General features: G+C 70.1%; 52 protein-coding genes and 1 pseudogene (1 of these 53 cut by a window edge). 27 read left to right on the top strand and 26 right to left on the bottom strand.

Annotation, left to right across the window (positions count from 1 at the left end):
• Window positions 1-1,100 carry the 3' portion of a cation:proton antiporter gene (locus tag ACE3QP_RS06485; protein ID WP_374434564.1) on the top strand. 892 nt of this gene lie to the left of the window's left edge, so the window shows 1,100 of its 1,992 coding nt (coding positions 893-1,992); its start codon lies beyond the left edge, outside the window; the stop codon is at window positions 1,098-1,100.
• Window positions 1,097-1,792 (top strand): histidine phosphatase family protein, encoded by a 696-nt coding sequence (locus ACE3QP_RS06480; protein ID WP_374434562.1) that lies wholly within the window; start codon window positions 1,097-1,099, stop codon window positions 1,790-1,792. Before ACE3QP_RS06485 ends, ACE3QP_RS06480 begins: the two co-directional genes overlap by 4 nt.
• 1 nt (window position 1,793) lies before the next feature.
• Here the strand turns inward: ACE3QP_RS06480 and mnmE are convergent, their stop codons facing one another.
• From mnmE to rpmH, 5 genes are all read right to left on the bottom strand, one after another.
• A complete protein-coding gene (gene mnmE / locus ACE3QP_RS06475) occupies window positions 1,794-3,167 on the bottom strand; it encodes a tRNA uridine-5-carboxymethylaminomethyl(34) synthesis GTPase MnmE (RefSeq protein ID WP_374434560.1) in 1,374 nt (457 codons plus the stop codon).
• Window positions 3,168-3,402: 235 nt separating this feature from the next.
• Window positions 3,403-5,073: a membrane protein insertase YidC gene (yidC, locus tag ACE3QP_RS06470; RefSeq protein ID WP_374434558.1), complete on the bottom strand. Its 1,671-nt coding sequence runs from the start codon at window positions 5,071-5,073 to the stop codon at window positions 3,403-3,405.
• The gene (gene yidD / locus ACE3QP_RS06465; protein WP_374434556.1) at window positions 5,070-5,369 is read right to left on the bottom strand and encodes a membrane protein insertion efficiency factor YidD; all 300 of its coding nucleotides are present in this window, start codon (window positions 5,367-5,369) and stop codon (window positions 5,070-5,072) included. Before yidD ends, yidC begins: the two co-directional genes overlap by 4 nt.
• On the bottom strand, window positions 5,366-5,872 hold the full coding sequence (locus tag ACE3QP_RS06460) for a ribonuclease P protein component (RefSeq protein ID WP_374434555.1): 507 nt from the start codon (window positions 5,870-5,872) through the stop codon (window positions 5,366-5,368). The genes yidD and ACE3QP_RS06460 overlap by 4 nt, the downstream gene beginning before the upstream one ends.
• A gap of 31 nt (window positions 5,873-5,903) precedes the next feature.
• The gene (rpmH, locus tag ACE3QP_RS06455) at window positions 5,904-6,038 is read right to left on the bottom strand and encodes a 50S ribosomal protein L34 (RefSeq protein WP_198113685.1); all 135 of its coding nucleotides are present in this window, start codon (window positions 6,036-6,038) and stop codon (window positions 5,904-5,906) included.
• A gap of 315 nt (window positions 6,039-6,353) precedes the next feature.
• Between rpmH and dnaA the strand changes: the two genes are divergently transcribed.
• From dnaA to ACE3QP_RS06425, 6 genes are all read left to right on the top strand, one after another.
• Complete coding sequence (dnaA, locus tag ACE3QP_RS06450; RefSeq protein ID WP_374434553.1) at window positions 6,354-7,874, top strand: chromosomal replication initiator protein DnaA; 1,521 nt, start codon at window positions 6,354-6,356, stop codon at window positions 7,872-7,874.
• Between the two features lie 115 nt (window positions 7,875-7,989).
• Entirely contained in the window at window positions 7,990-9,108 is a 1,119-nt protein-coding gene (dnaN, locus tag ACE3QP_RS06445) for a DNA polymerase III subunit beta (RefSeq protein WP_374434550.1), read from the top strand.
• Window positions 9,109-9,219: 111 nt separating this feature from the next.
• Entirely contained in the window at window positions 9,220-11,751 is a 2,532-nt protein-coding gene (gene gyrB / locus ACE3QP_RS06440; protein ID WP_374434549.1) for a DNA topoisomerase (ATP-hydrolyzing) subunit B, read from the top strand.
• Window positions 11,752-11,755: 4 nt separating this feature from the next.
• Window positions 11,756-12,907, top strand: a complete 1,152-nt coding sequence (locus ACE3QP_RS06435) for a DUF3883 domain-containing protein (protein WP_374434547.1) — start codon at window positions 11,756-11,758, stop codon at window positions 12,905-12,907.
• 33 nt (window positions 12,908-12,940) lie between these two features.
• Complete coding sequence (locus tag ACE3QP_RS06430) at window positions 12,941-13,321, top strand: HIT family protein (protein ID WP_374434545.1); 381 nt, start codon at window positions 12,941-12,943, stop codon at window positions 13,319-13,321.
• 1 nt (window position 13,322) lies between these two features.
• A complete protein-coding gene (locus ACE3QP_RS06425) occupies window positions 13,323-14,267 on the top strand; it encodes a phosphorothioated DNA-binding restriction endonuclease (protein ID WP_374434543.1) in 945 nt (314 codons plus the stop codon).
• Window positions 14,268-14,283: 16 nt separating this feature from the next.
• Here the strand turns inward: ACE3QP_RS06425 and ACE3QP_RS06420 are convergent, their stop codons facing one another.
• The gene (locus ACE3QP_RS06420) at window positions 14,284-15,309 is read right to left on the bottom strand and encodes a nuclease-related domain-containing protein (protein ID WP_374434541.1); all 1,026 of its coding nucleotides are present in this window, start codon (window positions 15,307-15,309) and stop codon (window positions 14,284-14,286) included.
• A gap of 198 nt (window positions 15,310-15,507) precedes the next feature.
• Between ACE3QP_RS06420 and ACE3QP_RS06415 the strand changes: the two genes are divergently transcribed.
• Window positions 15,508-15,810, top strand: coding sequence for a hypothetical protein (locus tag ACE3QP_RS06415; protein WP_374434539.1), 303 nt, complete (start codon window positions 15,508-15,510; stop codon window positions 15,808-15,810).
• 173 nt (window positions 15,811-15,983) lie between these two features.
• On the opposite strand, the gene ACE3QP_RS06410 is transcribed toward ACE3QP_RS06415, so the two are convergent.
• From ACE3QP_RS06410 to ACE3QP_RS06400, 3 genes are read right to left on the bottom strand one after another with little or no spacing between them, the layout of a single operon-like run.
• Entirely contained in the window at window positions 15,984-18,233 is a 2,250-nt protein-coding gene (locus ACE3QP_RS06410) for a VIT domain-containing protein (RefSeq protein ID WP_374434537.1), read from the bottom strand.
• 21 nt (window positions 18,234-18,254) lie between these two features.
• Window positions 18,255-18,692, bottom strand: a complete 438-nt coding sequence (locus ACE3QP_RS06405; RefSeq protein ID WP_374434535.1) for a MerR family transcriptional regulator — start codon at window positions 18,690-18,692, stop codon at window positions 18,255-18,257.
• Between the two features lie 49 nt (window positions 18,693-18,741).
• Window positions 18,742-19,290: an HD domain-containing protein gene (locus ACE3QP_RS06400; protein WP_374434533.1), complete on the bottom strand. Its 549-nt coding sequence runs from the start codon at window positions 19,288-19,290 to the stop codon at window positions 18,742-18,744.
• A gap of 75 nt (window positions 19,291-19,365) precedes the next feature.
• Between ACE3QP_RS06400 and ACE3QP_RS06395 the strand changes: the two are divergent.
• Both ACE3QP_RS06395 and ACE3QP_RS06390 read left to right on the top strand, forming a co-directional pair.
• Window positions 19,366-20,173: pseudogene (locus ACE3QP_RS06395) on the top strand (helical backbone metal receptor).
• A gap of 40 nt (window positions 20,174-20,213) precedes the next feature.
• On the top strand, window positions 20,214-20,801 hold the full coding sequence (locus tag ACE3QP_RS06390) for a lipocalin family protein (RefSeq protein ID WP_374434531.1): 588 nt from the start codon (window positions 20,214-20,216) through the stop codon (window positions 20,799-20,801).
• 44 nt (window positions 20,802-20,845) lie between these two features.
• On the opposite strand, the gene yjjJ is transcribed toward ACE3QP_RS06390, so the two are convergent.
• Window positions 20,846-22,216 (bottom strand): type II toxin-antitoxin system HipA family toxin YjjJ, encoded by a 1,371-nt coding sequence (yjjJ, locus tag ACE3QP_RS06385; RefSeq protein WP_374434529.1) that lies wholly within the window; start codon window positions 22,214-22,216, stop codon window positions 20,846-20,848.
• A 203-nt stretch (window positions 22,217-22,419) separates the two neighbouring features.
• On the opposite strand from yjjJ, the gene ACE3QP_RS06380 reads away from it, so the two are divergent.
• Window positions 22,420-24,627, top strand: coding sequence for a helicase-related protein (locus ACE3QP_RS06380; protein ID WP_374434527.1), 2,208 nt, complete (start codon window positions 22,420-22,422; stop codon window positions 24,625-24,627).
• 15 nt (window positions 24,628-24,642) lie between these two features.
• On the opposite strand, the gene ACE3QP_RS06375 is transcribed toward ACE3QP_RS06380, so the two are convergent.
• Window positions 24,643-25,779, bottom strand: a complete 1,137-nt coding sequence (locus ACE3QP_RS06375) for an aminotransferase class V-fold PLP-dependent enzyme (RefSeq protein WP_374434525.1) — start codon at window positions 25,777-25,779, stop codon at window positions 24,643-24,645.
• A gap of 135 nt (window positions 25,780-25,914) precedes the next feature.
• On the opposite strand from ACE3QP_RS06375, the gene ACE3QP_RS06370 reads away from it, so the two are divergent.
• Entirely contained in the window at window positions 25,915-27,117 is a 1,203-nt protein-coding gene (locus ACE3QP_RS06370) for a CaiB/BaiF CoA transferase family protein (protein WP_374434524.1), read from the top strand.
• Here the strand turns inward: ACE3QP_RS06370 and ACE3QP_RS06365 are convergent.
• On the bottom strand, window positions 27,114-28,616 hold the full coding sequence (locus tag ACE3QP_RS06365) for a murein L,D-transpeptidase (protein WP_374434522.1): 1,503 nt from the start codon (window positions 28,614-28,616) through the stop codon (window positions 27,114-27,116). The genes ACE3QP_RS06370 and ACE3QP_RS06365 overlap by 4 nt on opposite strands.
• A 116-nt stretch (window positions 28,617-28,732) precedes the next feature.
• Between ACE3QP_RS06365 and ACE3QP_RS06360 the strand changes: the two genes are divergently transcribed.
• Window positions 28,733-29,302 carry a hypothetical protein gene (locus tag ACE3QP_RS06360; RefSeq protein ID WP_374434520.1) on the top strand — a complete coding sequence of 190 codons (570 nt, stop codon included), beginning with the start codon at window positions 28,733-28,735 and terminating at the stop codon, window positions 29,300-29,302.
• 1 nt (window position 29,303) lies between these two features.
• On the opposite strand, the gene amrS is transcribed toward ACE3QP_RS06360, so the two are convergent.
• Both amrS and amrB read right to left on the bottom strand, forming a co-directional pair.
• Entirely contained in the window at window positions 29,304-30,377 is a 1,074-nt protein-coding gene (amrS, locus tag ACE3QP_RS06355) for an AmmeMemoRadiSam system radical SAM enzyme (protein WP_374434519.1), read from the bottom strand.
• Complete coding sequence (amrB, locus tag ACE3QP_RS06350) at window positions 30,374-31,747, bottom strand: AmmeMemoRadiSam system protein B (protein ID WP_374434517.1); 1,374 nt, start codon at window positions 31,745-31,747, stop codon at window positions 30,374-30,376. The genes amrS and amrB overlap by 4 nt, the downstream gene beginning before the upstream one ends.
• 38 nt (window positions 31,748-31,785) lie before the next feature.
• Here amrB and ACE3QP_RS06345 point away from each other — a divergent pair, with 38 nt between their 5' ends.
• Window positions 31,786-33,780: a PAS domain S-box protein gene (locus tag ACE3QP_RS06345; RefSeq protein WP_374434516.1), complete on the top strand. Its 1,995-nt coding sequence runs from the start codon at window positions 31,786-31,788 to the stop codon at window positions 33,778-33,780.
• Here the strand turns inward: ACE3QP_RS06345 and ACE3QP_RS06340 are convergent.
• Window positions 33,773-37,393 (bottom strand): EAL domain-containing protein, encoded by a 3,621-nt coding sequence (locus ACE3QP_RS06340; protein WP_374434515.1) that lies wholly within the window; start codon window positions 37,391-37,393, stop codon window positions 33,773-33,775. The two genes, ACE3QP_RS06345 and ACE3QP_RS06340, sit on opposite strands and share 8 nt — an antisense overlap.
• Window positions 37,394-37,465: 72 nt before the next feature.
• On the opposite strand from ACE3QP_RS06340, the gene ACE3QP_RS06335 reads away from it, so the two are divergent.
• The 5 genes from ACE3QP_RS06335 (at window position 37,466) to ACE3QP_RS06315 (ending at window position 40,205) form a co-directional block, all read left to right on the top strand.
• A complete protein-coding gene (locus ACE3QP_RS06335) occupies window positions 37,466-38,065 on the top strand; it encodes a DUF2242 domain-containing protein (RefSeq protein ID WP_374434514.1) in 600 nt (199 codons plus the stop codon).
• A gap of 205 nt (window positions 38,066-38,270) precedes the next feature.
• Window positions 38,271-38,483: a cold-shock protein gene (locus tag ACE3QP_RS06330; protein WP_198113467.1), complete on the top strand. Its 213-nt coding sequence runs from the start codon at window positions 38,271-38,273 to the stop codon at window positions 38,481-38,483.
• A gap of 85 nt (window positions 38,484-38,568) precedes the next feature.
• On the top strand, window positions 38,569-38,799 hold the full coding sequence (infA, locus tag ACE3QP_RS06325; protein ID WP_374434512.1) for a translation initiation factor IF-1: 231 nt from the start codon (window positions 38,569-38,571) through the stop codon (window positions 38,797-38,799).
• A 174-nt stretch (window positions 38,800-38,973) separates the two neighbouring features.
• Window positions 38,974-39,363: a hypothetical protein gene (locus tag ACE3QP_RS06320; RefSeq protein WP_374434511.1), complete on the top strand. Its 390-nt coding sequence runs from the start codon at window positions 38,974-38,976 to the stop codon at window positions 39,361-39,363.
• Window positions 39,364-39,425: 62 nt separating this feature from the next.
• Window positions 39,426-40,205, top strand: a complete 780-nt coding sequence (locus ACE3QP_RS06315; protein ID WP_374434510.1) for a hypothetical protein — start codon at window positions 39,426-39,428, stop codon at window positions 40,203-40,205.
• Window positions 40,206-40,229: 24 nt separating this feature from the next.
• On the opposite strand, the gene ACE3QP_RS06310 is transcribed toward ACE3QP_RS06315, so the two are convergent.
• The 5 genes from ACE3QP_RS06310 to ACE3QP_RS06290 all read right to left on the bottom strand — a co-directional run bounded on the left by ACE3QP_RS06310 (window position 40,230) and on the right by ACE3QP_RS06290 (window position 44,302).
• A complete protein-coding gene (locus ACE3QP_RS06310) occupies window positions 40,230-40,985 on the bottom strand; it encodes an MgtC/SapB family protein (protein WP_374434509.1) in 756 nt (251 codons plus the stop codon).
• Window positions 40,986-41,057: 72 nt separating this feature from the next.
• Complete coding sequence (locus tag ACE3QP_RS06305) at window positions 41,058-41,882, bottom strand: MipA/OmpV family protein (protein ID WP_374434507.1); 825 nt, start codon at window positions 41,880-41,882, stop codon at window positions 41,058-41,060.
• A 13-nt stretch (window positions 41,883-41,895) separates the two neighbouring features.
• Window positions 41,896-42,645, bottom strand: coding sequence for a phosphonate ABC transporter, permease protein PhnE (phnE, locus tag ACE3QP_RS06300; protein WP_374434505.1), 750 nt, complete (start codon window positions 42,643-42,645; stop codon window positions 41,896-41,898).
• The gene (locus tag ACE3QP_RS06295; RefSeq protein WP_374434503.1) at window positions 42,642-43,463 is read right to left on the bottom strand and encodes a PhnE/PtxC family ABC transporter permease; all 822 of its coding nucleotides are present in this window, start codon (window positions 43,461-43,463) and stop codon (window positions 42,642-42,644) included. The genes phnE and ACE3QP_RS06295 overlap by 4 nt, the downstream gene beginning before the upstream one ends.
• Window positions 43,464-43,477: 14 nt before the next feature.
• Complete coding sequence (locus ACE3QP_RS06290; RefSeq protein ID WP_374434502.1) at window positions 43,478-44,302, bottom strand: phosphonate ABC transporter ATP-binding protein; 825 nt, start codon at window positions 44,300-44,302, stop codon at window positions 43,478-43,480.
• 87 nt (window positions 44,303-44,389) lie between these two features.
• Between ACE3QP_RS06290 and ACE3QP_RS06285 the strand changes: the two genes are divergently transcribed.
• The 3 genes from ACE3QP_RS06285 (at window position 44,390) to ACE3QP_RS06275 (ending at window position 46,282) form a co-directional block, all read left to right on the top strand.
• Entirely contained in the window at window positions 44,390-44,731 is a 342-nt protein-coding gene (locus ACE3QP_RS06285; RefSeq protein WP_374434500.1) for a hypothetical protein, read from the top strand.
• A gap of 78 nt (window positions 44,732-44,809) precedes the next feature.
• Window positions 44,810-45,559, top strand: a complete 750-nt coding sequence (locus ACE3QP_RS06280) for a TerC family protein (protein WP_374434499.1) — start codon at window positions 44,810-44,812, stop codon at window positions 45,557-45,559.
• 36 nt (window positions 45,560-45,595) lie between these two features.
• Window positions 45,596-46,282: a Bax inhibitor-1 family protein gene (locus ACE3QP_RS06275; protein ID WP_374434497.1), complete on the top strand. Its 687-nt coding sequence runs from the start codon at window positions 45,596-45,598 to the stop codon at window positions 46,280-46,282.
• Window positions 46,283-46,305: 23 nt separating this feature from the next.
• Here ACE3QP_RS06275 and ACE3QP_RS06270 read toward each other — a convergent pair whose 3' ends face one another.
• Together ACE3QP_RS06270 and ACE3QP_RS06265 are read right to left on the bottom strand one after the other, a co-directional pair.
• Window positions 46,306-47,901: an energy transducer TonB gene (locus tag ACE3QP_RS06270; protein WP_374434495.1), complete on the bottom strand. Its 1,596-nt coding sequence runs from the start codon at window positions 47,899-47,901 to the stop codon at window positions 46,306-46,308.
• A gap of 12 nt (window positions 47,902-47,913) precedes the next feature.
• The gene (locus tag ACE3QP_RS06265) at window positions 47,914-48,522 is read right to left on the bottom strand and encodes a trans-aconitate 2-methyltransferase (RefSeq protein WP_374434493.1); all 609 of its coding nucleotides are present in this window, start codon (window positions 48,520-48,522) and stop codon (window positions 47,914-47,916) included.
• Window positions 48,523-48,563: 41 nt separating this feature from the next.
• On the opposite strand from ACE3QP_RS06265, the gene senB reads away from it, so the two are divergent.
• Genes senB through ACE3QP_RS06250 form a run of 3 tightly spaced genes read left to right on the top strand, consistent with a single transcriptional unit; the run spans window position 48,564 to window position 50,962 of the window.
• A complete protein-coding gene (gene senB, locus ACE3QP_RS06260) occupies window positions 48,564-49,538 on the top strand; it encodes a selenoneine biosynthesis selenosugar synthase SenB (protein ID WP_374434491.1) in 975 nt (324 codons plus the stop codon).
• Window positions 49,539-49,564: 26 nt separating this feature from the next.
• Complete coding sequence (selD, locus tag ACE3QP_RS06255; RefSeq protein ID WP_374434489.1) at window positions 49,565-50,605, top strand: selenide, water dikinase SelD; 1,041 nt, start codon at window positions 49,565-49,567, stop codon at window positions 50,603-50,605.
• A 33-nt stretch (window positions 50,606-50,638) separates the two neighbouring features.
• On the top strand, window positions 50,639-50,962 hold the full coding sequence (locus ACE3QP_RS06250) for a hypothetical protein (RefSeq protein ID WP_374434487.1): 324 nt from the start codon (window positions 50,639-50,641) through the stop codon (window positions 50,960-50,962).
• 3 nt (window positions 50,963-50,965) lie between these two features.
• Here ACE3QP_RS06250 and ACE3QP_RS06245 read toward each other — a convergent pair whose 3' ends face one another.
• Window positions 50,966-51,319 carry an ankyrin repeat domain-containing protein gene (locus ACE3QP_RS06245; RefSeq protein WP_374434486.1) on the bottom strand — a complete coding sequence of 118 codons (354 nt, stop codon included), beginning with the start codon at window positions 51,317-51,319 and terminating at the stop codon, window positions 50,966-50,968.
• A 160-nt stretch (window positions 51,320-51,479) separates the two neighbouring features.
• Between ACE3QP_RS06245 and ACE3QP_RS06240 the strand changes: the two genes are divergently transcribed.
• On the top strand, window positions 51,480-51,827 hold the full coding sequence (locus tag ACE3QP_RS06240; protein ID WP_374434484.1) for a hypothetical protein: 348 nt from the start codon (window positions 51,480-51,482) through the stop codon (window positions 51,825-51,827).
• A gap of 13 nt (window positions 51,828-51,840) precedes the next feature.
• Here ACE3QP_RS06240 and ACE3QP_RS06235 read toward each other — a convergent pair whose 3' ends face one another.
• Genes ACE3QP_RS06235 through ACE3QP_RS06225 form a run of 3 tightly spaced genes read right to left on the bottom strand, consistent with a single transcriptional unit; the run spans window position 51,841 to window position 54,472 of the window.
• Window positions 51,841-52,896, bottom strand: a complete 1,056-nt coding sequence (locus ACE3QP_RS06235) for an AAA family ATPase (RefSeq protein ID WP_374434482.1) — start codon at window positions 52,894-52,896, stop codon at window positions 51,841-51,843.
• On the bottom strand, window positions 52,893-53,456 hold the full coding sequence (gene pnuC, locus ACE3QP_RS06230) for a nicotinamide riboside transporter PnuC (RefSeq protein ID WP_374434480.1): 564 nt from the start codon (window positions 53,454-53,456) through the stop codon (window positions 52,893-52,895). Before pnuC ends, ACE3QP_RS06235 begins: the two co-directional genes overlap by 4 nt.
• Window positions 53,453-54,472 (bottom strand): bifunctional nicotinamide-nucleotide adenylyltransferase/Nudix hydroxylase, encoded by a 1,020-nt coding sequence (locus ACE3QP_RS06225; protein WP_374434478.1) that lies wholly within the window; start codon window positions 54,470-54,472, stop codon window positions 53,453-53,455. Before ACE3QP_RS06225 ends, pnuC begins: the two co-directional genes overlap by 4 nt.
• Window positions 54,473-54,721: the final 249 nt, after the last annotated feature.

Raw genomic sequence — 54,721 nt, 5'->3', positions numbered from 1 at the left:
TGCAGCAGTGGCCCCTGGTGCTGATGCTGCTGCTCGGCCCCACGCTGGCCAAGTTCCTGCTGGTGGCGGCGCTGGCCAAGCTGCTGGGCGCGCCCTCGGGGGTGTCGCTGCGCACGGGTCTGTACCTGGCGCAGGCGGGTGAGTTCGGCTTCGTGCTGTTGGGTCTGGGCGCCGCCAAGGGCCTGGTGGCGCCGCAGTGGGAGTCGCCCGTGCTGGCGGCGATGGTGCTCTCGATGCTGGTGACGCCGCTGATCGTGATGTACAGCAACCGCATCGTCATGAAGCTGTCCAGCAGCGACTGGCTGCTGCAATCGGTGCAGCTCACCACCATCGCCAAGAAGGCCTTCAAGAGCGACGCCCACGTCATCATCTGCGGCTTCGGGCGCAGCGGCCAGAATCTGGCGCGCCTGCTGGAGGCCGAGCGCATTCCCTATATGGCACTGGACCTGGACCCCGACCGCGTGCGCCAGGCGGCCGCCGCGGGCCAGTCGGTGGTGTTCGGCGACGCCGCCCGTCCCCAGGCCCTGATGGCGGCCGGCCTGAACCGCGCCAGCGCGGTGGTCATCAGCTACCACGACACCCCCTCGGCCCTGAAGGTGCTGCGCCAGATCCGTGCGCATGCGCCCAAGGTCCCGGTGGTGGTGCGCACCGTGGATGACGCCGACCTCGACAAGCTGCGCGCCGCCGGCGCCACCGAGGTGGTGCCCGAGGCCATCGAGGGCAGCCTGATGCTGGCCAACCACGCGCTGGCCCTGGTGGGCGTGCCGATGCGGCGCGTGCTGCGCATCACCCAGCAGGCGCGCGACGCCCGCTACAGCCTGCTGCGCGGCTACTTCCACGGCGCTGACGACGACCTCAGCGACGACCGCGAGCAGGTGCGCCTGCGCCCCTTCACCCTGCCCGTGGCCAGCGAGTGGGCTGGCCAGACCGTGGCCGACCTGCTGCTGCCGGCGCAAGGGCTGGCGCTGGTTTCGCTGCGCCGCGCCGATGGCGTGGTGGTCGCCGCCCAGGAAACCACCCTGCTGCAGGGGGGTGACACCCTGGTGCTGAGCGGCACGCCTGAGAGCCTGGGCCGCGCCGAGGAACGATTGCTGAAATGACCCGCCGCCGCCTCTACCTCATGCGCCACGGCGCCGTGAGCTACTTCGACCCCGTGAGCGGCGCGCCGCTGGCGGCCGAGACCGTGCCGCTGACGACCGCCGGCCAGGATCAGGCGCGCGCGGCCGGTCTGCTGTTCGCGGCCCAGAACGTGCGCTTTGATCGCGTCGTTTGCTCCGGCCTGCCGCGCACGCGCCAGACGGCCGCCGCCGTGCTCGGCGAACTGCCCGGCCCGCAGCCGGCCATCGAGGAAGTGCCCGCCCTGCGCGAGATCCACGGCGGCCGCCTGCGCGACATCGCGCCGGCAGAGCTCGACGCCGTCTTCACCACGCTGCAGCGCGGCCCGCTCACGGACGACACCCGCTTCCTGGGCGGCGAGAGTCTGGGCGAGCTGTGGGCGCGCGCCCTGCCCGCCGCGCAGAGCCTGCTGGCCGAACCCTGGGACTGCGCCCTGTGGGTGCTGCACGGCGTCGTCAACGCCGCCTTGCTCAGCCACTGGGTCAGCGGCGGTCAGCGGCTCGTGCTGCCCGGCTGGCAGCAGGACCCGGCCTGCATCAACATCGTCGACCTCGGCGGCCCGGGCGACGCGTTGCTGCGTGCCGTCAACCTCAATGCGCAGGATCTGCTGCGCCCGCAGGAGCGCCTGAGCACGATGGAGAAGTTGCTGGCGGACTTCCGGCGCGCGCGCGGTTGAGTTATTTGCCGATGCAAAAGCGCCCGAAGATTTCCCCGAGCAAGTCATCGGCCGTGAACTGACCGGTGATGGCACTCAGCGCCTCGTGCGCCAGGCGCAGTTCTTCCGCCACCAGGTCCAGCGCCGGCAAGCGCACCTGCGCTTCAGCCTGCTGCACATGCTCCAGCGTGGCGCGCAGCGCGCGCACATGGCGCTCGCGGGCGATGAACAGGCCCTCCGGCACCGATTGCCAGCCGGCGCGCTGCAGCAGCTCGCGGCGCAGCGCATCCAGCCCCGCGCCGCTCTTGGCCGAAAGGCTCAGGGCACCGTCCGGCGCGGCCGCGGCATCGGCCTTGTTGTAGACGTGCAGGAGCCGCGCCTCCAGGTGCGCAGCATCGTCATGCGCGGCCAGCTGGGCGCGGATGCGTTCGTCCTCGCGCTGGTAGTCGGGCTCGTGCAGGCGCGTCAGGTCGTGCAGGAACAGCACCACATCGGCCTTGGCGATCGACTCCCAGCTGCGCGCCACGCCGATGCGCTCGACCTCGTCGCTGGCCTCGCGCAGGCCGGCGGTATCGACGATGTGCAGGGGCACGCCCTCGATCTGGATCTGCTCGCTGACACGGTCGCGCGTGGTGCCGGGGATGGGCGTGACGATGGCCAGCTCGGCCCCTGCCAGCGCGTTCAGCAACGAGCTCTTGCCCACATTGGGCTGGCCGGCCAGCACCACCTGCAGGCCGTCGCGCAACAGCGCGCCCTGGCGCGTGCGCGCGAGGATCTGCGCCAGGCGCTGCTGCAAGCCGCCCAGCTGGCCGAGCACGTTCTCCTGCTCGACGAACTCGACGTCCTCTTCCTCGGGGAAGTCCAGCGTGGCCTCGACAAACATGCGCAGATGGATCAACGCATCGCGCAGCGCATTGACCTCGGTGGAGAGCGCGCCATCCAGCGCACGCGCGGCGCTGCGCGCGGCGGTTTCGGTGCTGGCGTCGATCAGGTCGGCCACGGCCTCGGCCTGGGCCAGGTCGAGCTTGCCGTTGAGGAAGGCGCGCTGGGTGAACTCGCCCGGCTCGGCCAGGCGCGCGCCCGGCAAGGCTTCCAGGCAACGCGCCAGCAGCAGCTGCAGCAGCACCGGGCCGCCGTGCGCCTGCAGCTCCAGCACCTGCTCGCCGGTGTAGCTGTGGGGGGCCGGGAAGTGCAAGGCCAGGCCGTGGTCCAGCACCGTGCCATCGGCCGCGCGCAGCGGCAGGTAGTGGGCGTGGCGCGGCTTGAGCGCCTGACCGCAGAGCGCCTGGATCAGCGCATCCAGCGGCTCACGCGCCGAGACGCGCACGATGCCCACCGCCCCACGCCCGGGCGCGGTGGCGATGGCGACGATGGGATCCTGGTGGCGCGCGAGCATCTCTGGATTGTCCGGAATGAAAAACGCCGTGCGGTTGAGACACGGCGTTTGGGGTGTTGGCGCGGGGGAAGGTCCGCAGCCGTTCCTCGTGGAACCCTGCAAGCACCTGGCGACCGCTGCGGACCGCCTTTCTTCGGGCGTCCTGCGGTGGCACGCCCCGCATGGGGTGGATTAAAGGCGCAGCGGGCCCGCGCCTCTACCCCCCGAGCGCGGGTTCACCCCGCGAATGCGTGAACTAGTTCTGCACCCCGAGCTGCTTGTTGATCATCCATTGCTGGGCGATCGACAGCAGGTTGTTCACCAGCCAGTACAGCACCAGGCCGGCGGGGAAGAAGAAGAACATCACGCTGAACATCAGCGGCATGATCCACATCAGCTTGGCCTGCATGGGGTCCGGCGGGGCCGGTTGCAGCCAGACCTGCAGCAGGCTGGAGAGCGTCATCAGCGCCGGCAGCACGAACCAGGGATCCTTGGCGCTCAGGTCGGTGATCCAGCCGATCCAGGGCGCATGGCGCATCTCGACGGTGGACAGCAGCACCCAGTACAGCGCAATGAAGAAGGGGATCTGCAGCAGGATGGGCAGGCAGGAACCCAGCGGGTTGACCTTCTCTTCCTTGTACAGACGCATCATTTCCTGCTGCATCTGCTGCGGCTTGTCCTTCAGGCGCTCGCGCATTTCCATGATGCGCGGGTTCACCTTTTTCATCTTCGCCATCGAGCGGTAGGCGCTCGCGTTCAGGCTGTAGAAGGCGACCTTCAGCAGCAGCACCAGGATGACGATGGCCCAGCCCCAGTTGCCGATCAGGGCGTGGATCTGGTCCAGCAGCCAGAACAGCGGCTTGGCCAGGATGTGGAACCAGCCGTAGTCCTTCAGCAGGTCCAGGCCCTTGGCCAGCGCGGCGAGGTTCTTCTCTTCCTGCGGGCCGACGAACAGCACGTCATCGGCCACCACATTGGCACCCGGCGCCACCTGGGCGAGCGGATGCACCACGCCCACGGTGTACAGATGCGGCGCGATGCGGCGCGCATAGAACTCGCGCGGGCCATCGGCCGTGCGCAGCCAGGCGCTGGCGAAGTAGTGCTGCACCATCGCCACCCAGCCGTCCTGGGCGACGCGCTCGCCCTCGAAGGGCTTCTTGTCCAGGTCGGTGTAGGCGACCTTGGTGTACTTGATCTTGTCGTGATAGATCGCGCCGCCGGTGAAGGTGCCGGTGCCGAAGGCGGCCGGGCCACCGCCTTGCAGCTGGCTGCCGTCGCGCTGCAGCTGCAGATAAAGCTGCGGCTTGACCGGCGCCGCGCCGACGTTCTGCACCTCGTGACGCACCTTGATGGCGTAGCTGCCGCGTTCGAAGGTGTAGGTCTTGATGAGCTTCAGGCCGGCCTGCTCGGGGGACTCGAAGCGCACATTCAGCTGCTGCGCGCCATCGGCCAGCTTGCGCTCGGCCGAGACCAGACGCATCACCGTGGTGTGGTTTGGCGCCCCCGGCACATCCACCAGGCCGGATTGCGCGGCATAGAAGCGCTGGCGCTCCAGCACCTTCATGGGCGAGCGCTCGGGCGTGTCGTCGCCATGCTTGAGCAGCTTCAGCTCCACCAGGCTGCCGCCCAGGGTGTCGAAGCTGGCGCTCACGAGGTCGGTGTCGATCTGCACCAGCTCGCCCTGCGCGGGCACCGCGGCAGCAGGTGCGGCACCGGGCGCCGGCGCGGGCTGGGCCGGGCTACCCAGCTGGGCCGCGGCCTGCGGCACGCCCGAAGCGGGCGGTGCGGCGGCGGGCTGGGTGGCGGCGGTGGGCGGCGTCGGGGCAAACATCGACGGGCGGCCGTTGTGGCGTTGCCAGCCGTCCCACAGCAACAGCAGGGACATGGAGAACACCACCCAAAGCACGGTGCGGCGGATGTCGGTCATGGGTCTTGGCTTGGGGAAGAGAAAGTGGGACGCCCCCGCAGGCCGGTGAACAGGCGCGGGGGCTGCGCCGGGACGGGGTCATGCCCGCCCAGGCAGAAGGGGTTGCAACGCAGGATGCGGCGCGTGGCCAGGTAGCTGCCCGCCAGCCCGCCATGGGCTTCGAGCGCCTGCAACGCGTAGTTTGAGCAGCTCGGGCTGTAGCGGCAACCGGCATTGAGCCAGTGGCTGAACAAGAGCTGGTAGCCCCGCACCAGCGCGCGCAGGCCCCGCTGCAGCAGCGAAGCGGGCGCTTTCATGGCGCAGCCACCTTGGGCTTGCCACCCGCCGGCCGGGGGTTCAGCGCGCGCCGCCACAGCAGTTGCAGGTCTTCGCGCAGCGCCAGGCGCAGCGGCTCGGAGCGGGCGCTGGGAAATTGCTTGCGGTCGATCGGACTGCGCAAGCGCAGCACCCACAAACCCGCCGGCAGCGGCTGGGCGCTGCCCAGCTGTTCGGTGAGGCTGGCACGCCCGAGGCGCTTGACCAAGTTGCGCGTCACCGCACGCCGCGCCAGCCGCTTGGGCACCACCAGCCCGAGCCAGCGGCCGCTGGGGTTTTCACCGAGCCCATCCACAACCCTGTGCCCATCCGGTGGGCAGGCTGTGGATAACTTGTGCGCAGCCGGTTGAGAAGGCGCATCGGCCAGAAAATGCAGGGCGAACCAATGCGAACGAGCGCGGCTGCCTGCTTGCAGCACGCGCTCGAAATCGGTCGCCCGGAGGATGCGGCCCAGCTGGGCAGCCCTGGGATCGGGAGCGACCATTGCCGCCCCGCAACGTCGGCTGAAAGCCGACTTAGACGCCCAGGCGCTTGCGGCCCTTGGCGCGGCGCGCGTTCAGGACGGCGCGGCCACCGCGGGTGGCCATGCGCACCAGGAAACCGTGAGTGCGAGCGCGACGGACCTTGGAGCCTTGATAAGTGCGTTTCATGATGGATCACCTTCTGCGTCGTGGTCTGCACGCACCAGACAGCCTGGCGGGCACGGACGACGGGATTGACAAGCCGCGCACCGCATGGCGCCCCATTTCTGGAGCCCGCCACACGGCAATGCGCTAGGAAATGCCGAGCAGGCGTTTGCACACCCGTCCGGCGAAAAGCCCGCGATTACACCAGCAAGTGCACAGCCCCGTCAAGCTGCGCCATGGCGCCCAGCGCCCATGCGGGCCACCGCCCGCTGTGGATAAGCCTTGCCAGAACGGTCCGGACGCATAGAATCCGCCCCCTTCAAAAGAGACTTATCCACAATGTCCGCAGACGCCCTGACGGGTCTGACCGGAACCACGGGGGGCAGCGCCGCGGCGCTGGCTGGGCCCGTGCCGGTCCCGCCCGCCGACCCCTCCGACCTGCCCGAACTGTGGCAGCGCGGCTGCGAGCGCTTGGCCACCGAACTGCCCGAACAGCAGTTCAACACCTGGATCCGCCCCCTCCCCGCCGCCGAGTTGTGCCGCGCCGAGGACGGCCTGCGCGCCCGCCTGAGCGTGCCCAACCGCTTCAAGCTGGACTGGATCCGCGCCCAATACGCCAGCCGCATCGAGACCCTGCTGGGTGAGCTGGCCGGCGAGCCCGTGCGCCTGGAGCTGAGCGTGGCCGCGCAGCCGCCGCGCACCCTGCCGGTGCGCGCACCCCAGCCCGGCGGCAGCGCGCCGCACGCCGCCACCCCCTCTGCGCACCCCGCCCAACCCGCGGCCGCGGGCGCACCGGTGGCCCCCGCCGGCACCTGGGGCGGCGCCACCGCCGTGGCTCCCAGCAACCGCCTGAACCCGGCGCTCACCTTCGACACCCTGGTGCCCGGCCGCGCCAACCAGATGGCCCGCACCGCCGCCCTGCACGTGGCCGGGGCGCCGGGCGCCATGTACAACCCGCTGTTCATCTACGGCGGCGTGGGCCTGGGCAAGACGCATTTGATGAACGCCGTCGGCAACCAGCTGATGAAGGACAAGCCGGACGCCCGCGTGCTCTACCTGCACGCCGAGCAGTTCATCACCGACGTGGTGAAGAACTACCAGCGCAAGACCTTCGACGAGCTGAAGGCCAAGTACCACTCGCTGGACCTGCTGCTGATCGACGACGTGCAGTTCTTCGCCGGCAAGGAACGCACCCAGGAAGAGTTCTTCAATGCCTTCGAGGCCCTGCTGGCCAAGAAGGCGCACATCATCATGACCTCGGATACCTATCCGAAGGGCCTGGTGGACATCGACGAGCGCCTGACCAGCCGCTTCGACTCCGGCCTGACCGTGGCCATCGAGCCGCCCGAGCTGGAGATGCGCGTCGCCATCCTGATGCGCAAGGCCGAGCAGGAGGGCACGCAGATGCCCGAAGACGTCGCCTTCTTCGTGGCCAAGAACGTGCGCGCCAATGTGCGTGAACTGGAAGGCGCGCTGCGCAAGGTGCTGGCTTACTCGCGCTTCAGCGGCAAGGACATCAACATCCAGCTCGCGCGCGAAGCGCTCAAAGACCTGCTCTCGATCCAGAACCGCCAGATCGGCGTCGAGAACATCCAGAAGACGGTGGCCGACTTCTACAAGATCAAGGTCGCCGACATGTACAGCAAGAAGCGCCCGGCCAGCATTGCCCGGCCGCGCCAGATTGCGATGTACCTGGCCAAGGAGCTAACGCAGAAGAGCCTGCCCGAGATCGGCGACCTCTTCGGCGGCCGCGACCACACCACCGTGCTGCACGCGGTGCGCAAGATCGGTGGCGAGCGCCAGAAGGACACCGAGCTGAATCAGCAGCTGCACGTGCTGGAACAGACCTTAAAGGGCTGAACCTCGGGCTAATCCGGCTGGTGGCCGGATCAGGGTCCGCCCCGCCAAGAGTGCGCTGGGGCGCTGGGTGACAATCCCGCGCCCCTCTAGAAGACTTGATTGCCAGGAGACTCGGATGATCGTGCTGAAAGGCCCCCAGGACCAATTGCTCGCCGCCCTGCAGTCGGTGGCCGGCATCGTGGAGCGCCGCCACACCCTGCCCATCCTGGCCAACATCCTGATGAAGCGCGTGGGCGACGAGGTGGAGTTCATCTCCTCCGACCTGGAAATCCAGATCCGCACCCGTGCCCCCTTCGCCGGCGATGCCGAGCCCTTCGCCACCACCGTGGGCGCGCGCAAGCTCATCGACATCCTCAAGAGCCTGCCGGCCGACCAGATCTGCAGCCTTTCCAGCAGCCAGAACAAGCTGACCCTGCAAGCGGGCAAGAGCCGCTTCACGCTGCAAACCCTGCCGGCCGAAGACTTCCCGCTGGTGCAGGAAGCCCCTGACTTCGGCCCCGCCTTCGCCGTGCCCCAGGCCACGCTCAAGGCCCTGATCAACCAGGTGCACTTCGCCATGGCGGTGCACGACATCCGCTTCTACCTGAACGGCATCCTGTTCGTGGCCGAGGGCAAGACGCTCACGCTGGTGGCCACCGACGGCCACCGCCTGGCCCTGGCCCAGGCCGAGCTGGAAATCGAGATGCCCAAGCAGGAGGTCATCCTGCCGCGCAAGACCGTGCTGGAGCTGCAACGCCTCTTGAAGGACAGCAGCAAGGACGAGAACGCCGCCATCGAAATGCGCTTCTCCAGCAACCAGGCGCGCTTCGCCTTCAGCGGCATGGAGTTCGTGACCAAGCTGGTCGAGGGCAAGTTCCCCGACTACAACCGCGTCATCCCCAAGGGCCACCGCCACCACCTGGTGCTGGGCCGTCAGCCCCTGCTGGCCGCACTGCAGCGCGCCGCCATCCTGACGAGCGAAAAATTCAAGGCCGTGCGCCTCTCCTTCGCCGACAACCTGCTCACCATCGCCGCCAGCAATGCCGAGCAGGAAGAGGCCAAGGAAGAGATCGAGATCGACTACGGCGGCGACCCGATCGAGACCGGCTTCAACGTCACCTACCTCACCGACGTGCTGGCCAACATGCCGCAGGAAATGGTGGGGCTGGACCTGCACGATTCCGCCAGCTCGGCGCTGTTCTCCATCCCGGAAAGAACCGACTTCAAATACGTCGTGATGCCGATGCGGATCTGACGATCCGCATCGGCATCCTGCCTGCCGTAGGTGGGCACCCCCTGCCCCCGCCGGGCGGGGGTTCTAGCCAGTTTGTTGATTGGGCCGCCTTGCGGCCCTTAGGTACCTGACATGAGCGATCCCAACCTTCCCGATCAAGACGCCACCCCGACCCCGCCGCCGGCCTCCACCGGCCCGCAGCCGGGCTACGGTGCGGACTCGATCCAGATCCTGGAAGGCCTGGAGGCGGTGCGCAAGCGCCCCGGCATGTACATCGGTGACACCAGCGACGGCACCGGCCTGCACCACCTCGTCTTCGAAGTGGTGGACAACTCCATCGACGAAGCCCTGGCCGGCCACTGCGACGACATCACCGTCACCATCCACTCCGACAACTCCATCTCCGTCATCGACAACGGCCGCGGCATCCCCACCGGCGTAAAGATGGACGACAAGCACGAGCCCAAGCGCTCGGCCGCCGAGATCGCCCTGACCGAGCTGCACGCCGGCGGCAAGTTCAACCAGAACAGCTACAAGGTCTCGGGCGGCCTGCACGGCGTGGGCGTGAGCTGCGTGAACGGCCTCAGCAAATGGCTGCGCCTGACCGTGCGCCGCGACGGCAAGGTCCACCAGATCGAGTTCAAGCAGGGCGTGGCGCAAGACCGCCTGATCGAAAAGGTCGATGGCTTCGACACCAGCCCGATGAAGGTGATCGGCGAAACCGACAAGCGCGGCACCGAGGTCCACTTCCTGCCGGACACCGAGATCTTTCAGCAGAACAACGAGTTCCACTACGACATCCTGGCCAAGCGCCTGCGTGAACTCAGCTTCCTGAACAACGGCGTCAAGATCCGCCTCGTCGACGAGCGCAACCAGAAGGAAGACCTGTTCGCCTACGCCGGCGGCGTCAAGGGCTTCGTCGAGTTCATCAACCAGGGCAAGAAGACCCTGCACCCGAACATCTTCCACGCCGTGGGCGAGAAGATGAGCGAGCAGCAGACCAACATCGGCGTGGAAGTGGCCATGCAGTGGAACGACGGCTACAACGAGTCCGTCCTCTGCTTCACCAACAACATCCCGCAGCGCGACGGCGGCACCCACCTGACCGGCCTGCGCGCCGCGATGACCCGCGTCATCAACAAATACATCGACGACAACGAACTGGCCAAGAAGGCCAAGGTCGAAGTCAGCGGCGACGACATGCGCGAAGGCCTGGCCTGCGTGGTCTCCGTGAAAGTGCCCGAGCCCAAGTTCAGCAGCCAGACCAAGGACAAGCTCGTCTCCAGCGAAGTGCGCGCGCCGGTGGAAGACATCGTCGGCCGCCTGCTGAACGACTGGCTGCTGGAGAACCCCACCGACGCCAAGATCGTCTGCGGCAAGATCATCGAAGCCGCCCGCGCCCGCGACGCCGCCCGCAAGGCCCGCGAAATGACCCGCCGCAAGGGCGTGCTGGACGGCTTCGGCCTGCCCGGCAAGCTGGCCGACTGCCAGGAAAAGAACCCCGAGCTCTGCGAGATCTACATCGTGGAGGGTGACTCCGCCGGTGGCTCCGCCAAGCAAGGCCGCGACCGCAAGTTCCAGGCCATCCTGCCGCTGCGCGGCAAGATCCTGAACGTCGAGAAAGCCCGCTACGAAAAGCTGCTCAGCTCGAACGAAATCATCACCCTCATCACGGCTCTCGGCACCGGCATCGGCCGCACCGGCGGCAACGACGATTTCAACCCCGACAAGCTGCGCTACCACCGCATCATCGTCATGACCGACGCGGACGTGGACGGCGCCCACATCCGCACCCTGCTGCTCACCTTCTTCTACCGCCAGATGCCCGAGCTGGTGGAACGCGGCTACATCTACATCGCCCAGCCGCCGCTCTACAAGGTCAAGGTGGGCAAGCACGAGCAGTACCTGAAGGATGGCAACGAGCTCGACGCCTTCCTGCTCAAGGTGGCGCTGCAAGACGCCAGCCTGGACACCGGCAACGGCACCACGCTCAAGGGCGAGACCCTCGACGCGCTGGCCCGCAAGTACGTCACCGCCCAGTCCGTCATCGCCCGCCTAGGCAACTGGATGGACGCCGAGGCCCTGCATGTGCTGGCCGGTGGCCTGGCCATCAACCTGGACACCAAGGACGCCGCCGAAGCCAGCGCCGCCGCCCTCAAGGGCCTGCTGCACGACGCCGAGGTCACCGCCGAGACCGACCCGCGCACCGACAAGTTCTTCCTCAAGATCGCCCGCATGCACCACGGCAATGTGCGCGCCTCCGTCATCCATGCGGACTTCGTGCACGGCGCCGACTACGAAGCCCTGGCCGACGCCGGCACCAGCTTCCAGGGCCTGATCCAGCCCGGCGCCATCGTGCGCAAGGGCGAAGGCGAAAAGGCCAAGGAAAGCAAGGTCGAAGACTTCCGCGCCGCCATGGCCTGGCTGATGCAGCAGGCCGAAAACGCCGTGGGCCGCCAGCGCTACAAGGGCCTGGGCGAAATGAACCCCGAGCAGCTGTGGGAAACCACCATGGACCCCACCGTGCGCCGCCTGCTGCGCGTGCAGATCGAAGACGCCATCGAAGCCGACCGCGTGTTCACCATGCTGATGGGCGACGAGGTGGAGCCGCGGCGGAACTTCATTGAGGCGAATGCGCTGAGGGCGGCGAATATCGACGCGTAAGGTCGTGCGAGTCCGACTGTCCGACCTCACCAGCGCTGCCGCCGTGCAGGCGGCGCTGGATGAATACGAGAAGCTCGGAAAGTCTGCGTTCTTGCAGAAGTACGGATTCAAGGAGGCTCGGTCCTACTTGGTCCGCAACCCAAAGACGCAGGGTGTGGCTGATTCGAAGGCCATCGCTGGCGCAGCGCTGGCCCACCAATATCCAGGGCACGGCGGCCTATCCGCCGCAGAGTTCTCCGGTGGCGCGAACACGGTTCAACGCGCACTCGAACGCCTTGGTTTTGAGGTGATCACAGCCACCAGCGATCGCGTTGCGAACAGCGACTGGTCTGAGGCGGAGGTAGCTGCGACGGTCGCCGATTACCTCGCTATGTTGATGGCCGAGCTGAGCGGTCAAGTTGTCAACAAGAGCGCGCATCGCAGAGCCTTGTTGAGCAAGCTGAATGAGCGCAGCGAGTCAGCTGTCGAATTCAAGCACGCCAATATCAGTGCCGCCATGCTGGAGTTAGGGCTGCCGTACATCAAGGGGTACCAGCCCCGGTCCAACTTTCAACGCGACGCCTTGCTTCGAGAGATCGAGGTTCAGATTTCTCAGCATCCGCGCTTTGACAAGGTGGTCGCGGACGCCGTAGCGCGAGAGGCCATTGAGCTTGAACGCGAGGACTTTGCAGCCGTCAAAGAGCCCGCCCCTGAGCGGCAGTTGGAGGTCCGCGAACCGCTGCCTTGGCGCCAGCCTCGCGCGTTCAAACGCGACTATTTGGAGCGTGAAGCAGCCAACAGCTCACTTGGCCGAGCAGGGGAGGACTTCGTCGTTCGCTTCGAACGCTGGCGCCTTCTGCAACTCGGCCTGGCTCAGCTCGCTGAAAAGGTCGAGCACGTGGCAGTCACAAAGGGGGACGGTCTGGGCTACGACATCCTTTCCTTTGATCTCAGCGGTGAGCGTCGTTACATAGAGGTCAAGACCACCGCTTTTGGGAAGCGCACACCGTTTTTCGTTTCATCGAATGAGGTGGAGTTCGCACGAAGCGAAAGCGATCGATTTCGCCTCTATCGGGTTTTTGACTTCAGGGAGGAGCCGCGCTTCTTTGAACTTGCGGGGCGCATAGAGAGCAATTGCTCGCTGGACCCGCACTCATTCAAAGCCAGCCTGCTCTAAAGCCCTTTGGCGCGCTCCGTCCGACATCGAACCATGAATTGCGCCTTCTGCATGCTCCCCACAGATCGCATCGTTGGCAGCAACGATGACGCGATCTGGATGCGTGATGCGTACCCTGTTTCCCGAGGCCATAGCCTAGTCATCCCTCGACGGCACATCGCTTCGTTCTTCGACACCACCGAAGACGAGCGCCAAGCGCTCCTGGCCCTACTCGACGAAGCGCGCCTCGCAGCCGTTCGGGAGTTCTCGCCAGATGGTTTCAACATTGGCATCAATGACGGCACCGCCGCTGGCCAGACCGTGGCGCATCTGCATATCCATTTGATTCCTCGCTTCTCTGGCGACGTTGCGGACGCTCGTGGCGGTGTTCGTTGGGTCATCCCAGAACGCGCGGATTACTGGTCGGGAGCTTGACTTGAAGAGTGCGATTGAAGTTCTAAACGCTTTCGACACGATCAGACCCGCGCGCGCGGCGGATGGATACAAGCCTCACAAGCCCCTGCTTCTGCTCTTGGCGCTAGGACGTGTGCAACGCGGCGAACCGCGGCTGGTCCCGTTTGTAGACGCTGAGCCCCTGCTCAAAGCGCTACTCAAAGAGTTCGGTCCAACCGACTCTGAAAGCCGCCGGCATCTCCCGTTTTGGCACTTGCACACCGATCAAGACGGGGCCCTGTGGGACTTGAGTGCTCCTGCAGCGCTGCTGAATCGGCCGGCGGGAAACACCCCGACGATAGGGGAGCTTCGCTCCAACCACGTCGCGGGCGGGTTTCACCCGGACATTGATTCCTGTCTGCGGACCACACCCGGCCTTGTCTCTGCATGCGCGCACCGCATCTTGGGGAAGTACTTCCCCAGCACCCTGCATGAAGACATTGCGATGGCAGCCGGCATCGATCTGGAAGAGCCTTCCTGGGTTGGAGAGCCCGTCGTTCAGTACGCGGCGCAGAAACCAGAGAAGCGTCGGCGCAACGCTGAGTTCAGGGAGCGCGTGCTTCGAGCCTATGAGTTCCGGTGCTGTGTATGCGACTTCGACCTTCGCGTTGGTCACGTACCAGCTGGATTGGAGGCGGCGCACATCATGTGGCACACCGCAGGCGGTCCAGACATCGAGCCCAACGGACTCTCGCTTTGCGCGCTGCATCACAAACTGTTCGACCTCGGTGCGTTCACCTTGGAGCCGATGACCCTCAAAGTGCTGTTTAGCGAGCACGCGGTATCAGGCACACGAGGACTCAGCGGTGCCCTTCGGCACCATGGTCAAAGCATTCATCTACCAACACCATTGGAGCTTCGACCCGCGCCTGACTTCCTTGATTGGCATTTGAAGTCCGTGTTCAAGAAGGGAGCCCGTCCCGCCTGAACCAGACTCCGTTCCGTCAAGTGAATTGGCCTTGATGCTCTCGGCAGTACTGCTGCCCGCCAAATCGCCTTGGGTTGTTCCAGCAAAACTTGCCCTCGGGATAGCTGATCTTGATTCCACAAGTGGCACAGATCAATCGCTTGGTTGGCGCATTGGAGACGGGCAAGTCAGCTGGCTGGGCGAACGCCTGCACGGGCGCGGTGGAGCTGACATCAGAACCTGCAGATGCCACGGCGCCAGCTGCAGTTGCCGCCTCTGCCCGCGGAGTCAGCACTTGCGCAGTAGCGCTCTGGCAAGAGGCCTGCGCGGCCTTGGGTCGCATGAAATCCGGAAGGTCGAAAGGGTCTGCTGGTCGGTGCTGCCGCGCGATCTTTTCGCCCCACTCGCGCACGGTCTGGCTTGAACGCAGATTCGCCATTGCGCTAAAGAAGCCCAGCCCGCCAATCGTGCGGTCCACAAATCGTTCGCGCCACTCAGCAAACTGATCCGCCTTGATGACGTTACTGGTATCAAAGCGCTTGGCATCAGGCCGCGAAATGATGGCTTTGGGATGTAGAAGCACCACATGGTGGAAGCGCAATTCCGAACCAATACGCGGAGCGATTTCCAATCGTTCCAGCAATCTGGCCAGCACGCGCTCGTGACGCAAACTTTGCGACAGAGGTGATGGCACGCCGAAGCGTTTACCTCCGTCGTAACTCACCGTGAACTCGCCCTCCTCGTTGATTTGGAGGTGCCCGCCGTAGCACTTGGTCTCAATCAAGAGAAAGTGCCCAGCACGGTTGATCACCAAATGGTCAATCTGCGCCTCGTCCTCGCCCGCTTTGATGCGCAGGTCGTGCAGCACGGCGTGGTTCTCACCATCTCGCAGCAGGCTATCGATGTGGAACGCCGCCTCGCGTTCGCCGTCAATGCCCTTCTTGACCCGCCAATACTCGTCCTTCAGCCATTCGCGCTGGCGCGCATCCAGCACGGGCGAGGCCTGCAGCTCTTCGAGCAGACGCAGGCGTTTGGTCTTGTCATCGGCTGACTTGATCAGCATCGTTTGGTTCTCCCCTTTGACGGGGGCGGATTCTCTCCATAGCTCGGGCCTGTCTCCGCTTCCGATCGAGCAACTGGGATGTCGGCCTGTGAAATGCGACCTTCGCCCTCGCAGTCGCCTTCATGTCAGCCCTCTACCCCACCCGCATCGTCTGCCTAACCGAAGAACCCAACGCCTGTGGATTGCCGAGTCGGAGACTTGGCCTTGATCGTTTCAGCCCACAACCCCGAGAACATCGGACAACTGGTGGAGGTGCTGAGTCCCTCTGACGGCAAGCCGTTTCGGCTACCCAGAGTGGGCTTTCAGTGGCGGGTACGGTGCGCCGGCGGCGTATTCGGCCTGCTGTACGACTACCCTGATGGCCGGGTGGTGACCTTGTGCGAAGGGCCCGTGCCCGATGCTTGCCTGCGCCCCTTGCGCGGCCAGGAAGCGCCGCCCGCGCTGGTTGATTTGGCGGTGGAGGCGCTGAAGGTGATGGAGGGCTTGGAGCAGGCACGTTGAGTGCGTCAGGGCGCGGCCGCTTCTTGGCGTGCGCCACGCCCTGACTGCTCCGCCCAGGCGCTCGCGCTCATCCACCCGCATGGACTTGATGCGCACACACGCTGGCCCGCAGCCTGTGGCCCGAGCGGCGCAGCGCGGGGCCCGGGCGAGCAGGTGGCCGCGCGTAAGCCCATTCAGGGATGCAGGCGCGCCAGCAGCCCGCGCAGGCGCTCGCCCCGCGTAGCGGCCCAGCTGCGTGCGCCCTGCGAGCCCAGGATGGGGTCCAGCGACTGGTGGATGCGCGCCAGCTCCGGCGACCCGAAGTGGTTCTGCAGCGTGCGCATGGGCTCGCCCTGGAAGGCCGGGGCGCCCAAATTCTTGTACTGCAGCAGCCACAAGGCCAGAGCCAGCCAGGCGTCGTCGGGCGGCAGGCCGAGTGCCTGCAGGGCTTGCAGGGCCTGGCCCAGCGCGGTGTGGCGGCGCGGCTCGGGTAGCACATGGGCCATGGCCGGCGCCAGGCCGGCGGCGCCGCCCAGGGCCTGCACCTGGGCCAGCAACAGGTTTTGCACTTCCAACAGGCTGGGCAGGGGCCGAGCCTGTTGGGCGAGCGGCTCGGCCACACCCATGTTGGCGGCCGGCGCGCTCGTGCTGGGGGCGGCGCGGCCCATGCGCCAGACCGAGGGCATGTCGATCTGCGCACGACTGAAGCTCACGACCTCATCTTTCGAGCAGAACAAGGGCACCTGCATCTGCGCCACCCGGTGCAGCTCGGCCAGGGTTTGGGCCTGCTCCTGGGGGCAGCGTTCATGCACCAGCAAGCAGTGGGTTTGCTCGGTGAGCAGCTGGTAGCGCAGCGCCATGGAGGCAGCACGGGCCTCGGGCAAATCAGCAAGGCGGGCGTGCGCGGCGAGGCGGGCTGGCGTGTCGCCGCGGAAGCTCACCATGTCGCGGGGCTGACCGATGAGCTCCTGACCGTCGACGGTGATGCGCACGGCCTGCGGCCACTGGCCCGGTGCAAAGGCGGCCTGCAGCAGCAGGGTCTCGCCGTCAAAGGCGCTGTGCTCGGGCCAGGACTCCCACACAGGCTGGGCGCCTTCGTAGTGCAGTTGCAGATGGCCGGGCACGCGCTGGCGCATGCGCTTGAGCATGCGGGCGGCGGCGCGCTCCAGGTCTTCGCCGGGGGTGGCGAATTCGCACGCGCCGCCGGTGGCGCTTGCCAGCTGGCGCAGGCCGCCTTCCGCCGGGGCCAGGCCCACACCGATGATGAACAGGCGCTGCAGGCGCGCGCGGCTGGCGCGCACCAGAGGGTCGACATCCCAGAGCTGCCCGTCGGTGATCAGCAGCACGTCATGGCCGGCAGTCTTGAACTGCCCAGGCGCCAGGCGCTGCCACAGCGTGTCCAGTGCCGTGGCCAGATCGGTGCCGCCCATGTCGGCCTGCAGCCCGGCCAGTTCGGTGCGCAGAAGGCGGGCTTGCGCATCGTCCGGCGCACTGAGCGGCTGCAGGATGCGCAGGCTGCTGCCAAAGCAGCTGACGCTGAGCTGGTCTTCGGGCCGCAATGCGTCCAGCAGGCCCAGGGCGGCACGGCGCGTGGAAGCAATGGCGGCGCCCTGCATGGAGCCGGAGCAATCCAGCAGCAGCTGCAGTCGCACGGGCTGGTTGATGCCGCGCTCGGGCAGGGTCAGCTGGGCCAGCAGCAGCCCGGGGGTGTCGGGGCTGGCGCTGTCTTGGGCGCGCCATAGCCGGCCTTCGGTGGCGGTGGCGGGCAGCAGCAGCACGAGGTCGCGGTCCAGCAGGGCACCGGGGGCGAGCCAGGCGTGCCCATCGCTGCTGTGCTGCAGCGCATGGGTGGGGGACTGCAGCTGTGCCGCGTTCCAGGGCTCACCGAGGTGGATGCTGAGCGCCAGCGGATAGCGGGCCTGGGCCTGGGTGTGCGGCAGCTGCTGCGGCTGCAAGCCGAGGGCGGCAGGGTCCCCATAGCGCGGCGCGATGGCGCAGGGCAGCACCAGGCGCAGCCGGCCCTGGCTGGGCAGCAGCCACTGCGCCAGGCGCAGCTCGATGCACAGCTCGTCCCCCGGCTGCAGGTTGCCGATGCTGAGGCTGTGCACGCCGTCGGCCAGGGTCTCCAGCATCACGGGGGCGTTGCCGGCGTCGAGTGCCTGCTCGTAGCCGGCCTCGGCCTTGGCGCGGGCCAGCACGCGGGCGGTGCGCCGTTCGCCGTTGAGTTCGGTGGCCAGGCCCATCAGCACCGCCTGCGCGGGCAGCGGAAAGCTGTAGACGACTTCCAAGTTGCGCTCGCTGTCGTTGCGGAAGCGCTGCCGCAGCACCAACTCGGCCAGCGGGCCTTGCAGGTCGAGATGGGCGTGCACGTCCTGCAGCACGGCGGCGCTGCGGCCGTTGTGCTCGCGCAGGTCGAAGCCCGGGTGGGCGTGGGTTTGGGTCATGGGGGTTGCCAAAGATGGGGGTCAGTGGGCGGACGCGGCCTGGGCCAACAGCGCCTGCAGGCGCGGCAGCAGGGCCGGCAGCGCAGCGGGCGGGATGCCGCAGCGCTCCGGCTGCAGGTGCAGTTCCACACCCGGCGCCAGGCTCAGGCGCGTCCAGGCCTCCTGGGCCGGCGCGGGGGCTTGCACGGCCGCGGCGGGCAGGCCCTGGCGCAAGGCGCGCATGGCCTCATGGCTGTGGCCGGCGGCGGCCCAGGCGCGCAGTTGCTGCAGTTGCTCCAGATGCCGCGCCTGGTAATGCGCGCCGCGCTTTTCGCCCTCGGGCCGGTCCACCAGGCCCTCGGCTATGAAGTAGCGGATGGTGCGCCCGCTGTAGCCGCTGAGCTGGGCCAGTTGGTCCAGGCTGAAGCGCTGCTGCGTACTGAGCGCGGGGCGGACAGGCGTGAGTGCGGTGGGGCTCATGGCCCCAGTTTGCGACAGTTTTTTGCGACAGTCAACTGTCGCTAAAAGGTCAACCCAATTCGCCGCGGCGCGCCATCAAGGCGGCAAAGCGTTGCTCAAGTTGCGGGTGCACGGGTCCGAGAGCCGCCACCACGCGCGCAGCCCAATCGAAGTAGGCCTGACGGCGCTCGGCGTCCCATCCTTCGGGAGGGTGCTCCAGCTGGTCGCGCAGGTTGCTGATCTTGTCGGCCAGCTTGACGAGCTTGGCGGCGGGCGAGAGCTGCGGGGCGTGGTCGATCTGGGCCTGCTTGCGCTGATGCTTGAGCAGGTCCTTGTCGTCGGTCACTTCCATGACCACCGCGGCAATGGCGGGGCCGAAGTGGTCGATCAGATCGGCCTCGGTGGTTTCGGTGTCTTCCACGGTGTCGTGCAGCACGGCGGCGCACAGGGGCAGTGGGTCGCTGATGCCGCCCTCCACCGCCAGCACCTGGGCCAGGGCAATGGGGTGGTTGATGTAGGGCGAGGCGTGGGCGTCTTTGCGGCGCTGGTGGCGGTGCTTTTCAGCGGCAAAGGCCACGGCCTGAATAAAGAGTGGCAGGGCGTCGAGCGAGTGCGACATGGGTCCTCCTGGGTGTTGGGGCTGATCATGCGGCACGGCCTGTGTAATTCGGGCCTCAGCCCCTGCACCCATCCCATGCCCTCGCTTTTCCCTGAACGCATCGTCTGCCTCACCGAAGAACCCACCGAGGTCCTCTACGCCCTGGGCGAGCAGCACCGCATCGTGGGCATCTCGGGCTACACGGTGCGGCCGGCCCAGGCGCGGCAGGAGAAGCCGCGCGTGTCGGCCTTCACCAGCGCCAAGATCGACAAGATCCTGGCGCTGCAGCCGGATCTGGCGATTGGGTTTTCGGACATGCAGGCGGACATTGCCAAGGCCTTGATCCAGGCCGGGGTGGAGGTGTGGATCAGCAACCACCGCACGGTCTCTAGCATCCTGGGCTATGTGCGGCGGCTGGGGGCGATGGTGGGTGCGGCAGCGAAGGCGGAGGCCTATGCAGCCGAGCTGGAAGCGCACGTGGAAAGCGTGCGGCAGGCGGCGGCACGCTTGCCGCGGCGGCCCAAGGTGTACTTCGAGGAATGGGACGAGCCCAGCATCAGCGCCATTCGCTGGGTGAGCGAGCTGGTGGGCATTGCGGGTGGGGACGACATCTTTCCCGAGCGGGCGGCGGCCAGCCTGGCGAAGGACCGCATCGTGGCGGACCGGGCGGAGGTGCTGGCGCGGGCGCCGGACCTGATCATCGGTTCGTGGTGCGGCAAGAAGTTCCGCGCCGAGCAGGTGGCGGCGCGGCCGGGCTGGGCCGATGTGCCCGCCGTGCGGGATGGCGAGCTGCACTATGGTGAAGAGCCCACTGATCTTGCAGCCGGGGCCGGCGGCGCTGACAGATGGGCTGGATGCGCTGCACGGCATCGTGAAGCGCTGGACCGAGCGGACAAGACCCTAGCCTGCGCCCCGGATTCAGCCGCGCGCATACGCTTTGCGGCATGAAGAACTCCCCTCTGCGCCTGCGTGCCGCCCTGGCCACGCTCATCACCGCGGCTGCGCTGCCCGGCCCCGCCACGGCCGCGCCCGCGCCGCTGCCCACGCTGGACCTGCCCGCCTACATGGGCCGCTGGCACCAGGTGGCGCTGTACCCGAACCGCTTCCAGGCCCAATGCCTGGACAGCACCACCGCCACCTACACCCTGCGCGATGACGGCGGGGTGCGCGTGCTGAACCGCTGCCGCACGAAGGATGGCTGGGACGAGACCGAAGGCCTGGCGCGGCCGCGCGAGGGGGTGGAGCAGCGCGCCGGCGGCGTGCTGGCGCCGGCCTCGCTGGAGGTGAGCTTTCTGCCGGCGGCGCTGCGCTGGCTGCCGGTGGGCTGGGGCAAGTACGACGTGCGCCAGCTCGGCCCCGGCACGGAGCCGCAGTGGGCGGTGGTGAGCGAACCCACGCAGCAGTACCTGTGGGTGCTGGCGCGCACGCCGCAGCTGAGCAGCGAGCAATGGGCGGATGTGGAGGCCGTGCTGCGCGCGCAGGGTTTTGACTTGGCACGGCTGAAGCGCGAGGCGGCGCCCGCCGCGCCTTGAAAGCGATTGGGCAGGTCAGGGCCCCGGTGGGCTTCAACCCGCTGCTACAGCGGCAACTCCGCCACGCGCTGCAGGCGCAGCAGGTTGTCTGCCGCCACCTGCCGGAAGCTGCTTGAGATGCGCGCATCGGTTGCCGCGGCCGACCAGAAGGCACAGGCCGCCGGCAGCGCCAGCCGCCACGCGCCGGTTTGTGCCGGGCTGGGCAGTGGCGGGGTGAACTCGCGCTGCGGCAGCTCGCCGCCACCCAGCGGGGCGTAGGCCATGGGCAGCATGTCGTAGGCCGGTGCCAGCTCAAACATGGGCCGGCCTTCGTGCCGCTGTGGAACCAGGCCCAGGTTGCCGGCATGCATGTCGCTGTTGGCAATCAGCCGGCCAAACCAGTGCATCCACTCGATGCGCTGCAGGGTCTCGGGGCGGATCCAGCCCGCCTGCCGCAGCGCGTGGCCGGCTTGGGGCCAGTCGCCCCCTTGGCCCAGCAGCGCGGCATCCACCGTCAGCAGGCTGACGACGGGGCTGCGGCCAAAGCGGCCGTGGCGGTCGAAGCGCTCGCTTTCCAAAAAGGTGCGGCCGCCGCCTTGCAGGATGCGCGAGCGCGCCACCATGAGGCCGGGCAGTTGGGCCAGGGCCTGCAGCGCCAGGTGTTCGCAGACCAGCAGGTCGGACCAGCGCTGCACGGTGGCCGAACCGAGATCCGCGCCTGAGTACTTGACGATGCAATGCGGCGTGGCGGCACCTTCCAGATGGCGCTGGGTAATGAACTTTGGGAACTCGCCCGCGGCCGAGGAGCCCGGGATGCCTTCCTGCATCGTGCGGGTGGCCAGTTCGGCGTAGCGGCTGGCCAGCTCGGCCTCGCTTTCGGGCTGGGGTGCGGGGTGCAGCCACTGCGCGCGCGCCAGCTCCAGGGCGGCGTCGCCCAGCACCCAGTGGCCCGGCAGATCGGCCCCAAGGTGGCGCAGTGCCAGCAGCACGGCGTCGTCGCTCCAGCGGGTGGGGTCGGCGTCGAGCTGCAACTCGCGGCCGTGGCGGCGCGCGAACAGGCGGCCCAGGAAGCCCTGGGGCTGCGCGTCCGCCAGCGGGTAGGGCAGGCCCGGCCACCAGCCCTCGCGCTCCTCGCCTGGGCCCAGCGGCCAGGGGGTGGCGGAAAGGTCGAGGTGGCAGCCCTCGGGGCGGAAGGGGATCAGCCGACCCAGCTGCGCCACCGCGCCGCCGGCATCGATGGCGTAGACGGGTTCGTCAAACGGCATGCCGCGCAGGGGCCGACGCAGCGCAAAGCGGCGGCGGCGCGTCTGGCCCGCGGCCAGCAGCTCCGGGCCGAGGGCGTCCAGCTGGCGCTGCAGGGTGCGCAGGGGCAGGCCGGTGCGCTCCGCCAGCTGCTGGCGAGAGGCTGGCGCCTGACGCGCGAGCGCGACTTGCAAGCGATCTGGAGCGGACGGCATGAAGAAATGATTGGCCTGAATATTGGCCCGAATAGTCTCATGCAACCTGCTGTCCTTAAAACGTTTTTTCCACGCAGCGGGGATTGAAAGGCTCGAATGAACCGGAGATTGAGACACTCCATCCGGCCCCAGTGGCGCTGCTCTAGGGCAGCGCTACAGAGTGCATCTGTTCCACTCCCGGCGTGAAGTCCCCCGCCCCCGCCCCACTTTTCCCCCTGCCCCAGCCGCGCCACGCCGCGCGCCTGCCCGCCGGCCTGAAGCCCGAAGACTGGCAACGCATCCGCCAGGCCGCGCACGCGCTGCCCCAGGTGCTGACGCCAGACGATCTGGAAGACGGCAGTGATGAGGCGCTGGAGCGCCTGGGCGCCATCCAGATCGGCAAGGCCGCGGCCGGTGGCCGGCCCAGCCGCTGGATCCTGCCGCAGCACATTGCCGTGGCCCTGGCGCAGCTGGATGCCACGCCGCTCTCCAACACCCTGCGGCCGCAGCTGCAGCAGCGCATGCAGCAGCTGGAATCACTGGGGCTGCAGCGCGAGGGCCTGCTGTTCACGCGCCTGTGCGTGCAGCCGCTCACCCTGGCCCATGAAGGCTGGCGCATCGAGCTGGCGCACCGCGTGCCGGTGGATGAAGCGCCCATCTGGGCCTTCGTGCGCGATGGCGACCTGGCCGCGCTGCGCAAGGCCCTGGGCCAGGCGCCGGCCTACTCCCACCCGGCCGAGCTGACCCTGCACCTGAACCACCTGGTGGCGCGCAGCGAAGCCATGGGCCACCCCAGCCTGCTGCCCTCGCTGCTGCCGCGCCTGCAGGCCGAGTGCAGCGTGCCGATGCCCTTTGCGGACCTGAAGGCGGCGCTGACGCGCGCGCAGGACCGCTGGGAAAACGCCGTCAACGAGCAGGACCGCCTGGCCAGCCTGGGCCGCGAGCTGGCCTTCCGCGGCTACCCGGACAGCTTTGACGTGGCGCGCCAGCTGGGCCGCCGGGTCACGCTCTTCCTGGGGCCGCCGAACAGCGGCAAGACGCATGCGGCGTTTGAACGTCTGGCCCAGGTGCAGAACGGTGCCTATTTGGCCCCGCTGCGCCTGTTGGCGCTGGAAGGGCGCGACCGCCTGGCCGGCCGCGGCGTGCCCTGCTCGCTGCTGACGGGCGAGGAGCGCGTGCCGGCGGAGAACGCGCGCGTGGTCAGCAGCACCATCGAGATGGCGAACACGCGCGAGCCGGTGGACGTGGCGGTGATCGACGAGGCGCAGATGCTGTTCGACGACTCGCGCGGCTGGGCCTGGACGCAGGCGATCTGCGGCGTGCCGGCGCGCGAGCTGATCATCATTGCCTCGGCCTACGCGGCCCCCGCCATCGAGCGCCTGCTGGCGCTGTGCGGCGAGCGCGCCGAGCGGCGCCTCTTTGAGCGCAAGCAGCAGGTGCAGCTGATGCCCGCCCCGGTGCCGATGACGCATCTGCAGCCGGGCGATGCGGTGGTGGCCTTCAGCCGCCGCGACGTGCTGATGCTGCGCGACCAGATTGCCCAGGACGGCCACCGCGTGAGCGTGATCTACGGCGCCTTGCCCCCCGAGGTGCGGCGCCGCGAGGCCGAGCGCTTTGCGGTGGGCGCCAGCGACGTACTGGTGGCCACCGATGCCATCGGCATGGGCCTGAACCTGCCGATCCGCCGCGTGCTGTTCTCCACCTTGGAGAAGTTCGACGGCGTGGGCGACCGCAAGCTCAGCGTGAGCGAGGTGCACCAGATCGCCGGCCGCGCCGGCCGCTACGGACTGCACGACGAAGGCTTCGTGAGCGTGCTCAAGGAGAGCGAGGCCAGCGCCATGAAGATCCTGCGCGAGCTGCTGCCCAAGGAGCCGCGCGCGCCGCGCGACTTCAAGGCCCCGGTGGCGCCGAACTGGGGCCATGTGAGCACCATTGCCGAGCGCATGGACGTGAAGAAGCTCTACGCGGTGCTGAGCATCTTCATGCAGCAGCTGCGCCTGGACGACGCCCACTTCGCCGTGGCCGAGCTGGAGCAGATGCTGGAGCTGGCCGAGATGCTGGACCGCCACGCCGCGGGCTTGAGCCTGCAGGAGCGCTTCCGCTACGCGCAGGCACCGGTGGATTCACGCCTGCCGCAGCTGCTGGAGCAGTTCCAGGGCTGGGCCGAACGCCACGCCCGCACCGGCCAGGCCGGCGCGCCGGAGTTTCTGGACGACGTGGACCAGCACGCCCGCCTGGACCGCATGGAGCAGGCGCTGCGCATGTGCACGCTGTGGCTCTGGCTGGACCTGCGCTTCCCCGGCGTGTACGGCCATGTGGACGAGGTACTGGACCTGCGCGGGCGGCTGAACGACGGGATTGAGCGGCAGCTCAAGGGCAAGCGGCCGCTGTGGCAGCGGCGCGGCCGTTGACCCTTTCTGCCCCGCTCAGCCTCGGTTGAGCAGCGCGTCGAGCGCGCGCTCGAACGCGCCCACGGTGCGGTCGATGTGCTGCAGCTTGTCCAGCCCGAACAGGCCGATGCGGAAGCTGCGGAAGTCGGCGCCTTCGTCGCAGGCCAGCGGCACGCCGGCGGCAATCTGCAGGCCCTGCCCAGCCCAGGCCTGGGTGTTCTGCCAATCGGCGTGCGGGGTGTAGCTCACCACCACGCAAGGGGCCTGAAAGCCCGGTGCGGCCACGCTGGGAATGCCGCGCGCCTCCAGCAGGCCGCGCACCCGGCGGCCCAGCTCTTCCTGGGCGGCCTTGGCATTGGCAAAGCCAAAGGCCCGCGTCTCGGCCACGGCGTCGCGCAGCTGCGCCAGCCCGTCGGTCGGGTAGGTGGCGTGGTAGGCCATCTGGCCCTGCTCGTGCGCGGCCATGATGGCGGCCCACTTCTTGAGGTCCAGCGCAAAGCTGCTGCTGGTGGTCTCGGCCAGGCGCGCCACGGCGCGGGGCGAAAGCATCACCAGCCCGGCGCAGGGGGTGCTGCTCCAGCCCTTTTGCGGCGCGCTGATCAGCACGTCCACGCCGGTCTGGGCCATGTCCACCCACATCGCGCCGGAGGCCACGCAGTCCAGCACGAACAGGCCGTCGTGGGCGTGCACGGCGTCGGCGATGGCCTTCAGGTGGTCGTCGGGCAGCAGCAGGCCGGCGGAGGTTTCAACATGGGGCGCGAACACCACGGCCGGACGGGTCTGGCGGATGGTGCTGACGATTTCGTCCAGCGGCGCCGGTGCGAAGGGCGCAGTGGCACCGGGCTGCAGCCGGCGCGCCTTGAGCACGGTCGACGACGAAGCGACGCCGGCCATTTCGAAGATCTGCGTCCAGCGGTAGCTGAACCAGCCGTTGCGCACGATCAGCACGTCCTGCCCGCCGGCGAACTGGCGCGCCACCGCTTCCATGCCGTAGCTGCCGCCGCCGGGCACCACCACCGCCGCGGCGGCGTTGTAGACCTCCTTCAGCCCGGCCGAGAGGTCTTGCATGACCTTGGCAAAGCGCTGGGAGAGGTGGTTCAGCGAGCGGTCGGTGTAGACGACCGAGTATTCGAGCAAGCCGTCGGGGTCGATATGGGGCAGCAGGCCAGGCATGGGGTTCCGCCTTCGTGAAGGTTCTGGGGGCGCCCGAGTGTAGGAAGGCACCGGCGCCGCCGCTTCACGCACCGAGAAGGCAAGCCCCACCGCTGACGGATCCGCGCGGGGGTGTGCGTTTTGACAATCCCGGCCATGAACGCGCTCCCCACCACCCCGCTGGCCGGCCTGAAGGTTGTCGAAATGGGCCAGCTCATCGCCGGCCCCTTCGTCGGCAAGACCCTGGGCGACTTCGGCGCCGAGGTCATCAAGATCGAAGCGCCCGAGGGCGGCGACCCGCTGCGCGGCTGGCGCCTGCAGCAGGACGGGACCTCGGTGTGGTGGCAGGTGCAGTCGCGCAACAAGCGCTCGCTGGCGCTGGACCTGCGCGCCCCCGAGGGCCAGGAGATTGCCCGGCGCCTGATTGCCGAGGCCGATGTGCTGGTGGAGAACTTCCGCCCCGGCACGCTGGAGGGCTGGGGCCTGGGCTGGGAGGCGCTTTCAGCGCTGAACCCCCGGCTGGTGATGCTGCGCATCTCCGGCTACGGCCAGAGCGGGCCGTACAAGGACCGGCCCGGCTTCGGGATGGTCGGCGAGGCCATGGGCGGCCTGCGCCACCTGACCGGCGAGCCGGGCCGGGTGCCGGTGCGCTGCGGGGTGTCGATCGGCGACACGCTGGCGGCGCTGCACGGCGTCATCGGGGTGCTGATGGCGCTGTACCACCACAAGGTGCACGGCGGGCCGGGCCAGGTGATCGACGTGGCCTTGCACGAGGCCGTCTTCAACTGCATGGAGAGCCTGTTGCCCGAATACAGCGCCGCCGGCCTGGTGCGCGAACCCGGGGGCTCCGCCCTGCCCGGCATTGCCCCCAGCAACGCCTACCGCTGTCAGGACGGCGTGGTGCTGGTGGCGGGCAATGGCGATTCGATCTTCAAGCGCCTGATGGCGGCGATCGGCCGGGCCGACCTGGGCCAGGACCCGGAGCTCGCGCACAACAGCGGCCGCGTGGCGCGGGTGGCGGAGATCGACGGCGCGATCGAGGCGTGGACGAGCCCGCGCCGCGTGGACGAGGTGCTTGAGATCCTGACCGCGGCCAACGTGCCGGTGGGCAAGGTCTACACGGCGGCAGACATTGCCGCCGACCCGCACTACCAAGCGCGCGGCATGCTGCTGCAGCAGACCACGCGCGCCGGCCGCACGCTCACGGTGCCGGGCATCGTGCCCAAGCTGTTGGGCACACCCGGCGCACTGCGCCGCCCCGCGCCCGGGCTGGGCGAGCACGGCGAGACCGTGCTGGCCGAGCTGGGGCTGACGCCGGAGCAGATCGCCGCGCTGCGGGCGCGCGGCGTGCTGGCTTAGGAGGCTGTCGGGCTGAGGGCGTGCCCCAGCGCCGCCTCCAGCGCCGGGTCCAGCCCGTACACATCCTCGAAGAAGCAGACCTCGCCTCCGCGCACCAGCGCGGTGCCGTAGGTGATCAGCACCGGCAGCGGCTCCGCCACGGCCACGGCCTGGGGGCGCGGGTCGGCCAGGGCGGCGCGCACGGCGGCCAGGTTCCAGCCCGGCTGGCCCCGCAGCACGAAGGCGGCCAGCGCGGCCGGGTCTTCGACACGGATGCAGCCGTGGCTGAGGTCGCGCCGGCTGCGCGCGAACAGGCCGGTGGCGGGGGTGTGGTGCAGGTAGACGGACTCGCGGTTCGGGAACACGAACTTGATGGCGCCCAGCGCATTGCGCGGCCCCGGGCGCTGGCGGATGCGCAGGCGGCCGCGCAGCACCTCGGCCAGGCGGGCCTCGCTCAGCTCGGCCTCCACGCCGGCGGGGCCGACGAACTCGTAGCCCTCGCGCGCCCATTGCGCGGGGTCGCGGCGCAGCTCGGGCACGAGCTCGTCGCGCGCAATCTTGTAGGGCACGTTCCAAAAGGGCTGGAACTCGATGCGACGCAGGCTTTCCAGCATGAGGGGCGTGCGGCGGTCCAGCGCCTGGCCGACGATGACGCGCATCTCCGCCCGCAGCGCCAGGCCCTCGCCCTGCAGCTCGTAGGCGCGCAGCCGGTACTCGGGCAGGTTGATGACGAGCATGCGCGGCGCGGCACGCAGCGGCGTCCAACGCAGGCGCTCCAGCGCCAGCACCAGCTGGCGGGTGCGGCGCGCGGGCGGCACCTCCAGCGCCGCGCGGGTGGCGCGGCCCAGCACGCCGTCCGGCTCCAGGCCATGGCGGGCCTGGAAGCGGCGCAGCGCGGCGAGCACATCACCCTCCAGGCGCTCGGGCGCCGCAGCCGCAGGCGCCAGATCGCCCAGCGCTAGCAGGCGGGCGCTCAGCAGGGGCAGGCCGTCCCAGGCCTGGCCGGGCTCCAGGCGCTGGCGCGCGGGCAGGGCCGGCAGGCTCTGCGCCCAGGCGGGGTGCTCGGCCAGCGCGCGGTACTGCGCCAGGGCCTGGCGCAGGCGCTGGTACTGCGGCAGCGCGGGCGCGGCGGCGCGCTCCGCAGCGGCCAGATCCTGCAGGGCCAACGCGGCCTGCAGGGCGGCGGCGGGGTCGAAGGGCTCGCGCGGCGCGCCAAATCCCAGGCCCAGCGCGGCCGGGTCCACGCGCCCCAGGCGCAAATGCCGCAGATAGCGCAGCAGGGCGGCCTGCAGGGTCTCGGCCAGCGCGGCGCGGGCGGTTTCATCGGGTGCCGCCAGCCAGGCATCGGCCAGGGCCGGCAGGCCGTAGTCGGCCGGGTTCAGGCCGTGGCTGTCGGCCTGGTTCAGCAGGGCCAGCGCCTGCTCGGCCAGGGGGCTGGGGCGGTCGTCCCGCCACCAGGGGCTGGCGGCCGCACCCAGCGGCAGCAGCGCCAGGGTGCACAGAGAGCGGCGACGGTTCATGGTCGGTATGTTGCCGAAGGCTGAAACAAACGAAACACAAGACCCTCTTGCCGAAACCAGGGCACAACAAGCGCTGCCGAGACTGACGCCATTCCAGCCCCAACCGGGAGTGCACCATGGTCTTCTCTGCCGCTGAACTCGATCTGTCCCACGATCTGCCGCCCGGCTTGGTGGCTGAGGCCCCGGGCAGCTACCGCATCGAACCGGCGCGCATTGCCGACTGGCCCCTGGTGCTGGACCGCCCCGGCCACTACCACCTGGCCGCCGACCTGACCGTGCCCCCCGGTGAAGACGGCCTGCTGGTGACGGCCGACAACGTGCAGCTGGACCTGGGCGGCCACGAGCTGGCCGGCCACTGCGAGCCCGAGGCGCCCTGCCTGGCGCTGGAGATCACAGGACGGCGCGCCACGCTGAGCCGCGGCCGCGTGCATTCACTCAGCGGCTGGGCGGTCTCGCTCGGCCCCGATTGCTGCATGGAAGACGTGGTGCTGGTCAGCCCGAGCGGCTTTGGCTACGGCTTCGGCGGCGCCAGCAACGCGCAGCCCACGCCCGCTCCGGTCAAGCCCGCGCTGGCCCGCCCGCGCCCCATGACCACCTGGCAAAGCCCGGCCTGCAACCCGAACGGCCTGCCGGTGTGGGTGTCGCTGCGCGAAAGCAAGGCGCGCCGCGCCGCGGCACGCCGCTGATTCAGGCGACTGCGCTCAGCCGCACCGGGATGCGCCGGGGGCCGAAGTCCCCGGGCCGCTCGCCCCAGCGGCCGGCGATGGCCGTGCCGCAATGCGTGCAGTGGCCCTGCGCGTCCAGCGCGTAGTGCAGCAGCCGGTACCAATCCCGCACCACCACCGCGGCGCCGCAACCCGGGCATAGGGTGCTGCCTCCCTCGGGGTCGTGCACGTTGCCGGTGTACACAAAGCGCAGGCCCTCGTCGCGCGCAATGCGGCGCGCCAGGGTCAACGTCTCGGGCGGGGTGCGCGGCCGCTCCTGCATCTTGAAGTCCGGGTGGAAGGCGCTGAAGTGCAACGGCACATCCGGCCCCAGGTGCTCATGCACCCAGCGGCTCAGGGCCTGCAGTTCCGCCGGGCTGTCGTTCAGGCCGGGGATCAGCAGCGTCGTGATCTCCAGCCAGCAGCTGGTTTCGTGGACGATGTACTCGAGCGTTTCCAGCACCGGCGCCAGGTGCGCGCCGGTCTGCTGGAAATAGAAGTCTTCGGTGAAGCCCTTCAGGTCCACATTGGCGGCGTCCATGGCGGCGAAGAAGGGGCGGCGCGGCTCGGCATGGATGTAGCCGGCCGTCACCGCCACGGTCTGGATGCCCAGCTCCCGGCAGGCGGCGGCACAGTCGAGCGCGTACTCGGCAAAGATCACCGGGTCGTTGTAGGTGAAGGCCACACTGGTGCAGCCGGTGTTCTGCGCGGCGCGCGCCAGCTGCGCGGGGCTGGCCTGGTCCATCAGCCGGTCCATCTCGCGGCTCTTGCTGATGTCCCAGTTCTGGCAGAACTTGCAGGCCAGGTTGCAGCCCGCGGTGCCGAAGCTCAGCACAGGGGTGCCGGGGTGAAAGTGATTGAGCGGCTTCTTCTCGATCGGGTCGATGCAGAAGCCCGAGCTGCGGCCATAGGTGGTGAGCACCATGGCGTCGCCTTCGCGCTGACGCACGAAGCACAGGCCGCGCTGGCCCTCGTGCAGCTTGCAGTCGCGCGGGCAGAGGTCGCACTGGATGCGGCCGTCCTCCAGCCGGTGCCACCACTGCGCGGCGTGAGTCATGACTTCGCCGCCACGAACTTGCGCACCCGGTAGCGCTGCAATTGCAGGTCCTCAGCCCAGAAATCCGGCGCCAGGCCGGCCTTGCGCTTCAGCGCGGCCAGGAAGGCGCGCGGTTCGGGCAGCTGCTCCCACACCTGCGGCAGGAAAGTGGCACGGTGGCCCTGCCAGCTCAGGATGACGCCGTCCTTGCCCGGGCGCAGCTGGGCGCAGGCCTCGGCCTCGCTGGCCACCGGGAAGGGCTCGGGCGGGGCGAGCAGCGAAACCTCGACCTCGGTGTCCGGCCACTCCGCGGCGCTCAGCGGCGGGAAGCGCGGGTCCTTGAAGGCGGCATTGAGCGCGTGCTGGCGCAGGTCTTCGCCCAGCGGCCGCGTGGCCACCAGGGAACCAATGCAGCCACGCAGCCGGCCTTGGCGATTGAGGGTGACGAAGACGGCACCGGGCTTGTCCAGCAGCGGGTGGTCCGCCGGTGCGGGGCTCTCCAGGCCCAGGGCGCTGGCGATCTGGTGGCGCGCCTGGGTGAGCAGCGCGCGGCCCAGGCCCTGCAGGTCCTCGGCCTGCGCGGGGGCCGCCGCGCCGGGCTCGAACACCAACGCGGCATAGCCCACCACGCGGCTCTTGTCGCCCGCGGTGTCGCCGCTGTTGCGCAGGTCCAGCAGGCGCGGCTGCAGGCCATGGGCGCGCGCCGCCAGCAGCGCGCCGGCGAGCGGCGTGGCGCCGCAGGCCTGGTCGTGCGTCAGCGTGGGGTCGAAGCGCAGCACCTGCTCGATGGTGCCCTGGTCCTTGGCGCGCGCCTCTGCGTAGGGCAGGTAGTGGCTGAGGTCGGTGCTGATGACGATCAGCGTCTCCTCGCCGCCCCACAGCCGCTCCAGCAGCTGCGCCACCTGCTGCGGGCTGGCGCGGCCCACGGCCAGGGGCAGCAGCTTGAAGGGGCCGAGCACCTGCTGCAGGAAGGGCAGCTGCACCTCCAGCGCGTGCTCCTGCTCGTGCACGGCGTCGCTGACGCCGACGAAGGGCAGATCCGCCAACGCGGCCAGCGCGGCGCGGTCGATCGGCACGGGGCCGAGCGGGGAATCGAAGGCGGTCACGCTGGGCGCGGCGATGCCCTGCACCGCCACGCGGTGCGCGGGCCCGAGCAGGATGACGCGCTGCACCCTGCCGGCCAGGCGCTGCAGGCTGGCGTAGCCGCTGGCGGCCACCGCGCCGGAATAGATGTAGCCGGCATGCGGCACCACCAGCACCTTGGGCGCGCGCGGCAGCGGCTGGGTGCGCACGCCGGCCAGCAGCTCGTCCAGCGTGGCGCGCAGGGCCTCGGCTTGGCCGGGGTAGAAGCGGCCCGCCACGGCGGCCGGACGCAGGGTGCTTGTTTCCATGGCCGAAGTTTGCGCCGGTTCAGGTTCCAATGCGCCCCATGAGTGCCCTCAGCCCCCGCGATTTCGAGAGCCTGGGCGCGCGGCTGGTGCGCGGCCAGGGTGACCTGGGCCTGAATGCCGCCCTGCTGCACGCCCTGCTGGACCAGCTGCCAGTGCGCTGCACCATCGTCGGCCGCGACCTGCGCTACCGCTTTGCCAACCAGGCCTTCCTGGACGCCATGGGCCTGCGCCTGGAGCAGGTGCTGGACCAGCCGGCCCGTGCGGTGCTGGGCGAGGCCGTTTTCAGCACCTACCTGCCGGCGGCCGAGCGCGTGTTCGCCGGCGAGGCGCTGCGCTGGCGCGGCTGGATCGACTACGGCAGCGCGCACACGCGTTACTTCGAGCAGCACCTGATCCCCTACGCCAGCGGCGGCGGCGAGATCGACGCCACGCTGGCCTTCGGCCGCGACGTCACCGACCTGGAGCAGCGCGACGCCGAGCTGGCCGCCACCACGCGCGCGCTCAGCACCACCGAGGCGCTGAAGTCCGCCATCGTGGACCACGCACTGGCCGCCCTGGTCTCCACCGATGCCGAGGGCCGCATCGTCGAGTTCAACCCCGCCGCCGAGGCCATGTTCGGCCTGCGCCGCGCGCTGGTGCTGGGCCATTCGGTAGAGGAAGTGATCATTCCGCCGCAGCACCGCGCCGCTCACCACGCCGGCATGGCGCGCCTGGCCGCGGGCGAACCCGCGCGCTTGCTGGGCCGGCGCATGGAGATGACGGCGCTGCGCGCCGACGGGCGCGAGTTCCCGGTCGAGATGGTGCTGTGGCGCACCGAGGTGGGTGGCAGCAGCTACTACACCGCCTCGATGGTCGACCTCTCGGCGCGCCAGGAGGCCGAGCGCGAGATCGAGCGCCAGCGCGAGGCGCTGCGCCAGAGCGAAAAGCTCAGCGCCATGGGCAGCCTGCTGGCCGGCGTGGCGCATGAGCTGAACAACCCGCTGGCCATCGTGCTGGGCCGCGCCACCCTGCTGGAAGAAAAGACCGGCGCCTACCCCGAGCTGCAGCAGGACGCACAGCGCATCCGCGACGCCGCCGAGCGCTGCGGCCGCATCGTCAAGACCTTTCTGAACATGGCACGCGCACGCCCTGGGGCGCGCACCGCCGTGTCGCTGAACGAGCTGGTACGCGCTGCTGCCGATCTGCTGTCCTACACCTGGCGCAGCCATGGTCTGCAGCTGGAACTGCTGCTGGCCGAAGACCTGCCGCGCGTGCTCGCGGACGCCGATCAGATCGGCCAGCTGGTGCTGAACCTGATGGTGAATGCCCAGCAGGCGCTCAGCCAGCAGGAAGGCCCGCGGCGCGTTCAGGTGGGGACCGGGCTGGAGGCCTTGCGCCCGGGGCGCGCGCCGCGCGTGTGGCTGCGCGTGGCCGACAACGGCCCGGGCGTGCCGGAGAGCGCGCGCACGCGCCTGTTCGAACCCTTCTTCACCACCAAGAGCGAGGGCCTGGGCACCGGCCTGGGGCTGGCGGTGTCGCGCGCCCTGGCACGCGAGCATGGCGGCGAGCTGCAGCTGGAACCGCACAGCCCGCTGGGGGGCGCGGCCTTCCGCCTGAGCCTGCCGCTGACCGGCCAGGCCGAGGTGGTGGCGCCAAATCTGGAGCCGGCCAGCGCGGTGCCGCCGGCTGCCCGCGCACGCGTGCTGGTGGTGGACGACGAACCCGAGATCGCCGAGCTGGCGCGTGCCATGCTGGAGGCTGCCGGCTACTCGGTGGCTTTGGCCCACAGCGGCCGCTCGGCGCTGGAGCGCCTGGCCGAGCAGGCCTTCGACGCCGTGGTCTCCGACCTGCGCATGCCCGACATGGACGGTGCGGCGCTGTGGCGCGCGCTGGGCGAGCAGTACCCGGCGCTGCGGCGGCGCGTGCTCTTCGTCACTGGCGACACGCTCTCCCCCGGCGCCCAGCAATTCCTGGAGCAGACCGAGTGCCCGGCACTCGACAAGCCCTTCACCAAGGCCGAGCTGCTGGCCAAGCTGGCGCAGCTGCTCAGCTGAGCTTGGGTTGCGCGCGCACGAAGTCGGCGAAGGCGGCGGCGGACAGCGGGCGGGCGTACAGATAGCCCTGGATGGCGTCGCAGCCGCGCGCGCTCAGGAACTCGCGCTGCGCCTCGGTTTCCACACCCTCGGCCAGCGTGTGCAGCCCGAGGCTGCGCGCCATCTGGATGATGGCGGTGGCAATCGCCTGGTCGTCCGGGTTGCTGTGCAGCTCGCGCACGAAGCTGCGGTCGATCTTCAGCAGGTCCACCGCAAAGCGCTTGAGGTAGCTCATCGACGAATAGCCGGTGCCGAAGTCGTCGATGGCCAGGCGCATGCCGGCCTGGCTGAGCGCCTCCATGGTGCGCCGGGCGGCCTCGGGGTCGCGCAGGGCCACGGCCTCGGTCAGCTCCAGCTCGATGCGGCGGGGCCCCAGGCCGGATTCGTGCAACAGCTTCTGCACCGAGTGCGCCAGATGCGGCTGCGCGAACTGCACGGCCGACAGATTCACCGCCACGCGCAGCGGCGGCAGGCCCTCGGCGTCCCACTGCGCGAGCTGCTGCACCACGGTGCGCAGCACCCAGTCGCCGATCGGCACGATCAGCCCGCTGCTTTCCGCCAGCGGGATGAACTCGGCCGGCGACACCGGGCCCCACTGCGCGCTGTGCCAGCGCAGCAGGGCCTCGGCGCCGTACAGACCGCCGCTGTGCAGATCCTGCTGCGGCTGGTAGACCAGCGTCAGCTCCTTGCGCGCCAGCGCATGCCGCAGTGAGGCCGACAGCGCGAGCGCGCGCGCGCTGTGCTCCTGCATGCCGGGGTCGAAGAAGCGGAAGCCGTTGCGCCCTTCCTGCTTGACGCGGTACATCGCCGTCTCGGCACACATCAGCAGGGCTTCGAGGGTCTGGCCGTCCTGCGGGTACTGCGCCAGGCCCATTGAGGCCCCGATCACCAGCTCCTGGTCCTGCAGCGGCACCGGCGGCTCCAGCGCCGCCAGCAATTGCCGCGCATGCGCCGCCGCCGCATCGGCATTGCATCCGGGCAGCAGCAGCGTGAAGGCGTCGCCCGACTGACGCGCCAGCAGTTCGTGCTCGCGCAGCTGCCCGTTCAGCCGGTGCGCGGTTTCACGCAGCAGCAGGTCTCCCACGGTGTGGCCGAGCGAGTCGTTGATGGCCTTGAAGTTGTCCAAATCCAGCCAGATCAGCGTGACCGGCTCGTGCCCCGGCGTGAGCAGGGCCTGCGCGCGCTGGGCGAACAGCGCGGGGTTGGGCAGGCCGGTGAGCTGGTCAAAGTGCGAAAGCTGCTGGATGCGTTCGGCCGCGGCGCGCTTGGCGCTCACGTCCTCCTTGTGCGCCAGGTAGTTCACGACCCGCCCGCTGGGTTCGCGCACCGGGTAGATCAGCGCCTCCTCGGTGTACTCGCTGCCATCCTTGCGGCGGTTGATGAACTCGCCGCGCCAGGGCTCGCCGGCATGCAGGCGGTCCCACATCTCCCGGTAGGTGCTGGCGGGGGTGCGGCCCGATTTGAGCAGGCGCGGGTTGCTGCCCATCACCTCGGCCTCGCTGTACCCCGTCATGGCCTCGAAGGCCGGGTTGGCGTACTCGATCGCGCCCTGCGCATCGGTCACCACCACCGCGTAGGGGCTCTGCGTAAGGGCAGTGGACAGGGTGCGGATGGCCGCGTCCTGCGCGCGCCGCTCACCGACGTCGCGCCCGGAGGCATAGACCAAATCGTCCAGCACGCGCACCCGCCACTCCACCGGGTGCGCGCTGCCGTCCGGGGCCAGGCAGCGGTGCTCGAAGTCGGCCTCGCCGTCCTGCCCCAGCGTGTGCAGCACCGCCTCGGTGGCTGCGCGGTCCTCGGGGTGCACATGGGCCTGCAGGCTGTGCCCTTGCAGCTCGCCGGCGCGCAGCCCCAGCAGCTGCGCCAGGGCCCCGTTGACGCGCTGCAGCTGGCCCTGGCGGTCCCAGATGGCGAACAGGTCGCGGTTGGCGTTGAAGAAGTAATCCAGCTCCTGCTGCTGCTGGCGCATGCGCAGCTCCTGGCGGCGCCGCGCCGCCAGGCGCCAGAGGGATTCGGCCAGCAGGCGCAGGCCTTCCAGGTCGCGCGGCCCGTAGGCCGCCTGGGTGCGGCCCACGCCCAGCAGCAGGCGCACCTGGCCCTGCTCCAGCGCCGGCAGGGCCAGCAGCGGCGGGCGCGAGGGCGCGCTGTGCTGCAGCTGACGCGTCTGCTGCGCCGTCCAGGCCAGCGCCTCCCAGTCGGGCGGCGCGGCATCGCTGCGCAGGTCCAGGCGCGCTACGTTCTGCCCGGCCTCGTAGACGCGCAGGCAGACCCAGGCGCTGTCATTCAGGTGCTGCACCAGCGGCAGCGCATGGCGCAGGAAGTCTTCCTCGCTCAGGCCGTCGGCCAGTGCCGGCAGGCCAAGCAGGATCTGGTTCAGGCGCGACTCCTGCTCCAGCGCCAGTTGCTGATCGGCCAGGGTGGTGACGTCGCGTGACAGCGCCAGCAGCACGGGCTCGCGCCCCGGCTCGCCTTCCTTGCGCGCCACCGAGAGCTCGAAGTGCCGCAGGCCACCCGGCAGGGGCAGGCTGATGCGCTGGCCCTGCGCATGGCCGTTGAGGGCGGCCACACGCAGCGCCTCCAGGCAGATCTGCGCAGACTCGGGCGGCATCACCTCCTGCACCGAGCGGCCCACCAGGGTCTCGGCCGGCGCCGCCAGGCCGGCGTGCTGCGGCGTATGCACCGCCAAGTAGCGCCCGTTCGTGTCCATCTCGAACAACAGATCCGGCAGCGCGGCCAGGGTGGCGCTCAGCTGGTGCTCGGAGGAAGCCAGCGCCTGGTAGGGCTGGTGCACCGTATCAATGAACAGCGCCCAGTACAGGAAGCCGTAGGCGACCACCTTGTAGACGTGGCCGAGCAGGTTGTAGACGTCGGTGACGTTGCCGTAGAGCGTGAAGAAGAACTCGCTCATCGCCATGATGAGCGCGGCCGCCAGCAGGGCACTGGCGTTGAAGCGCCGCGGCGCGCGCAAGCGCCGCAGCAGCACCCCCGCAGCCAGCAGGCAGAGCACGATCAGCGCGTACTCGTACGCGCGCTTGAAGCCCGTCAGGCCCTGCCCCTCCACAAAGGTGCGCGGCAGCAGCTGCGGTTGGAACAGCACCACCAGATGCACCAGCAGCACCAGCAGCAGCACGCCCAGCAGCAAGGGATAGCGGCGCGGGGTGTCGCCGAGTTGCCAGCGCGAGAACGCGGCCAGCAGCAGGCCGCCCACCGCCAGGCTGCGCGCCGCCAACCAGAAGTTGATGGCCTTCTCCGAGCCGGAGGCGGTGATGAAGTCCGGCATGCCCTGGTAGGACAGGGTGTGCCCCAAGTCCAGCAAGGCAACACCCAGGTACAGACAGCCCAGCGTGGCCACGGTGAGCGAGCGCACATGGCGTGTGGTGGCCCAGCCGATGGCAAACACCAGGCCCGAGACGGTGATGGAGAACACCTCCAGCACGGTGTGCAGCGGCGCGTACTGGGCCAGGCCGCGGCTGGTTTCACTGGCCGGCAGCACCAGCGCCACCAGCAGCAGCAGGGCCAGCAGGCCCACGGCGGGCAAGCTTTCGAGGGCTTCGGTGCGGTGGCTGGGGTGCATCACCGGCTCATCCTACGGGCTGCGCCGGGCCTCCCTTACAGTGCGCCAGCCTTCTCTTCTGCCCCCCGAATCGTGTTGTTGCGCCCCGCCCACCTCTTCCCGGGCCTGCTACTGGCGGCCTGCCTGTCCGCCTGCACCAGCACGCAGCTCCCCCGCGTGGGCGGCCGGCCCGACCCCGTCTACACCCGGGAGACCTTCCAGGCCGACGAGAAGCATTCGCGCCTGTTCGACGCCCCGCCCGAGGAAGCCTGCGAGGGCGCGCGCCGCGCCCTGCTCAGCCAGGGCTATGTCATCAGCCGTGCCGATGCCGGCCTGGTGCAGGGTGCCAAGCGCTTCCAGCCCGAGGGCGAGGTGCATGTCGAGATCAGCTTCCACATCGTGTGCGCGCGCGAGGGCGAGCGCACCGCCACCCTGTTCGTGAGCGCCCAGCAGGACAAGTACGTGCTCAAGAAGAACCCCAACGCCGCCTCGATCGGGGTGAGCGCCCTGGGTTCGATCTCGGTGCCGGTGGGCGCCACCGAGGACTCGCTCGTCAAGGTGGCGAGCGAAACCATCCCCGCCGGCAGCTTCTACGACCGCTTCTTCGGTCTCGTGCACCGCATGGTGAAGAGCCAGGCGGATGAGCGCCAAGCCGGCACTCCGGCACAAAGCCTCGACCCGCCGAGCAAATAGTTGCACGCAAGTTCGTCGAGACCGCTGCATTTCGATGACAATGCGCACCGCTTTGCCGCTCTAGACCTCGAGTTCTGGGGTCGTGACGGGCCCGGACACCGGGTGCCGTCTCGGGTTTTGGGTTTCTGTGTGTTGGGGCAGTGCAGCGCGGTGTGACTTGAGAGTCCCACCACTTTTTTATTCACCCCCTCGCAAAGGAAATTCCATGAGCACCTCGCAAACCGGCACCGTCAAGTGGTTCAACGACGGCAAGGGCTTCGGCTTCATCACCCCGGACAACGGCGGTCAAGATCTGTTCGCCCACTTCAGCGCCATCACCGGCAAGGGCTTCAAGTCCCTGCAGGAAAATCAGCGCGTTGAATTCGACGTCGTCCCCGGCCAGAAGGGCCCGCAAGCCGCCAATATCCGCCCGCTGTAAATAGCTGTCGGGCCGCAGCCGGGGTGCGCGCAAGCGCCCCCGGCTTTTTCGTTTTTTCCTATTCCGACACTGCAAGGAGCACGCGATGGCGAAAGAAGAATTGATCGAAATGCGCGGCAAGGTGGACGAAATCCTGCCGGACTCGCGTTACCGCGTGACCCTGGAAAACGGCCACCAGCTGATCGCCTACACCAGCGGCAAGATGCGCAAGCACCACATCCGCATCCTGGCGGGCGACAGCGTGGCCCTGGAAATGAGCCCCTACGACATGGGCAAGGGCCGCATCACCTTCCGCCACCTGGAAAAGCGCAGCTGAGCGAGCCCGGCCCCCGCGTCACGCTCGCTCCACGAAGGGCCGGTGCCAAGCCGGCCCTTTTGCTTTTTTGGCGCATCGCCCGCTGACGCAAGCGGCAAGGCTTTGTAAATTCGGCCAACCCAGGGTGCCGCACCGGCGTTGTGCCCTGGTCATGGCCCCTCTCCGGAGTTCCGCATGAAGCGCTTTTCCCTTGCCCTGCTGCTCGGTCTGGCCGGATTCGCCGGCCCCAGCCAGGCGGCCGACGTCGGCGTTTCGATCTCGGTGTCGCAGCCCGGCGTGTACGGCCGTATCGACATCGGCCGCTTCCCGCAGCCAGTGCTGGTGCAGCCTCAGCCCATCGTCATCCACGCCCCGCGCGTGGCTGTGCAGCCGGTCTATCTGTGGGTGCCGCCGGGCCACCAGAAGAACTGGCGCAAGCATTGCCATCGCTACCAGGCCTGTGGCGTGCCGGTCTACTTCGTGCAAGAGGGTTGGTACCGCGAGCATGTGATGGTCGCCGAGCCCGCTCATGACCACCACCCTGGCAAGGGACATGGCAAGGGCCGCGGCAAAGGTCACGATTGATGACCCTCGCTTCCGCTCGGGCTTGAGGCCCACGCATCCAAGACCCCAGCGGAGTACGGAGAATGGGCGCCACGATGCGCGCCTTGGCCTGCCTGCTGCTTGCTTGCTGCACCCTGGGGGCGCAGGCCGATTGCCCGAGCCCGCTGCGCATCGCCTTTCTGGACAAACCGCTGCCGCCCATGCTGAACGGCGAAGGGCCGCGCTTCCCCGACCCCCCGGGCGAGTTCGTGCGCTGGACCCGTGAGGCGCTGGCGCGGCTCGATTGCGACGCCGAGCTGGTGCGAGTGCCGCAGCGCCGCCTGATCTCCGACACCGCAGCTGACGTCAACCAGTTGACCCTCTTCCTGGCGCACACCCCGGAGCGCGCCGCCCAGCTGGCCTTCCCGCTGCGTGAGGACGGCTTGCTGGACACCCGGCTGGCACTGGGCGAATCGCAGCTGGCGCTGTATGTGCGTGAAGACCGCCGCCAGACCGTCCACTGGGACGGTCAGCGCCTCAGTCCGCAGGGGTTGCGCGTGGGCATCGTGGGCGGCGGCGTGGAAGAACCCATGGCCCGCGCGGCCGGCTGGCAACTCGATCTGGCGCTCAGCCACCAGGGCAGCATCGCCAAACTGCGCCGTGGTCAGGTGGATGTGGCCGTGCTACCTACGGTCAGCTTCAATCCCCAGACCCTGGCCGAGCCGCCGGCCCTGGTGCCCTTGCAGCCGATGTTTGCGCCGGTCTACTTCTTCGCCCCGGCCAGCCCCGCCTTCCAGCAGCGCCATACCGCGTGGCTGCGCCGCTTCTGGCGCACACTCTGTGAAACCGCGCGCGGGCCGCGCACGCTGCCCAGCTGCCACTGAGCCGGTGCAGCTTGCACGGGAGCCTCAATTCCTCGCGTGCCCGATCTCAAAGGCGTCGATGCCTTCGAGCTTGGAAAGATCACCCGCCAGCCCGGTGATGGGCAAGGCCTTGCGGCGATCGACCTCGATGGCGACGAAGCGCCAGATGTGCCGCCCCTCGCTGTAGCGCACGCTGAATGAGCCGCCGGCGACCTGGTAGCCGCGGTCGCGCGCGGTGCGGTCAAGGGCCTCGCGGCTGGGTTGCACGCCGGGTTTGTAGGTCAGCGTCAGCGAAATCGCCGGGCGCGCGGGCAGCAGGCGCTCGATGCGGGCGGCCCACATCATGAGCGAGGCCGACAGGCCGGTGAGCAGGATGGCCGCGGCATAGAAGCCCACGCCCACCAGGATGCCGATGGCCGAGCTGGCCCAGAGCGAGGCCGCCGAGGTCAGGCCGCTGATGGACAGCCCGTCCTTCATGATCATGCCGGCGCCCAGGAAGCCGATGCCGGTGACGATGCCCTGCACCACCCGCGTCGGGTCCGGCGCGAAATGGGTGCCGAACCAGGCCGCGTGGGCGCCGCCGAACCAGTGCTGGGGGTAGCCGGAAAAGATCGTCAGCGCGCAGCTGGCCATGCAGACCAGGCCGTAGGTGCGCATGCCCGCCGCCCGCCCGTGGTACGTGCGTTCATAGCCCGCCACCAGGCCCAGCAGCAGCGCGCCCAGGATGTTGGCGAACAGCAGCAGATTGACCCAGACCTCGTTCGGGCTCCAATAACTGCGCAGGGCTTCCAGGGTGGGCATGGCGGCCTCTTGGTGGGGTGCGGCAGCCCTATCGTGCCGCAGTCAGACACCCGTGGGGCCAGCGCGTGGCGCTCAATCCACGCCCGGCTCGCTGCTGCGTGCAAAGGTGTAGGAAAGCCCCAGGCCGGCGCTCCAGCCCAGGGTCTGCCGCACCAGCGGGCTGCTGCGGTTGGCGGCGCCGGCCACGCTGTCCAGCCGGGCGAAGCCGAACAGGCGCCAGTCCGGCCCCAGCGGCCGGCTGAAGCCGCTGGACAGGCGCCAAGCCACCAGGCCGGCACGCGCGGCGTAGGCGGGGCGTTCGGGCAGGGCCTGGGTGGGCCGCACGCCGTAGAAGGTGTCGGCCAGGCGCCGGTCGGCCGCGATGGCGCCGATGCCCAGCGAATAGCGCCAGCCGCCGGCGCTGCGGCGGGCGTAGATGAGCTCGGGCTCGAAGGCCCAGCCGCGCCGGGCCATGCCGTCGCTCAGGTCGAACACCGCGCGCAGCGGCATCAGCGCCTGCCAGCGCCCCTGGGCCGGCGCCGGCCCGAGGTTCCACTTCAGGCGCGGGCCCAGCTCCACCAGGGTGCCCAGGCGCGGCATGCCGCGGCGCGCGTCCACGTCCTCGGCGCTGCTGCCGAAGGAGCCGGCAAAGCCGACATCGAATTCGAACTGCGCGGTGCGCAGCGCGCGCAGGCCGGTGGTCTCGCCGTCCGAACGCAGCAGCGGGCCGCGGTACAGCAGGTAGGGCAGCACCAGCGTGCGCTGCACCTGCTGGTCCGCCCCCGGGTAGGCCTGCTGGCTCACGCCCAGCGCGAAGGCGCCGAGCTCCCAGCGCGGCGGAGGCGCGGCCGGGGCGTCGCCCTCGGCCCAGACCGGGAAGCTGGCCAGGGCCAGCGCGCTCAAGGCAATTCGTCGCATCGTGGGTTCCTTGTCAACGTGTCAGGGCGCGGCGCGTCCAGACACTGAGTCCATCCACCAGCGCCACCAGCAAGAGCATGGCGGCCAGCACGCTGGCGGTCTTGTTCATGTGGAACAGGCCCATGTGGAAGGCCAGCATCTGACCCAGGCCGCCAGCCCCCACCACGCCCAGCACGGCGGCGGCGCGGATGTTGTTCTCCCAGCGGTACAGGGTGTAGGAGAGCAGCTGCGGCAGCACCGTGGGCAGGGTGGCGTAGGCGAACACCTGCACCGCGCCGGCGCCCTGCTGGCGCAAGGTGGTGGCCGCCAGCGGCGGGGCGTTTTCCAGCGCATCGGCAAACAGGCGGCCCAGCACGCCGGCGGTGTGCACGGCCAGCGCCAGGGTGCCGGCAAAGGGCCCCAGGCCGGCCAGGATGATCAGCAGCGAAGCCCACACCAGCTCGGGGATGGCGCGCAGCGCATTCAGCAGCGCGCGTGCCCCCGGGCGGCCCAGGCCGCCGCTGGCGGCCGGCAGCGCGATCAGCAGGCCCAGGCCGGCGGCCAGCAGGGTGCCCAGGGCGCTCATGGCCAGGGTCTCCCAGGCGGCCGGCAGCAGCTTGGCCAGAAAGGCCGGGCTGACATCGGGTGGCCAGAATTCGGCCACGAAGCGCCCCATGCTGGCCAGCGCGGCCCCGCTGAAGAAGGCCGCCCATTGCAGGTCCAGGCTCCAGAAGCTGGCGACGATCAGCACCACCAAGCCGAGCAGCAGGGCGCGCAGCTTCATGCCAGGGCCTCGCGCAGCCAGCGGCTCAGGCGGTCCGCCAGCGCCACCAGCAGCATGAAGACGAGCAGCATGCTGGCCACCTCGCCGCCGTTGAACATCTTCATGCTGCCGTCCATGGCCTGGCCCAGGCCGCCGGCGCCCACGAAGCCCAGCACCACCGAGCTGCGGATGGCGCATTCCCAGCGGTACACGGTGTAGCTGGCCAGCTCGGCCGCCTGGGCCGGCAGCAGCGCGTAGAAGAAGGCCTGCAGGCGGCCGGCGCCGTTGCGCAGCAGGGCCTGGGCGGGCGCGGCGTCGCCGCTTTCCAGGATGTCCGCATAGACCTTGCCGAGCATGCCGCCGTAGGTCAGCGCGATCGCCAGCACGCCGGCCGTGGGCCCCAGGCCCACCACGCGCACGAACACCAGGGCCCACACGAGCTCGGGCACCGAGCGCAGCACGATGGCCACGGCGCGCACCCCCTGGCGCAGCAGCGCCGGGACGCGCGCCATGCGCCCGCTCAGGCCGCTGACGGACAGGCTGGCCACCGCGCCCAGCGCCAGCGGCACGGCGATGACGAAGCCCAAGGTCAGCCCCGCCGTGGCCATGGCCACGGTGCGCCAGCTGTCTTGCGCGAGCTGGCGCAGGAACTCGGCATCCAGGCGCGGCGGCACGAAGCTGGCGAGGAAGTGGCCGCTGACCTGCAATGCCTGCGCATCGAACAGCGCGGCGGGGCGGAACTCGGTGGCCCGCAGCAGCGGCCAAGCCAGCAGCAGCGCGGCCAGGGCCCAGAACAGGCGGCCGTGCCAGGCGGGGTCGTGCAGGCGGGGGTCGGCCATGGTTCTGCAGCCGATCAGCGGCAGGTCAGCGGCACCGGGGCCACGACCGGTGGCTCGGGGCTGGCCAGCGGCTGCTGCAGCTCGCTCTCGTGCTGGGCATAGAGCGCGCTCAGCAGTGCCGGGCTGACCTCGGCTGCCGGCCGGTCGAACATCAGCTCGCCCTCGCGCAGGCCGATGACCCGCGGGAAGCTGCGCAGCGCCAGCTCCACATGGTGCAGGCTGGCCACCAGGGTGACGCCGCGCGCGCGCGCCGTGCGCAGCAGCAGCTCCAGCGCCTCGGCGGCACGCGTCGGATCCAGGGCGGACAGCGGTTCGTCCACCAACCACAGCCGCGCCTCGCCCACCAGCGCACGCGCCAGGCCCACGCGCTGGCGCTCGCCACCGCTCAGGCGGTCCACCCGCTCCCACAGCTTGTCGCCCAGGCCCAGGGCCTCCAGTGCCGCGCGCGCGCGCTCGGGCTCCTGCGGTCGCACCAGCGACATCAGGCTGCGCGCCAGCGACCACTGCGGCAGGCGCGCCGCCAGCACGGCGGTGACGACACGCTGGCGCGGCGGCAGCGGCGGCGTCTGTGGCGCCAGCAGCAGCTGCCGGCGCAGCGCGCGCAGGCCAGCCGAGCCGCTGCGCCAGGGGTCCTGGCCGTCCAGCAGCAGCCGGCCCTGGCGCGGCGGCAGTGCGGCGCCCATCAGCTGCAGCAAGCTGGTCTTGCCCGCGCCGGACGGGCCGATCAGGGCCACCGCCTCGCCGGCCCCGATGCGCAGGTCCAGCCCGCGCAGGGTGTCCGGCGCCTCCGGCCGCAGGGCCGGGTGGCGGGCATGGACAGCGCTCAGTTCAATCTGCATCGGGTGCGGGCGAAGGGCAAGGCGCGCATTGGAGCCGATTTCCACGCGCCGCCCGCCCCATAGGGACAGGCCCTAGACTTCGGCCCCATGACCCTGCGACTCTTGCTGGCAGCCCTGCTCGCCCTGGCCCTGTTGGTGCCCGGTGGCGTGCGCGCGGCCGCAGCAGCCGCAGCGCCGGAGCCGGCCGCCTGGAGCGAGCTTCACACCCTGGCCGGCGCGCCCGCAGAGGCCAACCCGGCCGACCCGGCCTGGCCGGCCGGCAGCGAGGGCGGCGCAGCCGCCGAGGCCCTGAGCGAACCCGCCAGCGCCCTGCCCGGCAGCACCCGCCTGCCCACGGCCGAGCGCGGCATGGAGGCGCCGGTGCGCCCGCCGGCTCCCTGGCCGGCCGAAGCACCCGGCTCCGGCATCGAGCGCCCACCCCGGGCCTGAGCGTTTTCGCACGCCGCGCACCCTGCGCGGCGCCCTGACCCGCTCCCCGCGGCCCTGCACGGCCGCCCGCCAAGCCCCATGGAATTTCTGCTCGACCCCAACCTCTGGATCGCCTTCGCGATGCTGACGGCGCTGGAAATCGTTCTCGGCGTCGACAACATCATCTTCATCTCCATCCTCGTCGGCCGCCTGCCGCCCGAGCAACGCGACCAGGCGCGGCGCCTGGGCCTGGGCTTCGCCATGCTCTCGCGCCTGGCCCTGCTGTTCTCGCTCAGCTGGGTCATGGGCCTGACCGCGGACCTGTTCCAGGCCTTCGGCCAGGGCATCAGCGGGCGGGATCTGGTGCTGCTGCTGGGCGGGCTGTTCCTGCTCTGGAAGGCCTCGCACGAGATCTTCGTGGAGGTGGAGGCGCGCGAGCAGCACGGCCCGCCGGCCGCCGATCCGGCCGCCGTCAAGGCCGCCGGGCGCAAGCTGTTCCTGAGCGTGATCGCGCAGATTGCCATCATTGACATCGTGTTCTCGCTCGACTCGGTGATCACCGCGGTCGGCATGGTCGATCGCATCGGCGTGATGGTGGCGGCGGTGGTGGCCTCGGTGGGCGTGATGCTGGTGGCGGCCAAGCCGATCGGCGAGTTCGTCGACCGCCACCCCTCCGTCAAGGTGCTGGCCCTGGCCTTCCTGGTCATGGTCGGCACGGCGCTCACCGCCGAGGCCTTCGACGCCGCCATTCCCAAGGGCTACATCTACTCGGCCATGGCGTTTTCGCTGGCGGTCGAGGCTCTCAACATCCGGGCCCGGGGCAAGCGCCGGGCTCTTGCGGGCGAATAAATCGCCCCCACATTGCCTTTCCAAAGGAGTACTGCCATGAACCAGACTTTTATGAACGCTTACGGCGGCACCGTCCTGTCCACCCAGGAACGCAATCGCGTGCTGCGCAACACCTATGCGCTGCTGGCGCTGTCGATGATCCCCACGGTGGCCGGTGCCTGGCTGGGCGTGGCCACCGGCCTGCTCAAGGGCATGGGCCCGGGCATGGGCGCGCTGCTGTTCCTGGGCGGCGCCTTCGGCTTCATGTTCGCCATCGAGCGCAGCAAGAACTCGGCTGCCGGCGTGCCCATCCTGCTGGCCTTCACCTTCTTCATGGGCCTGATGCTCTCGCGCCTGGTGGGCGCAGTGCTGGGGCTGGCGAACGGCGCCGGATTGATCATGACGGCGTTTGCCGGCACCGGCCTGATCTTCTTCGGCATGGCCACGCTGTCCAGCATCATCAAGCGCGACCTGAGCAGCCTGGGCAAGTGGCTGTTCGTCGGCGCCATCATGTTGCTGGTGGCCGGCATCGCCAACATCTTCCTGCAGTCCAGCGCGCTGATGATCGCCCTGTCGGTGGCCGCCATCGGCATCTTCTCGGCCTTCATCCTGCATGACCTCAAGCGCGTGCAGGACGGCCTGGAGACCAACTACATCAGCGCCACCCTGGGCGTCTACCTGAGCATCTACAACGTGTTCAGCAACCTGCTCGCCCTGCTGGGCTTGACCAGCAGCAACGAGTAAGCACTGCGTTCGGCGCCGTCCGCCTAATGCAGGCGGATGGCGCTGTCGAACAGCCAGCTGCGCCGGATCTCGACCACGTCGAACTCCTGCGCCAGCAGCGGCGAAAAGGCCGGGTACGGCGCCTGGGCCTGCACGATGCGTCGAATCTCCTCGTCGAGCGCGGGCAGGCCGCTGGAGGTGATGAAGTTCACCGCCTCCACCGTGCCATCGCGCCGGATCGCCACCGTCACCAGCGCCTGGCCATGCGGTTGCTGCAGCAGCGGGCGCAGGCGCTCCAATGAGGTGTTGAGCTGGATGCGGCGCGCCCAGGCCTCGGCGTAGGCCACCAGCTCGGCGTTCGGATCGCTGCGGCCGAACAGCCGGCCGCGGCGAAGGCTGCTCCACGCGGAGGGCCGCGTGTCGGCCGCGCGCGCGGCATCGCGCCGCGCCGCTTCCTCGTCCAGCTGCCGCCCCATCGCCCGGCGCGCCGCCTCGCGGCGTTCTTCCTCGTCCAGCACGGCCTGCCGGCGCGCGGCCTCGACGCGGGCGGCCTCCAGACGAGCGGCGTCCTGACGTGCCGCTTCGAGACGTGCCGCTTCGAGACGCGCCGCTTCGGCACGCGCGGCCTCCTGGCGCTGGGCGTCTGCCCGAGCCGCAGCCTGGCGCTCGGCCTCCAGACGAGCCGCCTCCACGCGCGCGGCTTCGGCCCGCGCCGCCTCCAGGCGGGCCGTTTCCCGACGCTGAGCTTCTGCCCGCGCTGCGGCCTGGCGCTCGGCCTCCAGGCGGGCGGCCTCGGCCCGAGCCGCTTCCACGCGCGCCGCTTCCACACGCGCCGCTTCGAGTCGGGCAGCTTCCTGGCGCAGCGCGTCCTGCCGCGCCGCCTCGGCCGCCGCCACGCGCTGGGCCTCGCGCCGCTCGGCTTCGCGGCGCAGCGCTTGCGCCCGCTCGGCCTCCTGGCGGGCCGCGGCCTGGGCGGCCTGCGCCACGTGCTCGGCGTCTTCAATCGGCAGCGCGGGCTCCCGCCAGGCCAGCGCTGCCGCTGGGCGCAGGGCCTGCAGCGGCAGGGGCGTCAGCCTGGCCAGCGGCAGCACGCGCGGCCGGCGCGGCGCTTCGGCGCGCTCCACCGTCAGCACGCCCAGGGTCGGCTCCGGTTCAGCGGCTTGCGCGGCGGGTTCCACCGGCTCCTCCGCGGGCTGGGCGGGTGCGGGTGGTGCCGGCGTCGGCTGCGCGGGGGCGGGCTCGGGCTTGGGCTCGACCTGCGGCACCGCGGCGGTGCGCGGCACGCTGACCTCGAAGGCCTCGGCCGCTGGCGCCGCCGGCTCCGGCAGGACCAGCGGCATGGGCTCAGCAGCCGCGGGCGGCAACGGCGCCCCGGGTGCCGGCGTGGTGGGCACCGGGGCGTGTGGCGGCAGCACGAGCTCCAGCTCCGGCACCTCCACGCGCCGCTCCTGCCAGGGCAGCTGGAAGCCGGGCAGCCCCGGGCCCAGACCGCCCAGGCTCAGGCTGGCCAGCAGCACATGCACCCCCAGCGACACCAGCAGCGCCAGACTCAGGCGCCGCTGATCCGCGCGCGGCCAGGCATGGCCGCGCGGCGCTGGCGGGGGCAGCGGGCCGAAGAAGGGGGCGGCAGCAGCAGGCAATGCGGGTCGCCCTCAGGCGCGGCCGGGAGCGCGCCTTGCCAGCACCGTCTCAAAGCATTTGAGCGTGCCGCCGGGTGCGTCGAAGCGGTGAGCCTGCTGCGCCAGCAGCTCCAGGCCACCCAGGCGCGCGGCCAATTCACCCGGTGCGAACAGGCAATGGTCTTCGCCGCCAAACATGTCCATGTAGGTGGTGCCCTGCACCAGCACATTGACGGCCAGCACCCCGCCAGGCGCCAGGGCATCCACCAGGCGCTGCAGCTGGCGCTGCGCGCAGGGGCAGTCAAAGAACATCAGCAGCCCGATGCAGGCAATGCCTGCATAGGGTCCGGCCGGCTGGTGTTCGCGCAGGTCGACCTGCCGGGAGTGCAGGGCCAGGCCCTCCTGCGTCGCGCAGTGCTGCAGATGAGCGATGGCCTGCGGGCTGGCGTCCAGAGCCTCCACCACATGGCCCTGGCGGGCCAGCACAAGCGCCAGATTGCCCAGGCCGCAGCCGTAATCCAACACCGGTCCACGCAGATACGGCAAGGCGAGTTGCTCGAAGGGGTTGAGCGCGAAGTCCTGCGCCTGCACCTGGCGGCCGAACTGCTGATCAAAGAATTGCACGCTGTGCGGAGATTGCATGGCGGGGGGCGGGAGGAGGCGACACTGCCGAGGCCCGCATCATGCCCAAGCTGACCCTCGTCACCCCCGCACCGGCCGATGTGCACAACGGCAATGCCCAGACGGCCGAGCGCTATGCGCGCCTGCTGGCGCCGGAGCACCGCGTGGACCTGCGCACGCAGTGGCGCCCGGGCGACCCGGCCGGCGCGCTGCTGATCGCCCTACACGCGCGCCGCTCGACCGCCAGCATCGCCGCTTGGCCGGCGCAGCAGCCGCTGCTGCTGGTGCTGACCGGCACCGACCTCTACCGCGACCTCGCTGCCGGCGACGCCGACACCTTGGCCAGCCTGGCGCGCGCGGATGCCCTGGTGCTGCTGAACCGGCTGGCGCCGCAGGCCCTGCCGCTGGCCTGGCGGGCCAAGGCCCGGGTGATCCTGCAAAGCTGCGCGGCACGCGCTGGCGGGCCACGGCCCCGGCGGCATCTGCGCGCCGTGGTGGTCGGCCATCTGCGCGCCGAGAAGGACCCCGCCACCCTGTTCGAGGCCGTGCGCCGCCTGGACCCGCATGCCGGCATCCACATCGACCACTTGGGCGCCGCCTTGGACCCGGCGCTGGGCCGCGCCGCCCAGGCGCTGATGCGCGAAGCCCCACACTACCGCTGGCTGGGCGCGCGCCCGCATGGCGAGGCACGGGCGCGCATCGCGCGCGCCAACCTGCTCGTGCACCCCAGCCGCATGGAGGGCGGCGCCCATGTGCTGATCGAGGCGCTGCGCTCGGGCACGCCGGTGCTGGCCTCGCGCGTGGACGGCAACCTCGGCCTGCTGGGCAGCGACTGGCCGCTGCTGTTCGAGCCCGGCGATGCCCCCGCGCTGGCCGCGCAGCTGCGGCAGCTGCGCCAGCAGCCGCAGATCCTCGACCGCCTGGCGCCGCAGGTGCAGGCGCTTGCCGCCGACTTCGAGCCCGCGCGCGAGCGCGCCGCCCTGCAGGCCCTGGTGGCACAGCTGCTGGCGGGCGCGGCACGCGGGCCGGCTTCCTAAACTGCGGCCCTGTTCAAGGAGAGCCCGTGACCGAACCCCGCCTCACCTCCCTCAGCCACGGCGGTGGCTGCGGCTGCAAGATCGCCCCCGGCCTGCTGAGCGAGATCCTGAAGGGCAGCACCGCCCTGCCGGTGCCGCCCGAGCTGCTGGTCGGCATCGAGACCGCCGACGACGCCGCCGTCTACAAACTGAACGACGAGCAGGCCCTGATCGCGACGACGGACTTCTTCATGCCCATCGTCGACGACCCCTTCGACTTCGGCCGCATCGCCGCCACCAATGCCATCAGCGATGTCTACGCCATGGGGGGCCGGCCCATCCTGGCGCTGGCCATCGTCGGCATGCCGATCGCCCAGCTCTCCACGCAGACGATCGGCCGCATCCTCGAAGGCGGCGCCTCGGTGTGTCGCGCCGCCGGCATCCCGATCGCGGGCGGGCACACCATCGATTCGGTCGAGCCCATTTACGGCCTGGTGGCGCTGGGCCTGGTGCACCCGAGCCGCGTCAAGCGCAATGCCGATGCGCAGGCCGGCGACCTGCTGGTGCTGGGCAAGCCCCTGGGCGTGGGCGTGTACTCGGCGGCGCTGAAGAAGGACCAGCTGGACGCCGCCGGCTACGCCGAGATGATCGGCGCGACGACCAAGCTCAACACGCCGGGGCCGGAACTCGCGGCCATCGACGGCGTGCACGCGCTCACCGATGTCACCGGCTTTGGCCTGGCCGGCCACGCGCTGGAACTGGCCCGCGGCGCGGGCCTGGGCGTGGAGATCGACTGGCCCGCCGTGCCCCTGCTGCCGGGCGTGCGCGAGCTGGCCGCGCGCGGCTTCGTCACCGGCGCCAGCGGGCGCAACTGGGCCGCCTATGGCGCCGAGGTGGAGCTGCCCGCCGGTTTCGACCCCGTGGACCGCGCCCTGTTGAGCGACCCGCAAACCAGCGGCGGCCTGCTGGTGAGCTGCAGCGCCGCGGCCCTGCCCGCAGTACAGACCTGCTTTGCCGCCCAGGGCTTCGCGCAGGCCGCGGTGATCGGGCGCATCATCGAGGGCCGCGGCCTGAGGCTGCGTGCCTGAACGACTGCGGGTGCTGCGCCCCTGGAGAACGCCATGCTGAAGTGGCTGATCGTGATCCTGCTGATCGGTGGCGGCCTTTGGCTGTGGTGCCGGGCCCGGCGCACGGCTGCACCGACGTCGCGTGCCGATCGCCTGCGCGGCCGCGCCCCCAGCCCGCGCGATGACACCGACAGCGTGCCCTCCTACTCTGCGGCAAGCAGCGGCAGCGCCTTTGCCTTTGGCAGCGACATCGACGACAGCCGCCCGCGCTGTGGCGACGGGGGCTCCGACGGCGGTTCGGACAACAGCTCGGACGGCGGCGGCAGCTGCGACAGCGGCGGTAGCAGCGACAGCAGCAGTAGCAGCAGCAGCGACTGAGCCTCAGCCCCGACCGAACAGGCGGCGCCAGCGCGACCGGGCTGCGGGCGCGGGCCGCGCCCAGCGCCGCGCCGGGTCCAGCCGCAATGCAAGCACCTCATGCCCACCCTGCCAGGCCGCCTGGGTCGGGTTCAAGCCATCGGCCTCGGAGTGCAGATCGGGCCGAGCGCCAAACGCCAGCAGCAGATCGGCCGCCTCCAGCTGCCCCTTCAGGATGGCCGCCACCAGGGCCGTGGCCAGGTACTCCGGGTGCGCGAAGTTCGGGTCCACCCCGCGCTCCAGGTGGTAGCGCAGCAGTTCCAGATCGCCGTCCTCGGCGGCGCCGAACATCTCTTTCCAGTTGCCGCCGTCGGGCATGGGCCGGGCTCCAGGTTCGCGGGGCGCCAGTGTGCCGTGCGCTGGGCCAGGGCCCCAAAGATCAGGAGGCGTCGCGCCGCCGGCGCGGTGCCACGGCGTGCCCACAATGCCGCCGCCCGGACAACCGGGCGGGGAGGAAGAACACGATGAGGATTCGCTTGTGGGTGCGCTGGCGCTGCTGGTGATGGGCGGCATGGCACTGCCGGTGGGCATCGGCCCGGCGGGTTGGTCGCCGCTGCGCCTGCCGCAGGCACCGAAACTACCGAGCCTGCTCGGCAAGGACGCCAGCCAAGTTCACAAATGCAGCGGCGCCGATGGCCAGCTGCTCTACAGCACCGAGCCCTGCCCGAAGGGCAAGCGGTCCGAACCCCTGGGCGGCCAGCTGAACGTGGTGCCCGCCACGCCGCTGCCCCAGGTGCCGGCCAGCAGCGTGCTGCGTCAGCTGAACGACCCCGCCGAGGCGGCAGCGCTGCGCGAGAAGCGCATGGAGAAGGCCATCCAGCCTTAAGGCCGCGGAGCCCTCAGGCGCACGCTCGGGTGCGCAGCAGCCCAAGCCGTTTCAGGCCCCCTTCGGCTTGGCGCAGGCGCTGCGCCACCGCACCGCTGAGTTCGATGACCGGCTGCCCCGCCAGCATCTGGCGGTACCAGGCCTCCTGCTGTGCACGAAAGCGCGCATCGCGCCGCGTGCCGTCCTGGGCGAAGGGAAAGTCGCCGCGGCACAGCAACCAGGCGGCATAGGGCTGGCGGGCGCGCTCGATCAGCTCCGGCGCCGCCGGCAGGCCCAGCCAGAGGCTGTAGCCGAGCGTAGTCAGCGGCGCGGTGTCGCACACCAACGCCACCGGCCCCTGGCGGGCCGCCTCGTCTTCCAGACGGCGCTGTTCGCGGGCGATGTGCAGCAGGTCGCCGGCGTCCAGCGTGCCGCCGCGCACCTCCCACCAATGACGCCCGAACTCCGGCACCCAGGCCGCGCCCAAGCGCTCGGCCAGCAGCGGCGCGAGCGTGCTCTTGCCGCTGGACTCCCCGCCCACCAGCGCGATGCGCGGCAGGCAGTCGGCCCAGACCTCGGGCGCCATGAACTCGCGCTGCGGGCGGGCCCGCAGCGCCGTGCCGCTGGTGGGCAGGCCGCGCCGCCAGCGGTCCGGCACCACCGCCTGCACCGGCCGGCCGAAGGCCTGCGCCAGGCGCGCCGCGCAGGGCTGGGCGTAGGCCTCGTTCGCGAACAGGGCATCGGGCTGGCGCTGCAGCAGCTCGCGCAGCAGCCAAGCCAGGAAGTCCTGCTGCACCGCGTCGGACTCCCAGTTGTGCGGCAGGCGGCGGGGCGGGAGGCCACGTTCCGCGCAGCGGGCCGCCAGCGTGGCGGCATCGAACACCCAGCACTCGTGCTCCGGAAAGCGCGCCGCCAGCCAGCGGCGGCGCCGGGCCGCCTCGCAGCCGGGCAGTTCGGGCTGGCTGTAGCTCAGGATCAGCAGGCGCTCGCACTGTGCGGCGGCAGTAGCTACCAGGGCCTCGTGCCCCCGGTGCAGGGGCGAGAACTTGCCCACCACCAGGCCCAGGCCGAAACGCATGCCAGTGCTCATGCGGGCGGCAGCTGGCGCCGCCAGTGCCAGTAGCCGTACAGCGCGTTCACCCAGAAGGCGGCGTAGAGCACGGCCGTCAGCGTCAAGCCGCGCGAGGCGAACAACGGCACCGACAGCGTGTTCACCGCCAACCAGAAGCCCCAGGTGGCGAGCTTGCGCTGCATCAGCAACCACTGCGCCACCACCGAAAGCCCGAGCACCGCGGCGTCCACAAAGGGCATCCAGGCGTCCGTCAGCGCCTGCAGTAGACCGCCATAGCCCACACACACGGCCACCGCCAGCAGCACACCCGCCAGCACCGCGCGCCCGCTGGCATGCGAGACGGCGCGCGCCGGCTGCCGGCCCCCCTGCCAATGCCACCAGCCCCAGGCGCTAGTGGCGATGAAGAAGAGCTGCAGCGTGGCGTCGGCATACAGCTGGGCCTGCCAGAACTGCCAGCCGAACAACAGGCAGCCCAGGATGCCGAGGGGCCAGGTGGCCAGGTGGTTGCGCGCGGCCAGCAGGATGGACAGGGCGGTCACCGCGTTGGCGGCCAGCTCCAGCGAGCCAGGCAGGTTCACCGCGTCAATCCCAGGAAGCGGTCCAGCATGTGGAAGTGGTCGTCGAAGAACTGCTCTTCCATGCCGGCCAGCTCGGCGATCGGCACCCAGCGCGCCGCGCTGGCGTCGTCGGCGGCGCGCAGCTCGGGCAGTTCGCGCTCACCCAGATCGAAGTAATGCGTGTGGCTGACGGTGCGGCCGCGCTGGCTGCGGTCGGGGTGGTCGAACACCGCCACTTCCTTGAGCGCACGCGCCAGGGTGTCGGGCAGCAGGCGCAGGCTGGTCTCTTCCTCCAGCTCGCGCAGCGCCGATTGGTAAAGCGTGTCGCGCGGCTCCAGAAAGCCGCCCGGCAGCGCCCACAGGCCTTGGCCGGGGTCTTGCCCGCGCTGGATCAGCAGCACATGGCCGGCGCAGCGCAGCACCGCGTCCACGGTGACGAACACCGGCGCATAGGGCGCCGCCGCCCACGCCTGGCGGTAGGTCTTGAGCATGGCCCATTCGCGCTTCAGCGCGGCCAGGTAGGGCAGGCGCGCCCAGGCCTGCACGAAGGCGCGGGTGCTGGGCGGCACCTGGTCCACCCAGCTGGCCAGCGTGGCGTCCAGGTCGTCGGTTTCGAACAGCGCGGCGCGCAGATCGGTCGCATCGACACGGTGCTGGCGCGGCAGGCTCAGCAGCTGCCAGGGCGCGAAGCGGCGCAGGTAGTCGCTGGTGGCGTCCTTGAAGTGACCAACCAGGATTGCCTCGCTCTTTCCAGTGGCCGCCTGGACGCCAGCGCGCACGGCCTCGACCCAGCGGGTCTCGTCGTACAGATCTCGCAGCGGCAGAAAGTCCAGCCGCGCGCGCTCGGCCTCGGGCAGCGCGAGCTTCACCATCTCGGCGCGCTCCTGCCAGCTGAAGGGGTGGCGCGGCGAGCGGGCCTGGTGGGACGAGCCCAGCACCACGATGACGCGCTCGGCCTTTTGCAGGGCTTGCTGCAGCAGGGCGAGGTGGCCGTTGTGGAGGGGTTGGAAGCGGCCGATGAGGACGGCAGTGTTCATGGTCGTTCTGCTTTCGAGAGGATGTTCGATTTCGACAGAGCCCGCAGGGGTCCTCAACCCCTGCACCCCGACCCGCATTTCTTTGCTGCGCCAAAGAAACGCGGGGCAAAGAAAGGCGCTCAATGCGCACAGTCGCCCTAGGGGCGAACTGTGATGGCGGTACTTGGGCTCACACTGACACGAGCCCTCATCTGACTCCGACGGGCAGGACGGCGAAGGCGCCCGGGGTACCGGTCGTCCCGGGCAGCG

It is taken from the genome of Inhella sp. (assembly GCF_041912635.1).
GTDB lineage: Bacteria > Pseudomonadota > Gammaproteobacteria > Burkholderiales > Burkholderiaceae_C > Inhella.
This window is presented reverse-complemented; position numbering and strand designations above follow the sequence as displayed.

Excerpts from the sequence above, each read along its gene's own strand:
- ACE3QP_RS06480 (WP_374434562.1), top strand. The coding sequence starts at position 1,097 with ATGACCCGCCGCCGCCTCTACCTCATGCGCCACGGCGCCGTGAGCTAC.
- mnmE (WP_374434560.1), bottom strand. The coding sequence starts at position 3,167 with ATGCTCGCGCGCCACCAGGATCCCATCGTCGCCATCGCCACCGCGCCC.
- yidC (WP_374434558.1), bottom strand. The coding sequence starts at position 5,073 with ATGACCGACATCCGCCGCACCGTGCTTTGGGTGGTGTTCTCCATGTCC.
- yidD (WP_374434556.1), bottom strand. The coding sequence starts at position 5,369 with ATGAAAGCGCCCGCTTCGCTGCTGCAGCGGGGCCTGCGCGCGCTGGTG.
- ACE3QP_RS06460 (WP_374434555.1), bottom strand. The coding sequence starts at position 5,872 with ATGGTCGCTCCCGATCCCAGGGCTGCCCAGCTGGGCCGCATCCTCCGG.
- rpmH (WP_198113685.1), bottom strand. The coding sequence starts at position 6,038 with ATGAAACGCACTTATCAAGGCTCCAAGGTCCGTCGCGCTCGCACTCAC.
- dnaA (WP_374434553.1), top strand. The coding sequence starts at position 6,354 with ATGTCCGCAGACGCCCTGACGGGTCTGACCGGAACCACGGGGGGCAGC.
- dnaN (WP_374434550.1), top strand. The coding sequence starts at position 7,990 with ATGATCGTGCTGAAAGGCCCCCAGGACCAATTGCTCGCCGCCCTGCAG.
- gyrB (WP_374434549.1), top strand. The coding sequence starts at position 9,220 with ATGAGCGATCCCAACCTTCCCGATCAAGACGCCACCCCGACCCCGCCG.
- ACE3QP_RS06430 (WP_374434545.1), top strand. The coding sequence starts at position 12,941 with ATGAATTGCGCCTTCTGCATGCTCCCCACAGATCGCATCGTTGGCAGC.
- ACE3QP_RS06420 (WP_374434541.1), bottom strand. The coding sequence starts at position 15,309 with ATGCTGATCAAGTCAGCCGATGACAAGACCAAACGCCTGCGTCTGCTC.
- ACE3QP_RS06410 (WP_374434537.1), bottom strand. The coding sequence starts at position 18,233 with ATGACCCAAACCCACGCCCACCCGGGCTTCGACCTGCGCGAGCACAAC.
- ACE3QP_RS06405 (WP_374434535.1), bottom strand. The coding sequence starts at position 18,692 with ATGAGCCCCACCGCACTCACGCCTGTCCGCCCCGCGCTCAGTACGCAG.
- ACE3QP_RS06400 (WP_374434533.1), bottom strand. The coding sequence starts at position 19,290 with ATGTCGCACTCGCTCGACGCCCTGCCACTCTTTATTCAGGCCGTGGCC.
- ACE3QP_RS06390 (WP_374434531.1), top strand. The coding sequence starts at position 20,214 with ATGAAGAACTCCCCTCTGCGCCTGCGTGCCGCCCTGGCCACGCTCATC.
- ACE3QP_RS06375 (WP_374434525.1), bottom strand. The coding sequence starts at position 25,779 with ATGCCTGGCCTGCTGCCCCATATCGACCCCGACGGCTTGCTCGAATAC.
- ACE3QP_RS06370 (WP_374434524.1), top strand. The coding sequence starts at position 25,915 with ATGAACGCGCTCCCCACCACCCCGCTGGCCGGCCTGAAGGTTGTCGAA.
- ACE3QP_RS06365 (WP_374434522.1), bottom strand. The coding sequence starts at position 28,616 with ATGAACCGTCGCCGCTCTCTGTGCACCCTGGCGCTGCTGCCGCTGGGT.
- ACE3QP_RS06360 (WP_374434520.1), top strand. The coding sequence starts at position 28,733 with ATGGTCTTCTCTGCCGCTGAACTCGATCTGTCCCACGATCTGCCGCCC.
- amrS (WP_374434519.1), bottom strand. The coding sequence starts at position 30,377 with ATGACTCACGCCGCGCAGTGGTGGCACCGGCTGGAGGACGGCCGCATC.
- amrB (WP_374434517.1), bottom strand. The coding sequence starts at position 31,747 with ATGGAAACAAGCACCCTGCGTCCGGCCGCCGTGGCGGGCCGCTTCTAC.
- ACE3QP_RS06345 (WP_374434516.1), top strand. The coding sequence starts at position 31,786 with ATGAGTGCCCTCAGCCCCCGCGATTTCGAGAGCCTGGGCGCGCGGCTG.
- ACE3QP_RS06340 (WP_374434515.1), bottom strand. The coding sequence starts at position 37,393 with ATGCACCCCAGCCACCGCACCGAAGCCCTCGAAAGCTTGCCCGCCGTG.
- ACE3QP_RS06330 (WP_198113467.1), top strand. The coding sequence starts at position 38,271 with ATGAGCACCTCGCAAACCGGCACCGTCAAGTGGTTCAACGACGGCAAG.
- infA (WP_374434512.1), top strand. The coding sequence starts at position 38,569 with ATGGCGAAAGAAGAATTGATCGAAATGCGCGGCAAGGTGGACGAAATC.
- ACE3QP_RS06320 (WP_374434511.1), top strand. The coding sequence starts at position 38,974 with ATGAAGCGCTTTTCCCTTGCCCTGCTGCTCGGTCTGGCCGGATTCGCC.
- ACE3QP_RS06315 (WP_374434510.1), top strand. The coding sequence starts at position 39,426 with ATGGGCGCCACGATGCGCGCCTTGGCCTGCCTGCTGCTTGCTTGCTGC.
- ACE3QP_RS06310 (WP_374434509.1), bottom strand. The coding sequence starts at position 40,985 with ATGCCCACCCTGGAAGCCCTGCGCAGTTATTGGAGCCCGAACGAGGTC.
- ACE3QP_RS06305 (WP_374434507.1), bottom strand. The coding sequence starts at position 41,882 with ATGCGACGAATTGCCTTGAGCGCGCTGGCCCTGGCCAGCTTCCCGGTC.
- phnE (WP_374434505.1), bottom strand. The coding sequence starts at position 42,645 with ATGAAGCTGCGCGCCCTGCTGCTCGGCTTGGTGGTGCTGATCGTCGCC.
- ACE3QP_RS06295 (WP_374434503.1), bottom strand. The coding sequence starts at position 43,463 with ATGGCCGACCCCCGCCTGCACGACCCCGCCTGGCACGGCCGCCTGTTC.
- ACE3QP_RS06290 (WP_374434502.1), bottom strand. The coding sequence starts at position 44,302 with ATGCAGATTGAACTGAGCGCTGTCCATGCCCGCCACCCGGCCCTGCGG.
- ACE3QP_RS06285 (WP_374434500.1), top strand. The coding sequence starts at position 44,390 with ATGACCCTGCGACTCTTGCTGGCAGCCCTGCTCGCCCTGGCCCTGTTG.
- ACE3QP_RS06280 (WP_374434499.1), top strand. The coding sequence starts at position 44,810 with ATGGAATTTCTGCTCGACCCCAACCTCTGGATCGCCTTCGCGATGCTG.
- ACE3QP_RS06275 (WP_374434497.1), top strand. The coding sequence starts at position 45,596 with ATGAACCAGACTTTTATGAACGCTTACGGCGGCACCGTCCTGTCCACC.
- ACE3QP_RS06265 (WP_374434493.1), bottom strand. The coding sequence starts at position 48,522 with ATGCAATCTCCGCACAGCGTGCAATTCTTTGATCAGCAGTTCGGCCGC.
- senB (WP_374434491.1), top strand. The coding sequence starts at position 48,564 with ATGCCCAAGCTGACCCTCGTCACCCCCGCACCGGCCGATGTGCACAAC.
- ACE3QP_RS06250 (WP_374434487.1), top strand. The coding sequence starts at position 50,639 with ATGCTGAAGTGGCTGATCGTGATCCTGCTGATCGGTGGCGGCCTTTGG.
- ACE3QP_RS06245 (WP_374434486.1), bottom strand. The coding sequence starts at position 51,319 with ATGCCCGACGGCGGCAACTGGAAAGAGATGTTCGGCGCCGCCGAGGAC.
- ACE3QP_RS06235 (WP_374434482.1), bottom strand. The coding sequence starts at position 52,896 with ATGAGCACTGGCATGCGTTTCGGCCTGGGCCTGGTGGTGGGCAAGTTC.
- ACE3QP_RS06225 (WP_374434478.1), bottom strand. The coding sequence starts at position 54,472 with ATGAACACTGCCGTCCTCATCGGCCGCTTCCAACCCCTCCACAACGGC.